General features: G+C 66.4%; 33 protein-coding genes (1 of these 33 only partly in view). 13 read left to right on the forward strand and 20 right to left on the reverse strand.

Annotated elements, in window-relative coordinates:
* The 4 genes from AC0IY0_RS17125 to AC0IY0_RS17140 all read right to left on the reverse strand — a co-directional run.
* Positions 1 to 207, reverse strand: partial view of an SDR family NAD(P)-dependent oxidoreductase gene (locus tag AC0IY0_RS17125; protein ID WP_471764744.1) — the start only. 522 nt of this gene lie to the left of the window's left edge; 207 of the gene's 729 nt are visible here — the first part of the coding sequence; the start codon lies at positions 205 to 207; the stop codon falls past the left edge of the window.
* Entirely contained in the window at positions 204 to 839 is a 636-nt protein-coding gene (locus AC0IY0_RS17130) for a DUF938 domain-containing protein (RefSeq protein WP_147908560.1), read from the reverse strand. Before AC0IY0_RS17130 ends, AC0IY0_RS17125 begins: the two co-directional genes overlap by 4 nt.
* Positions 840 to 1,437: 598 nt before the next feature.
* Positions 1,438 to 1,746: a hypothetical protein gene (locus tag AC0IY0_RS17135; protein ID WP_471764745.1), complete on the reverse strand. Its 309-nt coding sequence runs from the start codon at positions 1,744 to 1,746 to the stop codon at positions 1,438 to 1,440.
* A 170-nt stretch (positions 1,747 to 1,916) separates the two neighbouring features.
* Positions 1,917 to 2,168 carry a PilZ domain-containing protein gene (locus AC0IY0_RS17140; RefSeq protein WP_471764746.1) on the reverse strand — a complete coding sequence of 84 codons (252 nt, stop codon included), beginning with the start codon at positions 2,166 to 2,168 and terminating at the stop codon, positions 1,917 to 1,919.
* A gap of 176 nt (positions 2,169 to 2,344) precedes the next feature.
* Between AC0IY0_RS17140 and AC0IY0_RS17145 the strand changes: the two genes are divergently transcribed.
* Positions 2,345 to 2,545: a hypothetical protein gene (locus AC0IY0_RS17145; RefSeq protein ID WP_147908550.1), complete on the forward strand. Its 201-nt coding sequence runs from the start codon at positions 2,345 to 2,347 to the stop codon at positions 2,543 to 2,545.
* 482 nt (positions 2,546 to 3,027) lie between these two features.
* On the opposite strand, the gene AC0IY0_RS17150 is transcribed toward AC0IY0_RS17145, so the two are convergent.
* Positions 3,028 to 3,252, reverse strand: coding sequence for a hypothetical protein (locus AC0IY0_RS17150; RefSeq protein ID WP_147908549.1), 225 nt, complete (start codon positions 3,250 to 3,252; stop codon positions 3,028 to 3,030).
* Between the two features lie 603 nt (positions 3,253 to 3,855).
* On the opposite strand from AC0IY0_RS17150, the gene AC0IY0_RS17155 reads away from it, so the two are divergent.
* The gene (locus AC0IY0_RS17155) at positions 3,856 to 4,110 is read left to right on the forward strand and encodes a hypothetical protein (protein ID WP_471764748.1); all 255 of its coding nucleotides are present in this window, start codon (positions 3,856 to 3,858) and stop codon (positions 4,108 to 4,110) included.
* A gap of 555 nt (positions 4,111 to 4,665) precedes the next feature.
* Here the strand turns inward: AC0IY0_RS17155 and AC0IY0_RS17160 are convergent.
* The 5 genes from AC0IY0_RS17160 to AC0IY0_RS17180 all read right to left on the reverse strand — a co-directional run bounded on the left by AC0IY0_RS17160 (position 4,666) and on the right by AC0IY0_RS17180 (position 6,558).
* Positions 4,666 to 4,962 carry a hypothetical protein gene (locus tag AC0IY0_RS17160; protein WP_461230963.1) on the reverse strand — a complete coding sequence of 99 codons (297 nt, stop codon included), beginning with the start codon at positions 4,960 to 4,962 and terminating at the stop codon, positions 4,666 to 4,668.
* Positions 4,963 to 5,024: 62 nt separating this feature from the next.
* Complete coding sequence (locus AC0IY0_RS17165; protein WP_471764749.1) at positions 5,025 to 5,237, reverse strand: hypothetical protein; 213 nt, start codon at positions 5,235 to 5,237, stop codon at positions 5,025 to 5,027.
* A 98-nt stretch (positions 5,238 to 5,335) separates the two neighbouring features.
* Positions 5,336 to 5,719 carry a VOC family protein gene (locus AC0IY0_RS17170; protein ID WP_147908545.1) on the reverse strand — a complete coding sequence of 128 codons (384 nt, stop codon included), beginning with the start codon at positions 5,717 to 5,719 and terminating at the stop codon, positions 5,336 to 5,338.
* 45 nt (positions 5,720 to 5,764) lie between these two features.
* Positions 5,765 to 6,004 (reverse strand): 3',5'-cyclic-nucleotide phosphodiesterase, encoded by a 240-nt coding sequence (locus AC0IY0_RS17175; RefSeq protein ID WP_471764750.1) that lies wholly within the window; start codon positions 6,002 to 6,004, stop codon positions 5,765 to 5,767.
* A gap of 239 nt (positions 6,005 to 6,243) precedes the next feature.
* Positions 6,244 to 6,558 carry a GCG_CRPN prefix-to-repeats domain-containing protein gene (locus AC0IY0_RS17180; protein WP_471764751.1) on the reverse strand — a complete coding sequence of 105 codons (315 nt, stop codon included), beginning with the start codon at positions 6,556 to 6,558 and terminating at the stop codon, positions 6,244 to 6,246.
* Positions 6,559 to 7,189: 631 nt separating this feature from the next.
* Here AC0IY0_RS17180 and wrbA point away from each other — a divergent pair.
* Positions 7,190 to 7,843, forward strand: a complete 654-nt coding sequence (gene wrbA, locus AC0IY0_RS17185; RefSeq protein WP_471764753.1) for an NAD(P)H:quinone oxidoreductase — start codon at positions 7,190 to 7,192, stop codon at positions 7,841 to 7,843.
* Here wrbA and AC0IY0_RS17190 read toward each other — a convergent pair.
* The 3 genes from AC0IY0_RS17190 to AC0IY0_RS17200 form a co-directional block, all read right to left on the reverse strand.
* Positions 7,840 to 8,073, reverse strand: coding sequence for a hypothetical protein (locus tag AC0IY0_RS17190; protein WP_471764754.1), 234 nt, complete (start codon positions 8,071 to 8,073; stop codon positions 7,840 to 7,842). The two genes, wrbA and AC0IY0_RS17190, sit on opposite strands and share 4 nt — an antisense overlap.
* Positions 8,074 to 8,561: 488 nt before the next feature.
* Positions 8,562 to 10,607: an ATP-binding protein gene (locus tag AC0IY0_RS17195; RefSeq protein WP_471764756.1), complete on the reverse strand. Its 2,046-nt coding sequence runs from the start codon at positions 10,605 to 10,607 to the stop codon at positions 8,562 to 8,564.
* Complete coding sequence (locus AC0IY0_RS17200; protein WP_471764757.1) at positions 10,607 to 12,115, reverse strand: ATPase domain-containing protein; 1,509 nt, start codon at positions 12,113 to 12,115, stop codon at positions 10,607 to 10,609. Before AC0IY0_RS17200 ends, AC0IY0_RS17195 begins: the two co-directional genes overlap by 1 nt.
* Positions 12,116 to 12,545: 430 nt before the next feature.
* On the opposite strand from AC0IY0_RS17200, the gene AC0IY0_RS17205 reads away from it, so the two are divergent.
* Together AC0IY0_RS17205 and AC0IY0_RS17210 are read left to right on the forward strand one after the other, a co-directional pair.
* Positions 12,546 to 15,509: a response regulator gene (locus AC0IY0_RS17205; protein ID WP_471764759.1), complete on the forward strand. Its 2,964-nt coding sequence runs from the start codon at positions 12,546 to 12,548 to the stop codon at positions 15,507 to 15,509.
* 247 nt (positions 15,510 to 15,756) lie between these two features.
* Positions 15,757 to 18,399, forward strand: coding sequence for an MHYT domain-containing protein (locus tag AC0IY0_RS17210; RefSeq protein ID WP_471764760.1), 2,643 nt, complete (start codon positions 15,757 to 15,759; stop codon positions 18,397 to 18,399).
* Positions 18,400 to 18,805: 406 nt separating this feature from the next.
* Here the strand turns inward: AC0IY0_RS17210 and AC0IY0_RS17215 are convergent, their stop codons facing one another.
* From AC0IY0_RS17215 to AC0IY0_RS17225, 3 genes are read right to left on the reverse strand one after another with little or no spacing between them, the layout of a single operon-like run.
* Positions 18,806 to 21,304, reverse strand: a complete 2,499-nt coding sequence (locus tag AC0IY0_RS17215) for a two-component system VirA-like sensor kinase (RefSeq protein WP_471764762.1) — start codon at positions 21,302 to 21,304, stop codon at positions 18,806 to 18,808.
* A complete protein-coding gene (locus AC0IY0_RS17220) occupies positions 21,301 to 22,302 on the reverse strand; it encodes a cytochrome-c peroxidase (protein WP_471764763.1) in 1,002 nt (333 codons plus the stop codon). Before AC0IY0_RS17220 ends, AC0IY0_RS17215 begins: the two co-directional genes overlap by 4 nt.
* 2 nt (positions 22,303 to 22,304) lie before the next feature.
* Complete coding sequence (locus AC0IY0_RS17225; RefSeq protein WP_471764764.1) at positions 22,305 to 23,066, reverse strand: response regulator; 762 nt, start codon at positions 23,064 to 23,066, stop codon at positions 22,305 to 22,307.
* Between the two features lie 888 nt (positions 23,067 to 23,954).
* Here AC0IY0_RS17225 and AC0IY0_RS17230 point away from each other — a divergent pair.
* The 3 genes from AC0IY0_RS17230 to AC0IY0_RS17240 are packed head-to-tail and all read left to right on the forward strand — an operon-like array spanning position 23,955 to position 27,234.
* The gene (locus AC0IY0_RS17230) at positions 23,955 to 25,118 is read left to right on the forward strand and encodes a glycosyltransferase (RefSeq protein ID WP_471764765.1); all 1,164 of its coding nucleotides are present in this window, start codon (positions 23,955 to 23,957) and stop codon (positions 25,116 to 25,118) included.
* Positions 25,109 to 26,380 (forward strand): multidrug effflux MFS transporter, encoded by a 1,272-nt coding sequence (locus AC0IY0_RS17235; protein ID WP_471764766.1) that lies wholly within the window; start codon positions 25,109 to 25,111, stop codon positions 26,378 to 26,380. The genes AC0IY0_RS17230 and AC0IY0_RS17235 overlap by 10 nt, the downstream gene beginning before the upstream one ends.
* On the forward strand, positions 26,377 to 27,234 hold the full coding sequence (locus AC0IY0_RS17240) for an alpha/beta fold hydrolase (protein WP_471764767.1): 858 nt from the start codon (positions 26,377 to 26,379) through the stop codon (positions 27,232 to 27,234). The genes AC0IY0_RS17235 and AC0IY0_RS17240 overlap by 4 nt, the downstream gene beginning before the upstream one ends.
* 203 nt (positions 27,235 to 27,437) lie before the next feature.
* On the opposite strand, the gene AC0IY0_RS17245 is transcribed toward AC0IY0_RS17240, so the two are convergent.
* Entirely contained in the window at positions 27,438 to 27,692 is a 255-nt protein-coding gene (locus tag AC0IY0_RS17245) for a hypothetical protein (protein ID WP_471764768.1), read from the reverse strand.
* A 249-nt stretch (positions 27,693 to 27,941) separates the two neighbouring features.
* On the opposite strand from AC0IY0_RS17245, the gene AC0IY0_RS17250 reads away from it, so the two are divergent.
* Both AC0IY0_RS17250 and AC0IY0_RS17255 read left to right on the forward strand, forming a co-directional pair.
* Positions 27,942 to 29,180: a cytochrome P450 gene (locus tag AC0IY0_RS17250; protein ID WP_471764769.1), complete on the forward strand. Its 1,239-nt coding sequence runs from the start codon at positions 27,942 to 27,944 to the stop codon at positions 29,178 to 29,180.
* A 1,014-nt stretch (positions 29,181 to 30,194) separates the two neighbouring features.
* Positions 30,195 to 31,091, forward strand: a complete 897-nt coding sequence (locus tag AC0IY0_RS17255) for an adenylate/guanylate cyclase domain-containing protein (RefSeq protein WP_471764770.1) — start codon at positions 30,195 to 30,197, stop codon at positions 31,089 to 31,091.
* A gap of 231 nt (positions 31,092 to 31,322) precedes the next feature.
* Here the strand turns inward: AC0IY0_RS17255 and AC0IY0_RS17260 are convergent, their stop codons facing one another.
* Genes AC0IY0_RS17260 through AC0IY0_RS17270 form a run of 3 tightly spaced genes read right to left on the reverse strand, consistent with a single transcriptional unit; the run spans position 31,323 to position 36,225 of the window.
* Positions 31,323 to 32,669 carry an NCS2 family permease gene (locus AC0IY0_RS17260; protein WP_471764771.1) on the reverse strand — a complete coding sequence of 449 codons (1,347 nt, stop codon included), beginning with the start codon at positions 32,667 to 32,669 and terminating at the stop codon, positions 31,323 to 31,325.
* On the reverse strand, positions 32,669 to 35,401 hold the full coding sequence (locus AC0IY0_RS17265) for a molybdopterin-dependent oxidoreductase (protein WP_471764772.1): 2,733 nt from the start codon (positions 35,399 to 35,401) through the stop codon (positions 32,669 to 32,671). Before AC0IY0_RS17265 ends, AC0IY0_RS17260 begins: the two co-directional genes overlap by 1 nt.
* A complete protein-coding gene (locus tag AC0IY0_RS17270) occupies positions 35,398 to 36,225 on the reverse strand; it encodes an FAD binding domain-containing protein (protein WP_471764773.1) in 828 nt (275 codons plus the stop codon). Before AC0IY0_RS17270 ends, AC0IY0_RS17265 begins: the two co-directional genes overlap by 4 nt.
* 144 nt (positions 36,226 to 36,369) lie before the next feature.
* Between AC0IY0_RS17270 and pucL the strand changes: the two genes are divergently transcribed.
* The 3 genes from pucL (at position 36,370) to AC0IY0_RS17285 (ending at position 40,770) form a co-directional block, all read left to right on the forward strand.
* Positions 36,370 to 37,212 carry a factor-independent urate hydroxylase gene (pucL, locus tag AC0IY0_RS17275; RefSeq protein WP_147908527.1) on the forward strand — a complete coding sequence of 281 codons (843 nt, stop codon included), beginning with the start codon at positions 36,370 to 36,372 and terminating at the stop codon, positions 37,210 to 37,212.
* Between the two features lie 574 nt (positions 37,213 to 37,786).
* Positions 37,787 to 39,271 carry a methyl-accepting chemotaxis protein gene (locus AC0IY0_RS17280; protein ID WP_461230941.1) on the forward strand — a complete coding sequence of 495 codons (1,485 nt, stop codon included), beginning with the start codon at positions 37,787 to 37,789 and terminating at the stop codon, positions 39,269 to 39,271.
* A 323-nt stretch (positions 39,272 to 39,594) separates the two neighbouring features.
* Positions 39,595 to 40,770, forward strand: coding sequence for a glycosyltransferase (locus AC0IY0_RS17285; RefSeq protein WP_461230940.1), 1,176 nt, complete (start codon positions 39,595 to 39,597; stop codon positions 40,768 to 40,770).
* Positions 40,771 to 41,263 lie beyond the last annotated feature (493 nt).

The following is a 41,263-nucleotide window of genomic DNA, read 5'->3' on the forward strand; positions in this document are numbered from 1 at the left end:
GATGCTTTCCGCAGCCGCAGCGATCGTGGCCTCGTCACCGAGGTCGATCGCAACGGTGCGGACGCCATTCGGTGCTAACGGCTTCGAGCGGGAGAGCGCGAAGACCGAGCCGTAGGCTTGGTTCGCCGCGAGGGCGCACACGAGAGCCTGGCCTATCCCTCCCGAGGCACCGATGACGACCGCGCTCGTCGAGGCGGAAGCCGTCATCGCGCAGATCCGCCACCGTTCGCGGAGGGGCGATCCAGCTTGCGGAAGATCAGGCTGAGATTGTTGGCGGGCATCGCGACGCGCTCAGAGAGACGGAAGCCGTGCCTGTCGGCGGCAGCTGCAACAGCCTCGATGTCACGCACACCCCAAGAGGGGTTCCGCATGCGCAAGCTCTCGTCGAAGGCGGCGTTGCTCGGCGCGGTGTGGGCATCATTCTCCCGAAACGGGCCATAGAGATAGAGGATTCCACCCGCAGGTAGCGTCGCGCCCGCACCGGCCATCAGCCCGATGGTCGCGTCCCAGGGCGCGATATGGATCATGTTGATCGCGACGATCGCGTCGGCCTTGGCTATCGGCCATGGCTGCCGGGCCGCGTCGAGCGCCATCGGGGACCGGAGGTTCGAGAGTCCCGAAGCAAACGCATGGGCGACGATGCTGCGCCGCGCCGCCTCGTCCGGATCACTGGGCTGCCAGTCGAGGGTGGGCATCGCACGAGCGAAGTGAACGGCGTGCTCGCCCGATCCGCTTGCGATCTCCAGAACGAGGCCGCTCGGCGGAACAACGCGCTTCAGGACTTCGACGATCGATGGGGCATTGCGCTCGAAGGCGGGCGAGAACAGCGCATCTGACATCGGGAACTTCAAGCGACGATCCAACGGGGCCACATCTCGTTCCACGGCAGCATGGCTGTTTTTGGCGGCTCGCGCACGGTCTTCGATGACGCGCATGGGCGTCTGAGTGGCGGGCCACTCCACGAGCCCCGCAGCGCGGCCGCCGATGCTTCAAACGCGCGAACTTCGGTGCCCTCCGCCAGGGTGGGCGCATCCTCCCCGTCGTTCCCGATCCCGCGTTCCGGCCGTCGATCTTCGGATGCCCGCGAGACATTTGTAAGGCCAGCAGGCCGCCGAACGTACTCGCACGTGCCGATCCGCGCCGCGTTGTCGAGCCGAAACGCGTCACAGCCGGCCGCGCAAGGAGGCAGATCCGGGCTGATTCAAGACGTCCGAACGGAACGGGTTGGCCGTTCCTGCGCTGGACCACCGCCGTCCCTAAACGTACATCGCCGCCGCCGCCGCCGCCGACGAGCTTGCGGATTGCGTTCCAGGGCCGTCGGCCCCTCGAAACCGAGCCGTGTCCAGAATATCTCTTCGCGCCTGTGACACCTGGCCCTGGCCGGCAGCGAGGCGAAGGCCGCGCGGTCCGCGGTCCTGTAGTAATCAAACCGGACCTCTACGCGACCTTGTTGCGACGCGACGACGTATTCGCCGATATGGGCGACACGGCCTTGGCATGGTCGGCAGCCGCCCGGAGGGCCGCCACCATCGCGTCCGCCTGTTCGTCGAGGACCGTTACATCGCCGCCGGCGCGGGCACTGCGCCACCCGATGAGAAGGCACACAAGCCCGGTCGCGACGCTGGCGACTAGCGGCGCCGTGAGGAGCGCCGCCAGGGGACTCAGCGGCGCGAGGACGATGGCCGTCACCAGACCGCTACCGATCGCGGCCGCTATCAAAAGGATCATCGGAGGCTCGCCCGACATGCGCGGCAGACCACCTCCACCGACCGTCCATTAACCACTATGGCGAAACCGTTAACGAGTGGTTAACGACAAGATCTGCAGCGAAAATCTGCTTTAGATTCCCGCTCATAGCCAAGGTTCGATCAGCATCGAGCGCCTGAGATTGACCGACGCGGGGGTCGGGTCGCCGGTCATTCCATCAAGTCGGTCAGGGCGCCGATCTCATCGGAGCTTTTCCAAACGGTCTCGCACCCGATCACCTTCTCGGTGGCATCGAATATCAGTGTGAACTTGTCCGGGACGCGCTCCGTACCGTCGAGCCGGACCCGAACGCCCCATTTCGAGATGTCATGGATCACGCAGGGAATTGCCGCCTCATCGGGCACGGTGATGCGTCCCATCATATTGATGGAGACACGACGAGCCGATCTTTGATTGTCCATGGGATCACTCAACGCAGGGCCACGTCCAGTATAGGCCCAGGATCCTTCGCGGGCGGTTCGCCATTTACATCAAATTCGACTTATTCGGGTCGGCTGCGGACGATCGACGCGGTGACAGCCTCGCCAATTGAGCATAGCATCGGGATGATTTCTGGCTGTGCGCATCATGGAGGCAGATGTTCGTCCCTCCCGATCAGCGATCTGTCCCGCCCCGGTGGGAGCCGCCGCGCAAACCCTCACGGGATGCCAAGCGGGCCGAGAACGCTGCCGTCACGCTCATCATCCTGATCTCGATCCTCGGCTTGTTCGCGCCGATTGCGGGCGGGACGCTGATCGCCGTGGTCGCCGCCGTGATCAAGTACCTCTCTCCGCACTGAGCCCGATGAAATCCAGTGCCACGGCTGAAGAACGTGACCGAACTGGCCCGAGCGGTAGCGGCGACTGCATGCCGGCACGGCCTGACGGGTTCAAGAATACGTCCGGCAGGGCGCGCTGACTTTAGCCTGTGCCGGTTTCGGCTCCGCCCGGTGGCCCCGGCACGGTGCCTGCTGCGCCCTGCCCTCCATCCGGTTGCGTATGGATGGCCCGCGACATGATCAGGCCTGGTCGCGGACATCCGTCGCGACCGTAACGTTGACCCGATCGTCGGATTCGGCCGCGTTCGTCGAGAGCCGCAAGGCTGCGCCGCGTCACGCCGCCCGTAGCTCTCCGCGGCTGCAACGCTCAGTTGCAGCGGGCTCTGGGGGGCGTCAGGGGGAAGACGGTGGAGGCCACCATCGACGGTCCGTCATCCGCGCTGCCGTCACCGCTGCGCAGGCGCGAGAAGAACGACTCGGCACCAGGTTTCGATCAGGTCTCGTCACCGGTCGGCGTCAAAGGCGCGTGGCCCTATCGGCTCGCACGAGACGAACAGGCTCGCAAACCAAAACAGCGTCATAGCCGCAATCGCTGCCGCCGTTCCGACCAATGGGCTGACGAGCAGCGCAGCCAGCACGCCGTGTTTCCACATCAGGGTGAGTGCGATGAGCCAGCCGAGGCTCGCCGCGACCGTCACGCGGAAGATGCAGCATTCGGATGCCTGCATGGGGATCTCCTTCCATGTTGCAACTAGTACGTGCAATCATGGATCCCTCACTCAATGTGTTGGAATACTGAGGCGTGGGCGTCTCGCGAACGCTGTGATCATCCTGTCACATCGACCCAAGCGGCCCGGGCATCATCTCGCCCCCTGGCGCCATAGAGGCCTGAGACACCTTCAGGCGCGGCACCCCCGGCGGCGGTCGCTGCGACTGCGCAAGCCGCTTTCGCTGGACGCGCTGCCAGGCGCGCAAATAGGACGGCGCAATGCGATCTCGATCGCATGGTCCTGCGGTGACAGCACCGTCGAACAGGGATCCGACGTCTTCGCGCCTCGGTCTGCCGCGGCGCTCGAATATTTCGGTGTGGCGGCCGTCATCGGGGCCATCCCTTCGCGTTTCGGGGGCGTCCTGAGGGTCACTCGACGGATCGCCTCGGTCGTCGCGGCTCCGTTCTGAGGAACCTGGCCCACTGGGCAGGCCCCATGGCTGAGGGGACGACTACTCGCTACCGGAAACAAATATCGAGCGGTCGCCGGTTCCGTTAAACGCACCTTTACCCTGCTAAAGCCCCCATGAAACGCAGTGTGGCCCGGCCTCGTACTAAGTGAATGACCGACGTGCCTATCGTACCGGCCGAGCCGATGTCCCAGAGCGAGGACGCGCTCACCCACATGTCGCAGGCCGCGTTCGTGGCAGCGTGGCAAATCTTTGTGGGAGAACCACCGGCCATGATGCTGGACAGCCGATCCGCGATGATCCGGCTTCTGGTCGAGAGCACGCCGGCAGCGCAGCTGGAACAGCTTAGCGAACCCGCGCAAAGCCACCCGACGGGTCATAAGGCGTCGGTGCGCGCAATCCCGTGACACGCGCGTGGAGCCCGGCTGGCAAGGCCGAGCCGAAGGATGTCTCGCATCAGCGCGTCCAATGATGCTGCACGAGTGCGGGGCACTCAAAGCCCAGAAATAGGCAAGGCCCGCCCGGGTGTTCCCGTAGCGGGCCTAATGCGAGCGCGTCGGCGATTCCGTTCCGTTGGCGCTCAGCTCCCCAGCCGATCGCCAGGAGCATCCTGCTACAACATGGTTAACAACCTGTTGACTTGGGCCGGTCAAATCATCATGCGCAGGCTGCTCGTCAGCTTAGAGGACTATCCGGAGTGTTTCTCCGCTTTACAAAATCCTGGTTGCTATTCAGAGCCCGGCATCAGGGCAAGGAGCTATAAGGTTGACCGCTATTCGGAACGACAACTAACTCGGCAACGGGCGTCGTTGCGACGCCGGTTGCCCCCTGCCCTTCGCAGACTCGATGCGTTGGATCGCTCGTCGCCCAGGTCAGCGTCGCGCTCGTCGGCACGGCCATCAGATGGCCGATCGCTGGAACGGGGTAAGCCCGCAGGCGGATTGCCTACGGGCCAGAAATCGTCAGCAGTTGTCGTCGCCCGGCTTCACCGGCTGGCCCTCGGGGGCCTTCTTCTCGCCCTTGTCCGCCATGGTGCCGGCGCCGGCGTTGTTCATCGCGCCGACCGTACCGGGCGACTCACCCTTGGCGCCTGGCGTCACCTTAGCGGTCGAACCACCTTCGACGTTCGAGCTGGTGTCCTTGGTCGTAGGGCCATTGGCGCTGGTGGTCGTGCCCACCTTGCATGGGGCCGCGAAGGACGTCGTCGCGGTCAGCGCGAGGATGGCGACGGCGCCCGTCAGCGTAGCAATACGTGGCATGGTTCCTCCTGATTTGGTGAAGGAGGAAGACGCAAAATCGAGCGATAGTTCCGTCAGGAGCTTCAGTCTTCGCGGCCGCGCTCGACGGCGACGTCATTGGGCTCCAGGAGCCAATCCGGGAGGATCGGGACGACCTCTCCAGCCACCTCGCCGGCGGTCTTCAAGGCCGCGTCCGCCTTCGACTCCGGACTTTCGGCCCGAACCTCGGCGAACAGCTTGCGCGCGAGGTGGTCCAGCTCTTCGTCCGATAACGTTTGGCCTGGCTCGACCGACATGGGCTGCCTCTCGAAAACGGTTTCGCCGGCACTGCCCCGCCGCCCGATCTGAGCACGGGTTGGCGGGACAGTCGCCTACGTCGCCAAACGAACGGGTCTCAGCCTGCGATCCGGTGGAGGGCACAAAGTTTGTTGCCGTCCGGGTCGCGGAGATACGCCAGGTACAACCGGCCGGAGCCGCCTTGGCGTTCACCCGGCGGATCTTCCACCGAAGTGCCACCGTTCGCGACGCCCGCATCGTGCCAAGCTTTGGCCTGCTCCGGGCTATCCATGGTGAACCCGATGGTGCCGCCATTCGCGCCACAAGCGGAATTTCCGTCGATCGGCTTGCTGATCATCAAGCGTGCGCCTTTGTGCGTGTAGATCAGGCGTCCCAGCGCATCCTCTGCGCCGGAGCCGGCCCCGCTTGCAGCGAAGAGGGCATCGTAGAACGCTTTCGATCGCTCCAAATCGTTGCTGCCCACCATGATATGACTAAACAAATCGATCTCCCAGCTTTTTCGGTATTACCTATTTTGACGATAAAATTACTTGCCGCCGTCGCTCTTGTACGCATCGATCGCGCTGCGGCAATTCGGTGACATCTGGCTCATGTTCTTCTTGAAGCAGGCGTCCATCTGCGGGCTATTCGGGTCGATGCCGGCGCAGAACGTGATGGCGTCACCCGCACAATAGGTCTGCAGATCCGCATTGCCGCGCTTCGGGGCCTGTGCCGAGGCGGGGACGGCGATGGCGACGAGGCCGAAGGCGAGGATGAGCGTGCGCATTTTTGATCCCTAACCGAAGCGGTTTGTAGCGCCCTAACGAACTCAGCGCCGGTTTTATCCCTCCCCAAACCGGATCTCGCCGTCGGCGCCGTAATTGGGGAGGCATTCAAGGGCGGATGCACCCTCGGCCGATCAGGATTCGCGCGTGCATTGCGCCCTCGGACAGCCGTCTGCGCCGTGCCCGACAACAGCAGGACCGGCCAGCCGACCTGCGCCCCGCAGGCCGGTGCCGCGCCCTCTTATCGGTAGCCGCCGCCCGGCAGCTGGCCATGGAAGGGTGTATTCCGGCAGTGTCCCCACGGGCCGCGCCAGTAGCCCGGAGGGCACCCGTTCCCGGCACGAACCTGATACCAGCCCCCCGGGAGAGGGCCGGAGTAAGGGGTGTTCCGGCAACGCCCCCACGGACCACGCCACGCGCCTGGTCCGCAACCGCCCGCGACACGGGTAACCGGAGCCGCGCCGCCTAGGTCGGCCGCGATCGGCATCGCTTGTGCCGTTGCGATCGGCAGAGTGGTGACAGCTGCGGCAACAATCATCGTGTTTATCATCGTCATGATTGTCTTCCTTCCTGTTCGATCACCGAGGTGCTCGCGTCAGCCGACCAGACAACTTGGAAGCTGTTCGGTCGATGCATTAAATATTGGCTATGAAACGAAATGGTTTCGTAAAATACGACAATGCCATGCGAATGCGACTAACAAATCAGCCGAAGCGAGCGAGGGATTTTACGGTCCGTGCCTTGCCGGGCCCTGACCTGCAATCCAAGGGCAATTTGCCATCGTGCTGCAGGTCAGAGCGACGGAAGCCGGTGCCGAGGTTCGGCATCGGTTACGTGTGCTCGGACTGGCCTAGGAGCCATGGCGCCACAGGCGCGGACCTATTGGGTAGAGCATCTGTTGCTACTTCGGATCCGCAAACGTGGATCAGCGAGGTTCTTAGGTGGCAGAACGGCCTTCCAGTCGATACGGCCAGCGCGGCGGTCCCAGCACGCCGCTTGTCTGCGGGATCATCGGTGGCCCAAGTCTCAGGCAGACCGTGCTGATGGCTGGCCCGATGGTGAAGTCGCATCGAACCACCGGCCATGGAGCCGTGGCTTCAGCAGGCTGCGGAATTGCCGCCAGATCTGACGCTCGCTCGTCCGACCCGCAACCGCCGGCCCATGGCACCAACCCGTAGGAGCGTGCTGTGACCGATTCGACTCCCACCTCAACCCGACTGTTGATCGTCTACTACTCACGCAGTGGCAGCGTGGAAGCGCTCGCAGGCGCCGCAGCGGAAGCTGCGCGGGACGCTGGCGCGGACGTGCGTGTACGCAGAGCGCGCGAAGTCGCCGACGCGGCCTCCATGGCGAAAGTCGACGGGTGGACAGAGAGCGCCGCTCGACAAAACAGCCTGTACGAGGCTCCCACGCACGAGGATGCCGAGTGGGCTGATGCAATCCTGTTCGGCACACCCTGCTACTTCGGAGCGATGGCGACCGAACTGAAGAACTACCTCGATCTGCTCGGTCCACAATGGAAACGCGGGTCGTTGGCCGGCAAGGTCGGTGGTGCCTTCGCAGCCACATCCTGGCCGCATGGTGGATCCGAAGTCGTCACCCTGTCGCTGTATGCCCCGATGGCGCATCTGGGCATGGTCATCCTGCCGACCGGCTACACCGACGAAGTGATGCTCGAAGCGGGATCACCCTACGGCGCGTCTACCATCGTGGGTTCGAAGAACCAGCCACCCCGGATGGAAGACCTCGATGCAGCCCGCCATCAAGGTCGGCGAATGGTGGCGATCGCCGGTGCGTTGATCACGGCTGGCGAGATGCCGAGCCGCCGTACGGACAGCTAGGCCAAGCCGTCCTTGGCGGCGTGGTCCGGATCGTCCGATTGGCTTTCGGCATCTTTGACCACGTCCTTGTTCCCGGGCTCGCGCCCCTTCCTTTTTTCGGGCACGTCGTCGTTTCGGCTCTGCACCGTGGGCGGCACGACGCTCACAGCGTGTTGTTCGTCCGTTTCAGCCATCATACGCCCTCGAATATCGACCGGATCAACGCTTTGATGTTCGAACCGCTCGCTCAAGCCGATCGCTGGGTTCGGTGCCGCTCGTGCCGCCATAGCGCGACGGCGACGCGACGCGCTTCATAGGATCGCCGAAGCGGGGTCCCGAGCCCGCCCTGGCCTTCCGGGGCATAGGCGTACATCAAGACGCCCTCCGGACCGTAGGTTCGGCGCATCTCGGCGCGCCAAAGACCGTCTGCTGTCGTCAGGGCAGCCTCCGTGAGGGCGAGGCGGGCGCGGTCGGGTGCAGGCGGCGGCTGAGCGATCATCTCGCCCAACGCGCCGATCCTTTAGAGGGTCCCTCTTCACCAACCTGAACGGGTACCGTTTCGAACGTAGGCTCGGGCCTTACGCCTGCGCCCGCGATCGGCAGCGGAAGTTGGCGTGTCGATCCACGGTCAGTCCTATGGTTTTCGCATCGGCGTTTGAGTGAAGAAGAATATCATCCGACAAAATAAAAATTCGCAGTGATCGACCTCGATTATAAAAGTATCAGGTCGTCACGATCCTCAGCAACGCTTTCCTCCGAGGACGAGACGGAGTGAGTGGGCCAGTTCATCGCGCCGGTATGGTTTGTTCAGGACAGGAAGATCGCCGCGCCCGATCACCTGTCCCTCTTCGAGGTTTGCCACGTAACCCGAGGTCAGGAGGACCTTGAGGCCGGGCCGGAGGCGCTGCGCCTCGATGGCGAGCTGCGAGCCGTTCATGCCGCCCGGCATCATCACGTCGGAGAACAGGATGTCGATCCGCTCGACGCCCTGGAGGTGGACGACGGCCTCGGCGGCGTTGCGGGCCACCACCACGCGGTAGTGGAGTTCCTCGAGGCTTTCGACGGCCATGCCGAGAACCTGCTCGTCATCCTCGACCAGAAGCACGGTGTCGCCTTCGGTAGCCCGACGAAGCGGGAGGGTGCCGCCGCCGGTGCCAACCTCGTCTCCGGCTGGCTCGGCCGAACGTGGGAACAGGAGGCGGAACGTGGTGCCGACACCAAGCTCCGTGTCGATGCCGATGAATCCACCTGCGCTGCGGGTGAAGCCGTAGACCTGGGACAGGCCGAGGCCTGTTCCTTTCCCGACCTCCTTCGTCGTGAAGAATGGTTCGAACACCCGAGCCATCGTCTCGGGGGTGATGCCGCTGCCCTGGTCGATCACAGAAACTTCGACGTAGGCCCCCGGCGGTACGCCCTTGCCGGCAACCGCCGCGGTATCGAGGTGCAGGTTCCGGCTCCGCACGACGATCCTTGAGCCACCCCCCTCCATTGCGTCGCGCGCGTTGACGACAAGGTTCAGGACCGCCGCCTCGAACTGCGCCGGATCGATCCGGATCGGGTCGATGAGGGCGTCGAGATCCAACCGGAGCTCCAGTGCGCCGCCGACCGCCCGCTCGGCCAGCGGCTTGAACTCGGTGAGGAGGCGGTTCGGGTTGATGGTCTGGGGCCGCAGCATCTGCCTGCGCGAAAACGCCAGGAGTTGCTGGGTGAGCTGCTCGCCGCGCCGCGCCGCATTCATCGCGGCTTCCGCTAGGCGGACGACGCGCTCGGTGTTCTCCGGCTTGCGGATCATCATGTCGAGGCCGCCCACGATGACGGTGAGCAGATTGTTGAAATCGTGCGCCACGCCTCCGGTCAGCTGCCCGATGGCTTCCATCTTCTGGGCCTGGCGAAGGGCTTCCTCGGTATTTCGCTGGTCGGTCCGGTCGACGACGATGCCAGCCATACGGACAGGGCGTCCGTCGTTTCCATACTCCACCTGACCCTTGGCTGCGATCCAACGGATCGCGCCATCGGCCCGCGACATCCGGTATTCGATGTCCAGTGTCCCAGTCCCGACCGCCGTGGCGAAAGCGGTCTCTACCAAGAGCCGATCCTCCGGCACGGTGTGGTTCAGGAACTCGGCCATGCCCCACGACGCAATCGGCACGTCGTAGCCGAAGATCGCATCGTGTCGGCGCGAGCGTCGTGCCGTATCGTTGACGAGATCGAGATCCCACGACCCCATGCTGGCGGAATCCAGCGCGAAGGCCAGGGTCTCGCGCGCCGCTTCCACCTCGCGCGTACGCTCCTCGACACGACGTTCCAAAGTCTCGTTCGCGATGCGCAGCCGCTGCTGGGCATCCTCGCGTTCCCAGATATGCTGCCGAGCCTGGTATTGGCGGCGGCGGACCCGCAAGGCCGAGGAGACCGCGCTGAGGAGCGTTTCCGCGTTGATCGGGCGTTCCAGCAGGACGACGTTGCCGAGGCGTTCGATCATGGCGGCGGCGGAGGAGGTGCGTCGTCCGGCCTGCCGCGTCGCCAGCATGATGAAGGGGAAGTCCGACCACGGCGGCTGGGACGAGACCCACGCGTTCAGCGCTGTGGGATCGACGTCGAGAAGCGCCTCTTCCGTCACGATCGACGTCGCAACGGAGGTGCGTAGGCCGTCGAGCCATGCGTCGCCATCGGCACAGACGGTGGTGAGGACGTCGGATTTGTACAGCAGCTGCGCCATGACGATCGCGTCGCGTCCGCGCGGCGCAAGGATCAGGACGCGTTCCCCGTCAGGGTCGAGAGACGGCATCACGGCGCCTCCGCCGCGTCGCCGCCGGGGATCAGCGCCACCTTGCCGTCGTAGGTCGGCAGGCCGGACAGGATGCCTTGGAAATCGGTCAGGGCGGCGCCGACCTGCAGGCCGATGGGGGAGAGCTTGAGCTCCCGAATGGTGCGCTCATGCGCGTTGACGCGGCTCTTCACCACCGAGAGAGCGGTCCGAACCGAGCCATTGGACTCAAAGTACCGGAACAGGAGGATGCCGTCGCTGAGATAGCTGAGGTCGATATCCGATCGGACGTCGCCGATCACGCCGTGCTGACCGAGAACCAGCAGGGTCGTTGCGCCCTTCTGGTTCAGGTAGTTCAGGAGTTCGTGCATCTGCAGGACGAGGTGTTCCTCGCCGGGCATGGCGTGGATATACGCGTTCAGGCTGTCGAACACGACGAAGCTGGCGCCCCGCGTCTCGACGGTGCCGCGTACCCGGCAGGCGAATTCACCGGGCGAAAATTCGGCCGGCTCGATCTCGTCGATGACCAGCCTGCCGCTGGAAAGATGCGCGTCGAGGTCCATTCCCAGCGCCCTGGCGCGCGTGAGCATGGTCTGCCGACCCTCGTCGAACAGGAAGTAGGTCGCCTTGTCCCCGCGATCCAACGCTTCCAGCATGCAGCGGACCGCCGTGGTGGTCTTCCCGACCCCCGAGGGACCGAGCAGCAGGGTATTGGTCGAGGGAGCTAGCCCTCCACCCAGGAGAAGGTCGAGCTCATGCGAGCCGGTCGATGCCGGGGTCATATCGAACTTCGCGGCATGATCGTTCGCAACGAGGCTGGGGAAGACTTCGACGCCGCCGGTATCCAGGACGAAGTCGTGCATTCCGCCGTGGAACTTGACGCCGCGCATCTTCAGGACATTGAGACGCCTGCGTGCGGCGCCGAAACCGCGCCGGATCTGCTCCAGCATGATCACCCCGTGGGCGATGCTGTGGAGCTGGACGTCAGCGGTCCCATCATCGAGCAGGAGAACCGTGCATTTCCTGGACGCGAACATCTGCTTCAAGGCCAGGATCTGGCGCCGGTAGCGGAGGGGGTTCTGGGCCAGCAGGCGAAGCTCGGACAGGCTGTCGAAAACGACCCGCTGCGGTTTGAGGCTGTCGACGCGGTCGATCACCTCGCGCACGGTTTCTCCGAGTTCGACCTCCGACGGATGCAGGACGGATTGCTCGCTGTCGGGGTCGAGGCCGAGTTCGTTGACGAGTTCGTAGACCTCAATGCCGTCCAGAGACCACCCGTGCGTCCCGGCAGCGAACGAAAGCTCGTCGGCGCTTTCCGAAAGGGTGACGTAGAGACCCTTTTCCCCGTGGGCGACGCCGTTGAGGAGGAACTGAAGGCCGACAGTCGTCTTGCCGGTCCCGGGCGTCCCTTCGAGCAAGTAAAGGCGGCTGCGCGTTAGCCCACCATCGAGGATCTCGTCGAGGCCATCGATCCCCGTCGACAGGATGTCGCGAGGCCGGGGGACGTGCGTCGTAACGGACTCGGCCATCGGGCCCCATCTGGATAGCGGCATCCGGCTCCCGCATCAGGAGCTCCCGGGTACCTTGGGAGACGTGTTCGGACGACAACTCCGGCTTGGCGGTTTGGTCCCATCGCAATTGCCATGACGTGAGCCCGGATTTGTCGTGGGGCAGCAGCCCCCTAACAGGGCTTCGATCAGACCGACGACGCCGTGGGTGCAATCGTTGCGCGCGGCGGGACGAGGGCGGTCAGCGCGTCGGCACGAGCCTGGACCGCCGCGCTCGAATCCGACGCGTCGCGTCACACCCCGGTGCGGGAAGCGCCGCCCGGAGACGTGGCCGGGGCGGGCCAGCAACCACTGCGCGGTCACCGTGTTGTCGGGGGCACCCGAACTCCGCATCCCGTCACATCGCGGCCTTGCGTCGGCGAGCGCATCCGTTCCCGACAGCGAGCCGCCCATGACCGACACCCGTACGCTCCCGCCTCATGTCGGCGACGCCCGCCGGCTGGAAGCGCTTCGCGAGTACGACATCCTCGACACGCCTCCCGAGAAGGGGTTCGACGATATCGTCGAGCTGGCTCGGCTGATCTGCTCCGCCCCGGTCGCGCTCGTCAGCCTCGTGGCGGGCGACCGCCAGTGGTTCAAGGCAAAGTCGGGTTTTGCCTCGTGCGAGACATCCCTCGACAAATCGATCTGCGCGCACGTTCTGGGCGCACCGGACATTCTGGTCATCCCGGACCTGTCGCTGGACCCTCGCACGCGAGACAATCCACTCGTCACCGGCGAACCGAGCCTTCGCTTCTACGCCGGTGCGCCGTTGGAGGCCGTCGACGGCCAGCGCCTCGGCAGTCTCTGCGTGATCGACTTGGCTCCTCGACCGGACGGTCTCACGGACCGGCAGGCGACAGCCCTGCGCGCGCTCGCCGGACAGGTCATGTCACAGATGGAGCTGCGCCGCTCGGTCGCCGAGCGCGAGGGCCTTCTCTCCGGCCAGGCCGCGCTGATCGATCAGCAGAACGCGCTGATCGCCGCCCAGGCCGCCGTGACCCAGGCGGCCGGGGATCGCGACGTCATTCTCGATACCCTTGTGGGCGGCGTCATGGCCGCGGTCTCCCAAACCGAAGGGGCGGTGATCGAACTGCGCGAGGGCGACGAACTGGTCTACCGCTCGGCACGCGGTGCGCTCGGCGCCCACGTGGGGCTGCGCGTCCCGATCGCCGGCAGCCTCTCAGGCCACTGCCTGATGAATGCCAAGCCGGTCCTCTGCCCGGACCTCCTCGTCGATCCCCGGGTCAGGCGAGACCTCGTCGAAGCGCTCGGCGCCCGCTCGGCCGTCTGCGTCCCGATCCTCCGCGGAGGCGAGGCCGTCGGCGTCCTGAAGCTCCAGTCCAGCCACCCCGATGCCTTCACCGGCCTCGACCTGCACGTCGCCTCGCTGTTCGCCGGCACCATACCGGCCGGGCTGGCGGAAGCCGGCGAGGCCGAGGCGCGCCGGGGCATGCGGGCGGGCGAGGCTACTCTGCGGACGGTGATGGAGACGCTCCCCGTCGGCGTCCTCATTGCGGAGGCGCCGTCCGGACGCATCGTCGGTCACAACGCCCGCGCCGGAGCGATTCTCGGGCACGAGGTGGCTGACGATACGACCGGCGAGCGGCCGGAACGCTGGATCGGGTTCCACGCCAACGGGCGCCGGGTCGATCCCAAAGAATGGCCGCTGGCCCGGGTGGCGCGGGACGGCGAGCCGCGCGCGGATCTCGAGGTGGACTACCAGCGCGGTGATGGAAGCCGCGCCTGGGTCGGGTTCTCGGCTGTGCCGATGCGCGACATCGACGGTCGCTGCATCGGCGCCGTCATGGTGGTGACCGACATCGACGGACGCAAGCGGGACGAGCTACATCTGGCTGCCGCCAAGCAGGCCGCGGAGGAGGCCAACCGGGCCAAGAGCGAGTTCCTCGCCAACATGAGCCACGAGCTTCGGACGCCGCTTTCGGCGGTGATCGGCTACTCCGAAATGCTGCAGGAGGAGATGGAGGACGGCGGCCACGACGACCTGCTGCCCGACATGCGCAAGATCGAAGCGAATGCCCGCCACCTCCTCGGGCTCATCAACGACGTCCTCGACCTCTCGAAGATCGAGGCCGAGCGCATGGAGACCTACGTCGAGGACTTTGCCGTCGACGCCATCGTGCGCGACGTCGCGGCTACGGTGGAATCTCTCGTTTCCGCCAAGGAGAACGCCTTATCCTTGGACCTCGCCGCCGACCTCGGCGACGCGCGCACCGACGTGACCAAGCTGCGCCAATGCCTGATCAACCTCCTGAGCAACGCAGCCAAGTTCACGGAAGGCGGACGGATCACCCTGTCGGCGGAACGGGGCGAACGCGACGGCGTCGATTGGCTGACCTTCCGGGTAAGCGACACCGGAATCGGCATGAGCCCGGATCAGCAGGCACGGCTGTTCGAGCGGTTCACGCAGGCCGACGCCTCGACCACGCGGAAGTTCGGCGGGACGGGGCTCGGCCTCTCCATCACACGGGCGTTCGCATCCATGCTGGGCGGCACCATCGCGGTGGCCAGCGAGGCGGGGCGTGGGACGACCTTCACGGTGTCGGTGCCGGCGCGCATCGCCGGAACGAACGACGCACCTCAGGTGGACGAGGATACCGGGCCGACGCCGTCCGATGACGCATCCGGGCGGGGCGTCGTCCTCGTCGTGGACGACGATCCTGCAACGCGCGATCTCCTGACCCGCTTCCTCAAGCGCGACGGGTTCCAGGTCGCGGCCGCCGTCGACGGCAGGGAGGGCTTGGACATGGCTCACCGCCTGCGGCCTCGGGTCATCCTCCTCGACGTGACCATGCCGCAGATGGACGGCTGGTCGGTCCTCCGTGCGCTCCGTGGCGATACCGAACTCGGAAACACGCCGATCATCATGGTGACGGTGCTGGGCGAGCGGAACCTTGCGTTCTCCCTCGGCGCCACGGACTACCTGCAGAAGCCGGTGGATTGGGACGAACTCCATGGCGTGATGGACCGCTTCCGTCCCCAGGACCATGAAGGTCCGTTGCTCGTCATCGATGACGATGACGACACGCGTGACCGGATGGCGGCGAGGCTGTCCCGGGAAGGCTGGCGGATCGTCGCCGCCGAGAATGGCAAGGTCGGGCTCGCCGCCGTCGCCGCCGAGCGGCCGTGCCTCGTTCTGCTCGACCTCATGATGCCCGAGATGGACGGCTTCACCTTCCTGAGCATCCTGCGGGCCAAGCCGGAATGGGGCTCGATCCCGGTCGTCGTGCTGACCGCCAAGGACGTCGACGGCGAGGACCGGCGGCGACTGGCGGGGCAGGCCGACAGCGTCCTGCGCAAGGGCCAAGTCGGCCTCGACGAATTGCCAGCGCTGCTGCGCTCGGTGGTCACGTAGCCCGGGGCTGCGGCAAAGCCTGCAGACGCGATCGGGCGCTGCCGAGCCACCGGCGCGAGAGCCATTCCCTATCGCGTTGCGCTCGGGAGCTGCTCCAAGTCCTTGATCCGATACGTTCGCCGACGCTGGATCCGTATCCGGTTCGGCGGCGAGCGCTCCCGCCGGAAGCGGGCCTTCACGATTCGGAGATCGACCGAAGACCGCAGTCGTTCGGTGCTACGACCGCCCACCACGCACCGGAAGTCCTATGGTTCACACCGGATACAATCCTCTCCTCGTCGCACTCTCCATCATCATCGCGATTTTCGCCTCGTACGCAGCCCTCGATCTCGGCGCGCGGGTCCGGCGCCCCGACGCCGGACCCCGCTGGGCCTGGGGCGCCGGCGCCGCAGTGGCGATGGGCGGCGGCATCTGGTCGATGCATTTCGTCGGCATGCTGGCCTTCGAAATGGGGATGGTGGCCGCCTACGATCTCGGACTGACCCTCCTATCCCTGCTGATCGCGGTGGGCGTCACCGCCGGAGCCTTCGCTTGGGTCGCACGCAGGGGAACGGGCGCGGGTTCGCTGCTGGTCGCCGGCCCGCTCATGGGCCTTGGCGTCGCGGCGATGCACTACACCGGAATGGCGGCCATGCGGGTCCCCGGCAACCTCGCCTACGATCCGGCCGTGGTGGCGGTGTCGGTCGCCATCGCGGTCACCGCTGCCACCGCTGCGCTATGGCTCACCTTTCGCCGCAACCGGCCCTGGCAGAAGCTCGCGGCCGCCTGCGTGATGGGGTTGGCGGTCGCCGGAATGCACTACACCGGGATGGCCGCGGCGACCTTCACCGCGCAGGAGGCCGGCGCTCATGCGCCCCACGTGGCCACCCTCGCGGCGGGCCAGCGCGACCTCGCTTTGGCGGTGGCGGGCGTCACCTTCCTCATCCTGTTCCTGGCGATGATCGCCTCCTCGCTCGACCAGCGCGGGGTGCAGCGCCGCCTGCACGTCAGTGAGGCGCGCTTCCGCTCCGCCGTCCGGGCCGTGAACGGCGTGATGTGGACGACCGATGCCACGGGGCGCTTCGTCGAGGAGCAGGCGGGATGGGCCGCCATCACCGGGCAGGCACCGGAGACCTACATGGGCGCGGGATGGGCCGAGGCGATCCATCCCGAGGACGTCGCCGCGACGGTCGCGACCTGGACCCAGGCGCTGCGCGACGAGGCCCCCTACACCGTCGAGCATCGCGTGCGCACCGCCGAAGCCGGCTGGCGCCGCTACGTGGCCCGGGCGGTGCCGGTGCGTGATGCCGACGGGACGGTTCGGGAGTGGGTAGGGGTCCACGAGGATATCACCGAGCGCCACGCGTTCGAGGTCGCGCTCAAGGAGGCGCGGGACGCCGCCGAGGAGCACAGCCGGGCCAAGAGCCGGTTCCTGGCCAACATGAGCCATGAACTCCGCACCCCTCTCTCGGCCGTGATCGGCTATTCCGAAATGCTGGAGGAGGAGGCGGAGGAACTCGGGCAGGAGAGCCTCCTGAAGGATCTCGGCAAGATCAAGTCGAACGCCCAGCATCTCCTCGGGCTGATCAACGACGTGCTCGACCTGTCGAAGGTCGAGGCTGAGAAGATGGAGCTCTATCCCGAGGACATCGACGTCGCCGCTTTCGTCGCGGACGCGGCCGCCACGGTCGAAGCCTTGGTGAAGAAGAAGGGAAACGTCCTCGTACTCGACGTGGCCGGCGATGCGGGCCAGGCCCGCACAGACGCGGTGAAGCTGCGCCAGTGCCTGTTCAACCTGCTCTCCAACGCGGCTAAGTTCACCGAGGGCGGCACCATCACCCTGGAAGCCGGACGGGAGGCGGGCCCCCGCGGCGACTGGCTCCGGTTCACAGTCCGGGATACCGGCATCGGCATGAACCCCGAGCAGGTCGGCCGCCTGTTCGAGCGGTTCACGCAGGCCGACGAGAGCACCACGCGCAACTACGGCGGGACCGGGCTCGGGCTGGCACTCAGCCGTGCCTTCGCTCAGCTGCTCGGCGGCGACATCACCGTGACGAGCGCGGTGGGCGAGGGAACGAGCTTCGCCCTGCGCGTGCCGGCGGCAGCACCGGACCGGACTGTCGATGACGGGCGGGACGCGGTGCCGGAGAACGGCGAACGCACGGAGGACTTGGTGCTCGTCATCGACGACGAGGCATCCCAGCGCGAGCTCATGACCCGGTTCCTCGAACGCCAGCGGTTCTCCGTGCGCACGGCGGGGGACGGGCGCACCGGCCTCGATCTCGCTCGGTCGCTCAAGCCCCGCGCCATCCTCCTAGACGTGATGATGCCCGACATGGACGGTTGGTCTGTGCTCGCGGCCCTCAAGTCGGACCCAGAAACCGCCGGCATCCCGGTGGTCATGGTGAGCTTCGTCGCCGACGCGACGCTCAGCGCCTCGCTCGGAGCCGTCGATGCCGTGCCGAAGCCCGTGGACTGGGGACGTCTCCGGACGATCCTAGACCAGTTCCGGGCCGCGGACGGCGATGTCCTGGTGGTCGACGACGATGCGGACATGCGGCACCGTCTCCGGACCGCCCTCGAACGCAACGGCTGGAGCGTCCGCGAGGCCGGCGACGGCCGTGAGGCGCTGGATCAGGTCGGGCTCGGCGTGCCGCGCCTCATCCTCCTCGACCTCACCATGCCGGTGATGGACGGGTTCTCGTTCCTCGACCGTCTGAGAAGACTGCCGGGTTGCGCCGACGTGCCGGTGGTGGTCCTCAGCGCCCGGGATGTCACGGCCGAGGAGCGCGACCGGTTGTCGAAGGCCGACCGCGTCCTGCGCAAGGGCGATGCCAGCCTCCAGGACATCGCCACCGCATTGCGCAAGCTCGACAACCGCCAGGAAACCAGCTCGACCCAGGATAACTAGACTGACTGCGTCCGTGGCCGAGCGACGGGAAACCGAATCCCATTATTCACGCTTTCCTGGATCGAACTCCGACTGTTTCTTCCGAAACCGTTTCCAGGAGGTGTGTTATATCGCGTATGATGTAAGTCTAAGATGCATCAATGTCGTAAATAAATAATCATTACTGTGCTAGGTCCGGCCAAAGAGAAGCCCTCGATGTTGAGAGGCAGGCCATCCGTACTTCCGTCTGCGAGCAGAGGCGGTTGCAGCTTGAGCGCTTGCCGCAAAAATGAGTGCCAGTTCGGCGGACGTGAGCGCCTAGGATCACGGACTTAAACCGTTCCCGATGGCAATGCGTTCGCAAGCGGCTCTCAGGGAAACGGCGGGGACTTACCAAGCCGAAATAGCAGTAGATCCGGGTCTCTGATCAAGTACTCTTCTGAAAACGCTTGGCTCTCGCGGTGTCGCGCCGGGACGGTGCGCTCCGCATCTCGGATCCCAGATGTCGTCGCAGCGTGAGCGCGAGCGCGGTCGAGCGCCAGGGTCGGCGTGCGACATCGACGATGGGGACGGCCGAGAGGACCTCCGGCCTCACCGTGTCTGCGGCCGAGAGCGACAGGACGATCGGACGGTTCACGATCGCGGCGGCCCGGCGGGCGAAGGCGAGACCCAACGGACCCGACGGCCTGTTTTCGACGATCAACAGGTCGAAGCGCTCGGGCTCCGCGCGCAGGGCCGCCAGCGCTGCCTCCGTGTCGGTGTAACCGATGGGCTCGTAGCCCAGTGCCGCGAGGGTCTCCTCATCCTCCTGCACAGCCGCGCGCACGCCCCCGACAACCATGACGGTTGCGCCGGCGACCGAGGTGGCGGTTTCTGCCTGCGGGATCACGGGCAACCACACCTCGAACGTGCTGCCCTCCCCCACTGCGCTGTGCACGTCGAAGGCCCCATCCTGCTCCTGGACGAACTCGAAGGCGGTGGCGAGCCCGAGCCCGGTTCCGGCCGGACGGGTGGTGAAGAAGGGCTCGAAGATGCGCGCGAGCGTCCCGTCATCCATTCCGCGGCCGGTATCGGCCACGCGGATACGGACGTACTCGCCCGCTGGCAGCTCACCGTGGGAGACGGTTCGCCGCTCGGGTAGCCGGACGCGCGCGAGCTGCACGTCGACCGCCGCGCTTGGTTCGGAGGCCTGCATCGCGTTACGGATGAGGTTGTGGACCACCTGCTGCAGCTGTGCCGGCTCGCCATCTACGACTGCGCCTTCGGCAGCCCCCGTCAGGCGGATCGTGGTCGGGTCGGCGGTCGAGGTTCGGATCTGCGCCACCGTCTCGGACACGATCGCATCCACCGCGCTTGTGCTCTGGGCGGCGCCGCCCCGCCGCCCGTAATCGAGGATCTGCGCCGCGATCTCGTGCGCGCGGCCACCCGCCTGGACCAGAAAATCGATCTGCTTGCGGGCCCGTTGCGGATCGGCCGGCAGGGCGTCCGCGGCGATCTCGGCATGGCCGAGCATCACGTTGAGCACGTTGTTGATGTTGTGCGCCACGCCGCTTGCGAAGATCCCGATCGCTTCGAGCCGTTGCGCTCGCCGAAGGGTCGCCTCGATCTCGCGGCGCTCCGCCCAGACATGCTGGCGCTCCAGGGCGGCCCCGAAGCTGTCGGCGACGACCTGCAGGAGGCCACGCGAGTGCCGCATCCAGGGCGGCAGGGTGCTGCTCGTGCGCTCGAAGCACAGCACGCCGACGATTCTGCCCTGACGGCGCATGCGCGCGCACGTGAATGTGGTGACCCCACGCCGCGCGAGGGCTTGAAGCAGGGCCGGAGGGCCATGCCGGTCCGCCGTTTCGATGAAGATGTAGTCTTCCGGGGCGGCCGTGATCTCGGGCACCAGGGCCCGTTGCGCATCTGGCCATCCGCAAGGGGCCCGATGCCCCGGCCGATTCCAGAGATGCACCGCATCCGTGCCGTCGAGCATGAGGACGTAGCAATTGTCCGTCCCCGCTCCTTCGCCCACGATGGCCATGGCATCGACGATGTGGCCTTCGATCTCGTCGGGCTGGCTGGCGAGAAACAGGTTGGTGGCCCGCGCCACGACGGCTTGGAAAACGATCGTCCGGCGCAGGATCACGGTGCCGGCCCGCATCAGGAAGCCGACGCGAACCACCAGGGCGAGCAGCGCCAGGGCCGCTGCGTAGAGGGCGAGTCGGAAACCGTCCGCGCGGGCCTGCCGCCGGTCCTTGAGGGCGCGGCGGGCCTCCAGCAAGGCTTGCCGCGCCGCCTCGCTCGACGCTGCCGGAAGGGAGCGGGTGATGGTGTCGACCTGCGGCAGCAGATCCAGGAGTTGACGGCCGTGCAGGACGATGGCGCCTATGTCCGCACCCCTGTCCGCTCCCCAGGGGGCCGCAGCGAGGGCGTCGAGCCGGGCGCGGATGGCGTCGAGCCGCTCGGGGCTCGCGTCCCGGGCAAGCTCCGAGACTCGTATCTGCAGGGCGGCGACCGCGCGGGCGAGCCGGGGATCGATATCCGGCTCGGACATGCGGTCGCTGAGGGAGTCGAAATAGGCGATCGAGTTCTGCACGAGGGCGTTGCCGGTCTTGAAGCGCTCGACCATCTGCGCCTCCCGGCTGATCGCCTCGGCCAAAGCGTGCATCTCGCCGTCGTCGGGGCCGTTCGCCGCGCGCATCCCGGCCAGCGCCGCGCGCATGTCCCGGAGGTGGGCCACGATCGGATCGTAGTTGCGCAGGAGCCCGGTCCTGGCGCGGAGCACGTCGTGCTGCATCCGGGACTCCGCGAGGGCGATGGCGTCGATCGTTCGCTGGGTCCGCACGTAGGCGGCGTCCATCTCGCCCTTGCCGTTGATCATCAGCCACGTGAGAAGCGCGGCCAGCAGCGCGCCGAGGACAGCGGCCTGCGCGGTCAGCCTCATCGCTGCGGCACCGCGGAGGGCGCGTTCGGAGCCGTGAGGGGGCGTCCCGCGTAGGAGCCGGTCAGGGTCCCGAGGAACGCCACGATCGCGTCGGTCTGCGAAGCCGTCAGCTCCCGGCCGAGCTGGGCCCGCGCCATGAGCCGCACCGCCTCGGGTAGCGTCGCGATGCCGCCATCGTCGAAGTAGGGGGCCGTGACCGCGACGTTGCGCAGGCTGGGGACCCGGAGCACCTCGGCGGCCTTGTTGGGGATCGTGACGAAGATCCCGACCTTCTCGAACAGGTTTCCGCCGACATTGACGCCCTGGTGGCAGGCGGCGCAGCCGATGCCCCGGAACAGGGCGAAGCCCGCCCGCTCCGCCTCGGTGATGGCGTGGGCGTCGCCGCGCAGCCACCGGTCGAAGCGGCTGTCGGGGGTGAGCAGGCTGCGCTCGAAGCTGTTGATCGCGTCGATCACGGCCTCCCGATCGGCCTCCCGGCCGTAAGCGGCGCGGAACGGCTCGGCGAACGCCGGATCGTCGCGGATCACCGCAAGGATATCGGGCCACGATCCGCCCAGGAATTCCGGTCGCATCAGGGCGAGCTCGGCTTGGTCCTGCAGGGTCGGGATATCGCCCGCCCAGCCGAGGCGGAAGCTCAGTGCCGCATTGAAGGCTGTGGGCGTGTTGCGCGGGGCGGGCGTGCCGTCGGCGGTGAGATTCCGCGCGACCGCGCTCGCGCCGTTGCTGCGGATGTCGTGGCAGGTGATGCAGGCCCGGTCGCCCCCGCGCGACAGCCGGGTGTCGGTGAACAGCATCCGGCCGAGTGCGATCCGGTCCGGATCCGACCCGAGGCTGCTCGGGACCGGCGTGATGACGTCCAACGCCTCCACGGCCTCGGCCGGAAGACGGCCGCCGGCCGGCTGCTCCTGGGCGAACGGCGGCAGGACGGCCAGGGCGCTGCCCACGAGGCCAGCCACGAGAACGGCGGCGGCGGACCGGGCCAAGCGCGGCAGGGCCACGGCTATAGTTTCTCGACGTGCGCGGCGAAGACGTAGCCGACGCCGCGCTCGGTGACGATCAGGCGCGGTGTGCTGGGATCCGCCTCCAGCTTTCGGCGTAGCCGCAGGATCTGGACGTCGATGCTGCGGTCGAACACGTCTTCGTGGACGCGGGTGGCCTGAAGGAGCTGCTCGCGGCTCAGTGGACGCTGAGGGGCGTCCAGGAAGGCCACCAGCAGCGCGTATTCGCCCTTGCTGAGGGCGACATCCGCGCCCGCGGGGTTGGTGAGCCGCCGGCGACGCCGGTCGAGAACCCAATCGTCGAAGCGGCTCCGGTGAGATTCCTGGGCCCGGGCTGGAACGGGTACGACCTCGGCTCGCCGCAGGATCACCCGCACCCGGGCGAGCAGCTCACGCAAACCGTAGGGTTTGACGAGGTAATCGTCCGCGCCGAGTTCGAGACCGATCACCCGGTCGATCTCGTCCCGGCGGTGACCGGTGGTGATGATCACCGGCAGGTCGCTCCTGGCGCGCAGGTCGCGCAAGAGATCCAGCCCGTTCTCCGACCCCAGTCTCAGGTCGAGCACGACGAGATCGAAAGTGCCTTCCGCAAGCCGCTTCTCCGCCTCCGCTCGGTCGGTCGCTGGGGTGACGTCGACGTCGTGGTCGGCGAAGTGGTCCGAGACGATGCGCTGCATGCCCGCATCGTCCTCGACGAGGAGGATGCGCGTCGCGCCGGGACGTGCGCTCCGCCCGTGACCCCGGTCCAGACTGGGTTCGATCATGGCCAACTCCGCTTCGCGGCAGCCTGCCGCGACGGCACGATCTCGATGCGCCGGCTCACGGACAAAGGCAGCTGCCCCGGATTGGGGGACTGCGCCGCCCGGGAGACCGACCCATCCTTCGCCGACCCACCCCGGCCGCCCTTCAGGGGACGTCCGGACGTCGGGCCTTGCACGGCGAAGCTGATATCATGCCCCCCAAAGGATTGCGCCCTTCATATTGTGCGGGGCAACACAACACGAGCATTCGCCCTGGACATAGCTGTATCGGACGAACGAAAAGACGGTTTGTTACGGCTGTAATATGAATTGATGCTGACCGACATGGCGATGTAACTCGAAAATACAATTGTCGACTTCTCGTAGTGGAGAGGTGGCCATGATTGATGCCGTGATCGCGGCGGTCTGCCCGCGCAGCCGCAGACACTTCCGTAAGTCCGGACCAGATTGGCGGGATCCCGTAGCGGACACTGGGCAGCCGCCGGGCAGCCGATCCCGGGATCGTACCGGCCCGACTCCACCGTTGGTCGCTGGCCCCTCAGCGGGACGTGGCGCCTTCGCATGGCTGCTGGAGGCTTTGACGATCGGCTTCGCCTACGGCGGATGTATCCACCATACGCATCCAGATTATATCGAATTTCTTGTCAATATTAGTGCGCAGTATCGGCACCAGCAATGCTAATATCGATTAATATCGACGTAATAAATTTAATTTCTGAGATGTATTAGCTGAATTACAATCCGAAACAACGCCTTCATGCGCGATCGTATTGGGAGATCAAGACCATGCCGCTTCATGTCTTATGTATCTCATGGGGAACCGCGGGCAATCTTAGCCCTGTGCTTACGGCAGCCCGGCAGTTGCACCGGGCGGGCCACCACCCGCGCGTCATGGCCGAGTTGGCGATGCGTGGCGAGGTCGAGGCGGCCGGCTTCCCGTTCATCGGGTGGCGCCGGGCTCCGACCGGCATCGATGCCGACCCGGCCGATTTCTCGGATCTGGCGGACTGGCTGCGTAAGACCATGTTCGCGCCGGCGCGTACCTACGCGGCGGATACGCTGGACGAGATCCGCCGCGTTCCGACCGACGCCGTCCTGAGCATCGATCTCCTGGTCGGCTGCGCCCTTGCGGCCGAGGCCGCCGCACTGCCGCACGCAGTCCTGTCGCCGCATGTCAGCATCCGTCCGCTACCCGGCATTCCGACAGCAGCCAGTGGCTTGGCGCCGCCGCGGAACGCGGAGGAGCAGGCCGCAGTGGAGGCAGCGAAAACCGCGATCGTGTCCGCGATGGAACAGGGAAGGCCGGTGCTCAACGCCGCACGGCGCGCCTTCGGGCTGCCCCCGGTCGCCACCGCGTTCGCGCACTTCGAAAAGGCGGAGCGCGTCCTCCTGGCCATCAGCCGCACCTTCGACTTCGACACCGAAGCGCTTCCTGCCAACTATCGGTACATTGGGCCCTTGCTCGATGAACCGGGCTGGTCCCGCGGGGCTCTGACCGCATGGCCCGGGGCGCGCCGGCCCCGGATCCTCGTCGCCGGCAGCACCGGCGCCCAGAACCAGACCGACCTCCTGCGGCGCATCGCGTGTGCCCTCGGGACGGTCGATGCCGAGACCGTCGTGACCACCGGCCACAATGTCGTGGCGGAGGATCTCGCTGCCCCGGCCACCATCCGTGTCGTGGCGGCGGCCTCCCATGACGCCCTCATGGCAGAGGCGGATCTGGTGGTGTGCCAGGGCGGTCACGGCACCGTCAGTCGCGCGCTGCTGCACGGCGTGCCCCTGCTGGTCATCCCGCTCGCGCGCGACCAGGCCGACAACGCCGCCCGTATAGCCCAGCGCGGCGCCGGCCTGCGTCTTCTTGCCGGGGCGCTCGAGACCGAGATTGCGACGGCGACCCGCCGGCTTCTGGCGGAACCGAGTTTCCGGGCAGCCGCGAGGGTCCTCGGCGCGGCCGTGCGGGCGGATCTCGACGCGGCCGGCCTCGTCCGGGAGATCGAGGCGATGACAGCGTCGCACAGGGCTTCGGATCGGGGCGGAGACCGGCGTTGGGCCTGATCCGGGCCCTCGTGCCGGGGCATCCCGGCATCCGCCCCGGCTCAGCCGCCTTCTCGGCCCTGCTCGGGCTGTTGGCGGCCCTCCCGACCTTCGGGATCGACATGATCCTGCCGAGCCTGCCGGACACGGCGGCCGCGCTGCATGTCCCGCCGTCCGCGATGGGCGCGGCCATGAGCGCCTACCTGCTCGGCTTCGGGTCGGCGCTGCTGGTCTACGGTCCGGCCTCGGACCGCCTGGGCCGCAAGCCCGCCGTCGCCTGCGGCTGCCTGCTCCTCATCGGCGGCAGCCTCGGCTGCGCTACGGCGCGGACGTTGCCGCACTTCCTATTGTTCCGCGCCCTCCAGGGGATCGGTGCCGCGGGCCCGGGCATGGCGGTCCTGGCGATGGTGCGGGACTTGTTCAGGGGCGAGGCGGCGCGCTCGCGGATGTCGTTCGTCGTCCTCATGATCAACGTTGTGCCGATGGTGGCCCCGGCGGTGGGCGCGGAAGTGATGGATCTCGGCGGTTGGCGTCTGATCCACGCCGCGCCGATCGCCGCCGCCCTCGTGGCCCTGGTCGGGATCCGGCACATCGACGAGCCCCTGCGGCGGCGGCCCGGTCCCGAGCCGGCGGCCACCGGGATCCTGCGCGGCTACGGCCGGATTCTGGCGAGCGGGGCTTTCCTCGGCCACGCGCTGTGCAACGCCGCGGCGGCAGGCGCGGTCTTCGCCTACATCACCGGTTCCGCACTGGTGTTCATTGACGCCCTCGGCTTCAGTCCGCTGGCCTACGGGCTGGTGTTCGGGGCGAGTTCCTTGTCGGTGATGGGCGGCGCGTTCCTGAATGGGCGCCTCTCGGCCCGGGGCATCGCTCCTGAGCGGGTGATCGGTGCCGGCCTCGTTTTGGCGACGAGTTCGGCGGCAATCCTCCTCGCCGCCACGCTGATCGGACCTCCCGTGGCCCCGCCGGTGATCGCCGCGATGGTCGGCGTGGCCCTGGCCTTCGGCCTCATCTCGCCCAACGCCATGCACGGCGCCACGGATGTCAGCCCGGAAGCCGCAGGCTCGGCCAGCGCCGTCGCGGTCTTCCTTCAGATGGCCAGCGCGGCCTTCGCGAGCGACGTCGTCGCCCGGTTCTTCGACGGCCGGTCGGCTCTGTCGATGGCCGCCGTCATGCTCGGCTGCTGCCTCACGGCGTTCGCCGCCCACGCCGGCCTCACGCGGCCGGCACGGCGGCAGCCCTCATCCCCCTCCCCCTCCCGACAGAACGGAGAGCCCGCATGACCTTCGACCCACCCTCCTGGCAGCCGCGCCACCTGACGCGCGACGGCACCCGGCTTGCCCATATCGACGCCGGACCGCTCACGCCTGTTGGGCATCCCTTGCTGCTGATCAACGGCTGGACCGGCGATCATGGCATCTTCACGCCGCAGATCCGGCACTTCTCGAAGACGCACCGCGTCGTGGCGGTGGACCTGCGCGGCCACGGCGCCAGCGACGCGCCGGAGCAGGACTACACGATGGAGGGCTTCGCCGAGGACATCGCGTGGCAATGCCGGACGCTGGGCTTGGTAAAGCCGCTGGTCATCGGCCACAGCCTCGGCGGCGCGGTGGCGTTGGAGCTGTGTGGTCGCCATCCCGACCTCGCCGCCGGTCTCGTGATGATCGACACGATCGTCCTGCCCTCGCCCGACGCGGCGGGCATGGCCGAGATCGAAGGATTGTTGACGGGCGTCGGCAGCCCGGATTACCGGAGCGTCGTGCGCAACACGGCCTGGGCGATCGGCTGCGATCACGACCATCCGGCGCGGCGGCAGGCACTCTTCGACACGTTCATCCTCGGCCCCTGCCTGAGAACGCCGCAGCATGTGGCCTATTCGGCCCTCAGCAACATGGTACGGCACCACGATCCGGTGCCGGCGGCGCGCGCCTGCCGGATACCTATGGCCTACATCTCGGCGGACGTGCCCCTGGTGGAGGCGGCGCGCGATCTCGACCGACTGCGCGAACTCTGCCCGCAACTCGTCACGGCCAAGACCCTGCTCGCAGGCCATTTCAACACGCTCGAGGTGGCCGACCAGGTCAACGCGATGATCGAGCGCTTCCTGTCGGTCGGCCTGACGACCCGCGCGCCGTAGACGAAGGTGGCGCGAAGGCCTTCCGACGGGCTCCGTTCGTCCTGCAGCGGCGCGGGCATGCGCACCGTGCCTCGCTCCCTGGAAGGAGAGCGGCCCGCGCCCTCCCGAACCCGCGGTGTTGGGTCCGAAGCATGGCCCGCTCGGCACGGATCAGCGGGACGGCATCCTGACCGGACGCCGTCAAACGTCATGGCGCACCGTCGTCAGGGCGCACCAACGTCACGGTACCGGCCCATCTCCGACCGGTCGCCGAGAAGGCGCCGCGCCGAAGAAATGACCTGGAGTGTCTGCGTGCTCAGCTGCTCCTGGAGCGCCCGTCGCTCATAATGCCGTAGGCGAGCAATGAGGTCTTCAGAACCCGAGACCCCGTGTTCCTTGCCGCCGATCACCGAGTCCGTGATCGTTCGTCTGAGCAACGCCTCGAAGACGTCGTCGCTATTCGCCGGCCCTGCATCCATGAAGACTTCTCCTTCTGCCAAGCGACAGCTTTTTCGAAGGGCTAAGTTACGGCGTGATTTCCGAGTCTCTGACGCACGAAACACGCTGCACTGGACGTGCTCCTGCGCACACCGGAGCCATTCGCGCGTCCTTTCTCACAGGCCGCGGCGCGGAATGTTATGATCGTAACCATCGGACGAGCTTCCGAAATCATCCGGTAGCTCGGGCCTCCGACGGTTCTCGCGCAGTTCAGCAGCGAGGCCCCCAGGATGAACGGTACCGAAGACAGTCTGCTCGACGCTGGCATCCCCGAGCCGTCCATCGACATTCCGACGCTGACGGTGGCGGAGTTGGAAGCCGATCCGCACGGGGTGTTCCGCACCTGGCGACCCCGGCTGCCCGTCGTCGGTCACGAGGTCGCCGGCTTCCTCGTCCTCCGCGCCCGCGATGTCGATCTGCTGATGCGCGACCCTCGTGTCCAGGCGACGGAGACGCTCTATCCCAAGGCGCGCGGGATTCCGGAGGGCCCGCTGTTCGACATCTTCGCGCACGGTATGCTCAACGCCAACGGGGCGGTGCATCGCCGGCGCCGCTCGCCCTTCACTCGCACCTTCGCGGCCCGGATCATCGAAGGTCTGCGCTCGCGGATCCGCGCTGCCGCGGAGAGCCTCGTCCAGGACTGGATGCCGGAGGAGGACATCGACCTTGTCGCGCGTTACTCCGCCCTGATCCCGGCCCAAACCATCGCCGAAATCCTCGGCCTGCCGCGTGGGGACATCCCCCATTTCACGCATCTCGCCTATGAAGTCTCACGGGTGCTGAGCTTTACCTTCGGACCGGAAGACATCCCGGAACTCGAGGCGGCCGCGGTCGCGCTCCACGATTACGTGCAGGCCCTTCTCGAGGCGCGCCGGTCGGCGCCCCGGGACGATTTCCTGACGCGTTTCCTCGCGGAAGCCGAGGCGGCGGGTGAACTCACCCCCGAAGAGGTGATCGTTCAACTCGTGCAGATGATCATCGGCGGCACTGATACGACCCGTGTCGCCGGCGCCATGCAGGTGGCGCTGCTGCTGCAACATCCGGAGCAATGGGCGGCGGTGCGCGGAGATCCCAGCCTGATCCCCGCCGCGGTGGCGGAATCCTTGCGCTACGAGCCGAGCGTCGGGTCCGCCGAGCGGGTCGCCCGAGAGGAGATCCGCCTCGACGGGTATGTCGTGCCGGCCGGAAGCCTGATCCTGCTCTCGACGCTGTCGGCGTTGCGGGACGAGGCTGTCTACGCACATCCCGACACGTTCGACACCCGGCGCACCGACCTACCACGCCTGCATCCGGTCTTCGGCGGTGGCGCACACCGGTGCATCGGCGAGGCCCTGGCGCGGATCGAACTGGAAGAGGGCCTGGGCGCCCTGACGCGCCTAGCCCCACGCTTGCGTATGACCGGGGCGATGCCGGTCCTTCAGGGCCACAGCGGTATCCGCCGCATCGATGCGCTGAGGGTTGCCGCCTAGCGCGGCCTACCGCCTCCGCCGTCCACGGTAGGCGCAACCGCGTCGATCGCGTTCCGCAGCTGCGCCCCGACAGACCGCCCCCGGCCTCGCTCCTGGTTGCCGTCGCGACAGCACGGCAGCCGTCTTCCCGGCGCGCAAAGGGCGCCCGACGAAGGTTTTTCTTCGCGCGAAGCCAGCCGCGAGGCGTTCCAATCCGATTTCGCGTATCGCCCGCCTGTTGGTCGACGGTGGCCACAACGTTGTGGTCCTGTCGGGCTCGACTTGTCCTGACGCATCCCGCTTGAACCGTCGGCGCCGGTGAGCCCGACAATCCGCCCGTGATCACGGACGACGGCGGCCGAGTGCGCGGAGCCGCCGGATCGAACACTGGATCTCGCAGAGAGCTGCCGCGGGACGGGCTGACGTTCCAACGGTGCGTCCGACCGCACCTGACCCACCGGACTGAGTGCGGTCATGCGTGTTTGCACATGCTAATCGAATACAATCGAAATCGATTACGGCGCGTACGTGCGACGGGAACTGTTTTTACGTATTTCCACTGTCATAAGTATTCAGATCGAAGAAATCGTGGCGTAAGATAGCTGCCGCACTCCTGATGCCTCACTGTCGGGAGTACGAAACCATGATCGCTCATCGGACCAGAATCACGGCGGGCGCGGCGATTGCAGCCCTTCTCTTGCCCCTGTCGGTCCCGACCGCCGTACGATCGCAGCCGGCCCCACGCTTCACGCAGCCCGACGTGCCGAGCCTCGCCGCGACCACTGTCCCCCTTTCGTCCCGAACGAGCCGGGACTGGCGTTCTCCCGCTGTCGAGCGTGAGCATCTCAGGGCACAGCGCGTCATCAGCCGCGTCTGCTCGGGATGCTGATGCCGGCGATGTTCCTTTCGGAAACTTCCGCCGTGAGGGTGGACACCTTGTCCCGGCTGGGTCCCGCGCGGCGGGGGGCTGAGTGGGCCGAGAGCCTCCGCCGAGGCTGGACTGCCGCCGCAGCATGGGACGGTCCGCTCCTCGCCGTGGCGCCGATACCACTGGTTCTGGGGCTGGCGTCCGCGACCGCGCCTGAACCCGTCGCGCTCGGCGTCGCCGGGCTTGCCGCCACGTGTCTCGCGCTGCGCGTTCAGCGCCTGCGCTCCGCAGCCCGCACGGTGATGCAGCAACGGGACAACCTCGCACGCTTGGCCGCCCCTGCAGTCGCCCGATGGGTTGCCGAGACCGATTCCAACGCTCTGCGCGCAGGTTGGGAGCAGGAGGCAACGGTGCTGTTTGCCGACATCTGCGGTTTTACCGATCTCTGCGAAACTATGCCGCCTGGGGATGTCGCAGCGTTCCTCGCCGACTTTCGGGTCCGCGCCGCGCGGGCGATCGAGGCGGCGGGCGGCCTTGTCGACAAGTTCGTCGGCGACGAGGTCATGGCCGTGTTCGGCGTGCCGCAAGCAGCGCCCGAGGATGCAACGCCCGAGGATGCCGATCGCGCCGTCGCGGCGGCCCGCGCGCTTGCTGCTGCCATGTCGGAGTGGAGCCGCGAACGGGAGCAGACGGGTCTGCCGCCGGTCCGCATCGGCATCGGACTGCACCGCGGTCCGGTTTTCGTCGGCGCCATCGGGGCGGAACGCGTCGAGTTCACCGCGGTCGGCGACACCGTCAACGTGGCGCGTCGCCTGGAGCAGATGACTCGCACCCTCGCCTGCAGCTGCCTCGCATCAGAAGCTGTGGTGCAGGAGGCGACGTCCAGCGAGGGACAGCTCATGGCCGTCAGGCCCGTGCGCGGAGCCTGTACCGTCCTACGCCTGTTCGCGATTCCGCTTCACACCGGGCGGCGGACCGGTTTGTCCATCCGCCCGGTGTGTATTCCGAAGGCGCGCGGAACAAACTCGACGATGCCGAGGTCGGAAGCGCCATCCGGCCAGTGATGCGCGGGGCCCCCCCTTTCGGCGGCAGGCGGGGCACGATCAGCGAAACGAGGGCGACTGGTCCGCCGAACTTTTCCCGGGGCCAAACTGCGACTTCGGCGTTGCAATCCGGGTCGATGAAGCCGGGCCTTTTCACGACACCATCTCGAAGGCGTGAGCGAAACCGTCGATCTCGCGACGGTTTAGTCGGCGGCCACGCGCTTATGATCGGTCTTTTTCCTCGGCACGTTTTCAATGCGCGCTGCCGGTCTCAAAGAACTTGAGCAGGAACAGCGCTGCGATCACCCACACCACCGGCTTCACCTCGCGCGCGCGGCCGGTGAGCAACTTCAGCGCGGCGTAGGTGATGAAGCCGAAGGCGACGCCCGTGGCGATCGAGTAGGTGAACGGCATGAGCAGCGCGGTCACGCAGGCGGGAATCACCTCGGTGGAATCGTCCCAGGCGAGGTCGACCAACTCACGGAGCATCAGGCAGGCGACGTAGAACAGGGCCGGCGCAGTGGCGTAGGGCGGGACCGCGCCGGCCAGCGGGGCGAAGAACAGGCAGGCCAGGAACAGCACGGCCACGGTGGCGGCGGTCAGGCCGGTGCGTCCGCCCTCGGCCACCCCGGAGGCGCTTTCCAGGTAGGCGGTGGTGCTCGACGTGCCGAGGAGCGAGCCCACGAAGATCGCGGTGGAATCGGCCAGGAGTGCGCGGTCGAGGCGTTGCATCCGGCCGTTGGTGAGCAATCCGGCACGGCTCGCCACTCCCATCAGGGTGCCCGTGGCATCGAACAGCTCGACCAGGAACAGCACCAGGACGACATGCAGCAGGCCGCCCGACACGGCGCCGGAGAGGTCGAGCGCGAACAGGGTCGGGGCGATCGCGGGCGGCATCGAGACGACACCCTGGAACGTGTTGCCGGCGACCAGGAAACTCAGCCCCGTGACCGTCAGGATGCTTGTGAGAAGGGCCGCCCTCACCTTCCGGGCCGACAACGCGGCGACGATCAGAAAGCCGATCACCGCCAGCATCGTGCTCGGCTTGTGCAGGTCGCCGAGGGTCACGAACGTCGCCGGGCTGGCGGCCACGATGCCGGCGTTCTTGAGCGCGATGACGGCCAGGAACAACCCGATCCCGACCGTGAGGGCGATCCGCATCGAGCGCGGGATGCCGTCGACGATGATCGCCCGGAGGCCCGTCAGGGTGACGGCCAGGAAGCAGAGGCCGGAAATGAACACCGCGCCCAGCGCCGCCTGCCAGGTGAAGCCCATGCCGAGCACGACCACGTAGGCGAAGTAGGCGTTGAGCCCCATCCCGGGCGCCAGGGCGATCGGGTAGTTGGCGTACAGGCCCATCACCAGCGAGCCGAGCGCCGCGACCAGGCAGGTCGCCACGAACACCGCGCCCTTGGGCATGCCGGCATCGGCCAGGATGCTGGGATTGATGAACACGATGTAGGCCATCGTCAGGAAGGTGGTCAGGCCGGCGAGTAGCTCCGTGCGCACGGTGGTCCCGTGCTCTGCGAGCCGGAACCGGCGCTCCAGGAAGCCGGGCCGCCCGGGCGCCGGGATCGCCACCTTGCGCACGCCGTCCATCACCCCTCCCCGCCGCAGCCGGTCATCGTGGCGCGGAAGATCCTGTCGGGCGCGAAGGGTGTCGCGGTGAGCCGGGCCCCGGTGGCGTCGCGGATCGCGTTGCTGAGAGCCGCCGCAACCGGATTGAAGGGCGACTCGCTCATCGACTTCGCGCCGAGCGGCCCGACGCTGTCGTGGGTCTCGGCGAACAGCACTTGCGTATCCGGAACGTCGGCGCAGGCCGGGATGTGGTAGTCGCGCAGCGTCCGGGTGGCGACCCGGCCCCAGGCGTCGATGGAGAAATCCTCGTACAGGGCAGCGCCGATCGCCTGCGCGATCCCGCCCTCGACCTGCCCGCGACATTGCATCGGATTGATCACCCGGCCCGCGTCGGCGGCGTGGACGCTCCGAAGAATGCGGACTTCACCGCTCATCGGGTGGACCGCCACCCGGAAAGCTTGCACGTTGAACGCCACCGAACGGGGGCTGCCATCGGCCCGGCCGCGAGCCTCGAGGGGCCCGATCCTCATGAGCGGGATGGAGCCGCCCGGTACCGCCACGGCGTCTCTGTCCAGCCGGCATGCGTCGACCTCCGTTCCGGACATCTCGGCCGCGCGCGCCCGGATCATCACCGCCAGCGCCTCAGCCGCGCGGAGCACCGCGAAGCCGGCGACCACGGTGCCGGTGCTTCCGTAGGCGCCGGTGTCGTGGTCGACGGCGTCGGTATCGGCGCCCGCGATCCGGACGCGGTCGGGGGCAGTGCAGAGGGCCGAGGCCGCGATCTGGCGATGGACCGTGGCGGTCCCGTTGCCGAATTCGGCCGTGCCGACCCGCACGGTGAACCTGCCGTCCGGATCCAGGCTCACCCGCGCGTCGGCATGATGGCCGCGGGGCGGGATCGTGTCGATCATGGCCATCGCCATGCCTGTGCCGGCCCGCCAGCCGGGCTCGGGTTCCGGCCCCGGATCGGCGCGCAGGGCCTCCTCAGCACGATCGAGGCATTGGTCGAGTCCGTAGCTGCCGAAGACCACGTCGTGCGGCTCCAGGCTATTCGACACCATCGGGTCGCCCGGACGGACGGCGTTGATCCGGCGCAACGCGAACGGGTCGATCCCGAGCGAGCGGGCGACTTCGTCGAGGGCCGATTCGACGGCGAAGATCGTCTGGCTCAGCCCGTAGCCCCGGAAGGCGCCCGACGGCACCGTGTTGGTGAAGACGGCACGGCCGTCGACCCGCTTGTTCGGGCAGGTATAGGCGGCCAGCACCTCGTTGCAGCCGTGGTGGATCACGCCGCCGGCATGGTTGCCGTAGGCGCCGGTATCGGAGAGCACGTCGAGGCTGATCGCCGTGAGCCGCCCGTCCCGGCGGGCGCCGACCTTCACGGCGACCTGCATCGGGTGGCGGGTGGTGGTCGCGATGAACTGCTCCTCGCGGGTCAGCTCCCAAACCACCGGCCGGCCGGTGCGCAGGATCGCGAGCGTGACCAGATCCTCGGTCAGCATCTCCTGTTTGCCACCGAAACCGCCGCCGACCCGGCCGCACAGCACCCGCACCGTGTTCCGTCCAAGTCCGAACAGGTCGCATAGGGCGTCGCGGGTCAGGAATGGCACCTGGCTGCTGGTGCGCAGCGTCAGGCGCCCATCGGGGCCGCGCCACCCGACGGTGCCGTGCGTCTCCAGGGCGACGTGCTGGACCCGTTGTGATCGGAACGTCTCCGCATAGACGACATCGGCCTCGGCGAAGCCCGCATCCACGTCACCGATCTGGCCATGCACCTCCGCAGCCAGGTTCGGATGGCGCGCCAACGGAGGCGCGTCGGCGCCGGGCCGGTCCCCCGGATCGTGGATGATCGGGGCATCCCCGGCGAGGGCCAAAGCGGGATCGAGGAGGGCCGGTCGCAGTTCGTAGGTAACGTGCAGAGCCCGGCAGCCGGCCTCCGCGGCGGCCTCGGTTTCGGCCACGACCGCCGCGACCCGCTGGCCGACGAACCGCATCACCGAATCGAGGACCCGCGTGTCGGCGGCGTCGTCGCGCGGGTCTTCGTGGCGGCCAGTGGAGAACGCCTGCTGCGGCGCATCCGCGTGGGTCAGCACCACGACGACCCCCGGGACGGCGCTTGCTTCCGCGGTGTCGATCGCGACGATGCGGGCATGGACATGCGGCGAGCGGAGTACCTTCACGTGCAGCGCGCCCTTCGGCGGCGCGTCGAGGGTGAAGCGCGCCCGCCCGGTCACCACCAGGGGCGCAGCCGGGGCCGGCAGGTTCCGGCCGATCGGGTCCCCCTCCCCGGCGACATCGCGATGGGCGATCTCGCCGATGGCATCCCGGATGGCACGGTATCCGGTGCAGCGGCACAGGTTCCCTTTCAGGGCCGTGCCGAGGTCCTGCTTCTGCCCCTGGTTCAGGGTCGCGGCGGTCATGATCATGCCCGACGTGCAGAAACCGCACTGGAAGCCTTGGGCCGCGAGGAACGCGGCCTGCACCGGATGGATCGCGTCGGGCGTCGAATCGCCGGGACGGCAGGGACCGGCTAGACCCTCGATGGTGGTGACGCTGCGGCCCTCCGCGCGGAAGGCCGGGACCAGGCAGCTATGCACCGGCTCGCCATCGAGATGGACCGTGCAGGCGCCGCAATCGCCGGCGTCACACCCCTTCCTGACGCCGTACCAGCCGGACTCGCGCAGGTAGGTGCGCAGGCACTGGCCGGGTCGCGGCTCGCCGGCATGCGCGTGGCCGTTGACGGTGAATCTCATGCCGCAGCCTCGTCGGCCAGCGCGTCGCGGATTTCCTCCGCGAGGTGGCGGGTCATGTGCGCGCGCCAATCCGGTCGGCCGTGGACGTCGTCGTACCAGAGGTCGTCCGGGATCGCGGCATCAAGCGCCCGTGCAAGCTGCCGGCTATCCGGCAGGCCGGCGAAGGTGAGGCGCAGGGGTCGGCGGATCGAGGCGGTGACGGTGAGCGCGAAGGTGCCGTCGGATCCCCTGGTTCCGATCAGCAGCGCCCCGGAACGGCCGTTCGGGCTCAGGCTGATGCGCCGGAACGCGGTCCGGCGCATCAGAGCCGCGGCCGGAATGATCACGTTGCGCAGGATCTCCCCCGGCTGCAGGGCATTCCGCTGCGGCCCGAGGACGAACTCCGTGACCGGCAGACGACGCTCGCCACCGTCCGGCGCCCAGACCACGCAGGTCGCCTCGAGAGCGGCGGCCAGCGCGGTCATGGGCCCGGCGGGCAGCGCCATGCACAGGTTGCCGCCGACCGTCGCGACGTTCCAGATCTTGAACGACCCCAGCAGGGCCCGGCAGCATTGCCCGACCAGGGGAGCCGCAATCCAGTTCGCCGGAAGTTCCAGCCGGTCGAGCTGGGCGATGGTGCAGGTCGCCGCCAGCGTCACGCCGTCGGAACCAACGGTATGCGGCGTCCAGCCGAGCGATGTCAGGTCGATGAGACGCCGCGTCGTCGGCTGCGGCTCCGAGAACAGCCAGGTTCCACCGGCCAGACAGGCGTCGCCATCCTGCCAATTCGGCAGCTCGGCGCGCGCGTTCGGGCGGAGGACGGTCTCGATCGTGTTGAGGTCCACACGCCCTCCATGTCCGTGGGTCGCGCCGATGCCGCTCGACCGCACCATATGCCGGCCGATGTGCCGAGTCGGTCAAGGGACTCGGTAGAGATACGGCGCCTCCGGTCCTAAGCTCACGCTTCGAACATCCTCTCGGAGATCATCATGGCTCTGACAGCATCGCGGTATGGCAAGGATCGGGTCCGTGTCCTGCGGCTGACCCGGTCCGGCGACCACCATGTGCCGCGGGAGCTGACGCTGTCCGTGATCCTGACCGGGCGATTCGAGGACGCCTGGACACGGGGCGACAACCGGGCCTGCATCGCCACGGACAGCGTGAAGAACATCGTCAACGTGACGGCGGTCAAGAACCCGTCCCTGAATGCGGAAGCCTTCGTGGCTGCCGTGGCGCAGGTCCTGCTCGCGACCTACCCTCAGGTCGAGGCTGTGGCGATCGAGGCCGAGGAGACTCGCTGGCTCCGCCATGTCATCGCAGGAATACCGCACGGCCATACCTTTACCCGCGACGGCAACGGCTTCGGCTTCGTCGGGCTCCACGCCGACCGGTCCGGGTCGATCCTGTCGTCGGGCTTGCGCGGCTACACCTTCATGAAGACCACGCAATCCGGTTGGACCGGCTTCGTCGCAGACGGCTACCGCACCTTGCCGGACGCCACCGACCGTATCGCCGCCACAAGCATGGATGCGACCTGGACCTGGTCGTCGGCTCCGGCGGATCACGAGGTCGCGAACGCGCGGATCCTCTCGACGCTGCTGACGGTGTTCGGGACGAGTTACAGCCGCGGCGTGCAGGACAGCATGTATCGGATGGGCGAGGCTGCGCTCGAAGCGGTTCCGGAGGTGGCCGAGATCGCCTTCGTGATGCCGAACAAGCACTACGTGCCGATCGATCTCAGTCCGTTCGGATTGGACAATCCCGGAACGGTGTTCCTTCCCACGGACGAGCCCTCCGGCCGGATCGAAGCCACGATCGGCCGAACTGGCTGAGCGGGCGTCCTTTGCTTCGTTTCGGAACGGCTGGGCCGATCCAGCGATGCGCGCTTCTCAAATCCTCGCGATCGTAACGGCCCTGCAGTGAGCGACGGGTACGCGTGCAATGCACGGAGACGTTGCAGAACCGCGTGAGCCAGACAGGTCCGACCGACCGGGCGCGCCCGAAGATGCGCGGCCCGATCGGATGAATCCGCGATATTTCGCGTGGTTGGGGGATGTCTCGGCAACCAAGGGGCATCGCGGTCCGAATGACCGCGGGGTGGCCGAAGCGATCGTGCCCGATGCGCGGCAGGTGTACCGATCGACTACGACCGAGTGTATAACTATCGACGGAGTTCGGCAGAGAGACGTATCATAGATCAAGCGGCGACATTTACGCATGCAACCCCTGCGTGCGCCCCTAAAAACTCTGAGTTGGACGCCGCATGCAGGCCGAGCAGGCGCCGTTTATCTCGCGTTCGACCGTTTAACCTGCAGTCAATACGCTCTTGATACAGCCGCCTGAAGAAAAACCGCGACGCCCGGCGCGAACGCGCCGCGCATCCCGTCAGAGCTTCCGGAGGACATCATGTTCAATCGCTTGGTGGGCGCGCGCGACCGGGACGCCAAACTGGCGGCCCTGAGCCGGTCGCTCGCGACGATCGAATTCGCCTTGGACGGCACCATTCTGGATGCCAACGCGAATTTCCTGGCGGTGATGGATTACTCCCTCGCGGAGATCCGCGGTCGCCACCATGGTCTGTTCGTCGACCCCGCGGAGCGCGAGGGCGAGGCCTATCGCCTGTTCTGGGATAAGCTGCGGCTCGGCACCTACCAGACCGCGGAATACAAGCGTATCGCCAAGGGCGGCCGCGAGGTCTGGATCCAGGCGAGCTACAACCCGGTGCTCGATCGTGCCGGCAGGCCGACCAAGATCGTCAAGTTCGCCACCGACATCACGTCGCAGAAATTGCGCGCCCTCGACCTCGACGGCCAGATCGCCGCCCTTCACCGGTCGCAGGCGGTGATCGCCTTCTCGCTCGATGGGACGATCCTGAGCGCAAACCAGAATTTCCTGGACGCCGTTGGGTACCGGCTCGACGAGATCGTCGGACGCCACCACGGGCTGTTCGTCACCGACGTGGAACGGTCGAGCGAGGCTTATCGCGCTTTCTGGGCAGCGCTGGCGGACGGCGAGTTCCAATCTGCCGAGTACCGCCGGATCGGCAAGGGCGGCCGCGACGTCTGGATCCAGGCGACCTACAACCCGATCAACGATGCGAGTGGACGACCGGTCAAGGTCGTCAAGTTCGCCACCGACATCACCGCGCACGTCCGAGAGCGTCAGCGCCGCGCCGAGGCCCAGCAGGCGATCGGTGCCGACCTCGACGCGATCGGCCGAGCCGTCGAGGACGTCACGCGGCAAAGCGGTACAGCGGCCGCCACTGCCGGCCGCGTATCCGTCGATATCCAGGCCATGGCGTCCGGCGCCGAGCAACTTTCGATCTCGGTCAGCGAGATTAGCCAGCAGGTGAGCCATGCGGCGTCGATGGCCGGCCAGGCCGTGACCCAGACGCAGCAGACCGGTAGCATCGTCGCCGGCTTGAGCGATCAGGCCACGCAGATCGGCGATGTGGTCGGGCTCATCGCCGGTATCGCAGCGCAGACGAACCTCCTCGCACTCAACGCGACCATCGAGGCGGCGCGAGCCGGCGAGGCCGGCCGCGGCTTCGCGGTGGTCGCCTCCGAGGTCAAGGCTCTGGCCGAACAGACGGGTCGCGCCACGGACCAGATCCGCGGTCAGATCGCTGCCGCCCAATCAGCCACCCGTGAAGCGGTGGGCGCGATCGACACCATCCAGGGCACGATCCGGACCCTGAGCGACGTCTCCTCGACCATCGCCGCGGCCGTGGAGGAGCAATCCGCGGTCACACGCGAGATGTCCGGCAGCATGCAGACGGTCTCCCATGGGGTCTCGACCATCGCGGCCGGCATGGACACGATCGCCCAGGCCAGCGAGCAGGTTGATCGCGCCACCCGCCAAGTGCGCGAGGCTTCGCGCGCGGTGGGGTGAGATGGTGATGGCATGGTCGCGGGTGCATTAGATCGGAGCGTTCCCGTTCAAAGGCGAATAAGATCAAACGTCTAAATCCTAAATGCTTCGAAGATATCAATAGGATTTTTGCTAAATAAATGGTTAAATTATGGATATTATAATATATTAAGTTATACATTACAATATCTATTCGTTTAATCAGGCAAAGATATCCGGCGGATCTCAGTGAGCTTCCAGCGTACCGGGGCGCCACCGCTTTGCGAATGTCGCATCGTCGCGGTACAAACTGGAATCACCACCAACGGAAGCGGCGTATCACTTCGCCCGAAAGTATCTCCACGATGACTTCTTCTGGTCAAAAAGTTTGCTTGTCAATGATTGTCAAGAACGAAGCTCGGGTTATCCTGCGCTGTCTCGACTCTGTACGTGCCGTTATTGATCATTGGGTAATTGTAGATACCGGTTCAACCGATGGAACCCAGGACATCATTCGTACCGCCATGTCCGATGTGCCGGGCACCTTGCTGGAGCGTCCATGGGTCGACTTTGGTCACAACCGCACCGAGGCGCTTGAACTCGCTCGACCACACGGCGATTACACGCTCGTCATCGATGCCGATGATGAACTGATCACCGCCCAAGGCGGAATGACCATTCCAGCCGACTACAAACTGCCAAATCTCGATGCTCCCGGGTACACCCTACAAATTCATGACACCACTATGCGGTACCCACGGACGCAGCTGTTCAAAAACGCGTTTCCTTGGCGTTATCGGGGCGTCCTGCACGAGTTTGCAGAATGTAAAGAACTGGTCTGGACTGACACGTTGCCGCTCGCAATGCGGCGGGGTCACGATGGCGCGCGGCGTCGCGATGAGAGCACGTATGTACGTGACGCTGAGCTGTTTGAAAAAGCTCTCAAAATCGAAAAAGACCCATTTCTATTATCGCGCTACACGTACTATCTCGCAAATAGTTATCGCGATTGCGGCGAAAAACGCAAGGCCCTGCAGGCCTACCTCCATCGTACGACAATGGGCTTTTGGGAGGAAGAAATCTACATCAGTTATCTGGGTGCCGCCCTGTTGATGGACAATCTTGGCGATCCATTTGATGAAGTTATTGCGTGCTTCGATAAAGCTATCGCGATCAATCCTCGCCGAGTCGAGGCGATGTATTACGTCAGTCGATATTGCCAGGATAAACAGCGCTACGTCGAAGCGTACCATTATGCAGAATCGGGGCTTGGACTATCGCCGCCAACGGAAGGACTTTTTGTGCAGCATTGGATGTATAATTATGGATTGATGGATAAGTTTTCTGTGATAGCTTTTAATACAGGACAGTATCGAGCCTGTCTATCGGCATGTATCGGCGTTCTTGGATGCCCAGAATTTCCCCATGAAGAACGTCAACAACGTGTAGAAATTGCAAGAAAAGCGCTAAATAAGATGGTCGATCCAGCTTGGGGTGCCAATCATTCATCTTATAGCGCGGTCTATAGCCCAGACTGGTGATTGCGGCACTTAAAGCTGCAGATCGACGAGATTTTGGGCAGTATCAACGAATTTCAACTAAAGAAGCAGCCGCGGCAAGAAAGTCTGTCGTCAATGAAACTTTACTTCTAGACAAGTTTTTGAGATCTCGATTATTGTAAAATATTGAATATCACCCATGATTGTAAATAATAAGTGATTAATTTGCTTGAATGTTTATTAATTCGATTGTAATAAAAATCAGTTTATGGTTACTTTATTTTTGAATATAGTCATCTGACACGAAGTGAAAAATGCATTCATTGGGCCGGTTGACGCCATGTGCTGCAGCGAGTTGCAAGGGACACGTTCAAATCATTCCAGGCGGTATCCCCATCGTCCACCGCGCTCGTTCCTGGCTGGCCTAGTGCACTGACTCAGACGGATGGTTCAGGGGCTCGATTGAGGGCGTCGAAGATGGCGGCGGCGGGCTTGGTCCAGACGAAGGGTCGTGGGCTTTGGTTGTGCTCACCGA

The organism is Methylobacterium sp. AC315, from assembly GCF_979253755.1.

Bases quoted from the DNA above. Each gene is read 5' to 3' on its own strand.
- AC0IY0_RS17215 (WP_471764762.1), bottom strand. From the start codon at position 21,304: ATGAGGCTGACCGCGCAGGCCGCTGTCCTCGGCGCGCTGCTGGCCGCG.
- AC0IY0_RS17240 (WP_471764767.1), top strand. From the start codon at position 26,377: ATGACCTTCGACCCACCCTCCTGGCAGCCGCGCCACCTGACGCGCGAC.
- AC0IY0_RS17145 (WP_147908550.1), top strand. From the start codon at position 2,345: ATGTTCGTCCCTCCCGATCAGCGATCTGTCCCGCCCCGGTGGGAGCCG.
- AC0IY0_RS17135 (WP_471764745.1), bottom strand. From the start codon at position 1,746: ATGTCGGGCGAGCCTCCGATGATCCTTTTGATAGCGGCCGCGATCGGT.
- AC0IY0_RS17285 (WP_461230940.1), top strand. From the start codon at position 39,595: ATGACTTCTTCTGGTCAAAAAGTTTGCTTGTCAATGATTGTCAAGAAC.
- AC0IY0_RS17140 (WP_471764746.1), bottom strand. From the start codon at position 2,168: ATGGACAATCAAAGATCGGCTCGTCGTGTCTCCATCAATATGATGGGA.
- AC0IY0_RS17150 (WP_147908549.1), bottom strand. From the start codon at position 3,252: ATGCAGGCATCCGAATGCTGCATCTTCCGCGTGACGGTCGCGGCGAGC.
- AC0IY0_RS17230 (WP_471764765.1), top strand. From the start codon at position 23,955: ATGGCCGAGTTGGCGATGCGTGGCGAGGTCGAGGCGGCCGGCTTCCCG.
- AC0IY0_RS17205 (WP_471764759.1), top strand. From the start codon at position 12,546: ATGACCGACACCCGTACGCTCCCGCCTCATGTCGGCGACGCCCGCCGG.
- AC0IY0_RS17250 (WP_471764769.1), top strand. From the start codon at position 27,942: ATGAACGGTACCGAAGACAGTCTGCTCGACGCTGGCATCCCCGAGCCG.
- AC0IY0_RS17225 (WP_471764764.1), bottom strand. From the start codon at position 23,066: ATGATCGAACCCAGTCTGGACCGGGGTCACGGGCGGAGCGCACGTCCC.
- AC0IY0_RS17165 (WP_471764749.1), bottom strand. From the start codon at position 5,237: ATGTCGGTCGAGCCAGGCCAAACGTTATCGGACGAAGAGCTGGACCAC.
- AC0IY0_RS17210 (WP_471764760.1), top strand. From the start codon at position 15,757: ATGGTTCACACCGGATACAATCCTCTCCTCGTCGCACTCTCCATCATC.
- AC0IY0_RS17260 (WP_471764771.1), bottom strand. From the start codon at position 32,669: ATGGACGGCGTGCGCAAGGTGGCGATCCCGGCGCCCGGGCGGCCCGGC.
- AC0IY0_RS17195 (WP_471764756.1), bottom strand. From the start codon at position 10,607: ATGCCGTCTCTCGACCCTGACGGGGAACGCGTCCTGATCCTTGCGCCG.
- AC0IY0_RS17160 (WP_461230963.1), bottom strand. From the start codon at position 4,962: ATGCCACGTATTGCTACGCTGACGGGCGCCGTCGCCATCCTCGCGCTG.
- AC0IY0_RS17265 (WP_471764772.1), bottom strand. From the start codon at position 35,401: ATGAGATTCACCGTCAACGGCCACGCGCATGCCGGCGAGCCGCGACCC.
- AC0IY0_RS17180 (WP_471764751.1), bottom strand. From the start codon at position 6,558: ATGACGATGATAAACACGATGATTGTTGCCGCAGCTGTCACCACTCTG.
- AC0IY0_RS17245 (WP_471764768.1), bottom strand. From the start codon at position 27,692: ATGGATGCAGGGCCGGCGAATAGCGACGACGTCTTCGAGGCGTTGCTC.
- AC0IY0_RS17175 (WP_471764750.1), bottom strand. From the start codon at position 6,004: ATGCGCACGCTCATCCTCGCCTTCGGCCTCGTCGCCATCGCCGTCCCC.
- AC0IY0_RS17130 (WP_147908560.1), bottom strand. From the start codon at position 839: ATGTCAGATGCGCTGTTCTCGCCCGCCTTCGAGCGCAATGCCCCATCG.
- AC0IY0_RS17155 (WP_471764748.1), top strand. From the start codon at position 3,856: ATGACCGACGTGCCTATCGTACCGGCCGAGCCGATGTCCCAGAGCGAG.
- AC0IY0_RS17200 (WP_471764757.1), bottom strand. From the start codon at position 12,115: ATGGCCGAGTCCGTTACGACGCACGTCCCCCGGCCTCGCGACATCCTG.
- AC0IY0_RS17280 (WP_461230941.1), top strand. From the start codon at position 37,787: ATGTTCAATCGCTTGGTGGGCGCGCGCGACCGGGACGCCAAACTGGCG.
- pucL (WP_147908527.1), top strand. From the start codon at position 36,370: ATGGCTCTGACAGCATCGCGGTATGGCAAGGATCGGGTCCGTGTCCTG.